Genomic DNA, 57,671 nt, shown 5'->3' with positions numbered 1-57,671 from the left:
GCCGATCAAATCCTCACCAGCTTATCTTCACCGGCTTACCGTGCTAAATTGGGAAGCAATAACTTCTTCCTGTTAAAACACAGTACGGGCAATTATCCGAAAAATTCAGAAATTGATGTACCCATTGTTTATGCCGATTACTACTTTCTCGAGGCCAACCTCCGTCGCTTAAAAATATCGGGAAACTGGGAAGGAGAAAAAGCGGCAGTAATTATTAAGGCAGATGATTTAGTTTACAATAAGCAAACTTCGCTTCCTGCACAATGGAAAAAATTTGCCGAACTGAACATCCAAAAGAACAATAAAGTAGCGCCCGGAATTGTTGGCAGCTCGCTCGAAAATGGTGACGAACGCTTTTTTAACTGGATAAAAGAACAACAGCAAACCGGATTGTTTGAATTCTGGAATCATGGACAATTACACAAACGATGGGAAAAGGAGGGAGAACGTCAATCTGAATTCTTCAATACCACCATATCAGAACAGCTTACCTATCTGCAACAAACTCAAAAGCTGGCCAGAGAAAAGCTGGGCATCGAATTCAAAACCTTTGGAGCTCCTTATAACTGGACCGATGAAAACACGGTGGAAGCATTGAAGCAGGTCCCTGAACTAAGGGTTTGGTTATATGCTCCTAAAAATGCAGAAACGGATAAAATAAAGGTTGAAAGGGTGCCTGCCCTCAACATCGAATATCCGGTGCATCAAGCCAACTTCTATCACCTCTTCAATAGTTACTATTTCTATTCAACAAAAAACGTGATCGCCATTCAGGGCCATCCACTCAGCTGGGACGATCATGACTTCGCCCAGTACAGTATGATGATTGATTACCTGCAAGGCATTGGAACTCCCATCGTTTTACCCTCCGAGCTTAATTAGTTATACGATATGGAAAAAGTTCGAACCAGCCTGATTTCAATTTTCTTCTTCATAAGTGCAACGAGCTTGCATGCACAGCAGGACTACCGTGTTGCATCCGAAATTATTCTGAGGTCCGACGGCCCCGAAGGCATTGATACCTACACTCTCATTCAAAGCAAATTTGGCAGCGGCTGCATCGAAGCACCCGATTTGTACAGTGTTAATCATCCGGGAGAAAAACACATTGTAGAAACTTCGGATGATGAGGTGGGCAATTATTTCCTGTTTAAAATTCATAAAAAGGAAGACCGTGACCGCGACACCGACAAGACCGATCGGCAGCGTAACGAGATCAAAACCTTCGACAATTCGCCCAACGAAGGAAAAGGATTTAAAGGGCAAAGCATGCGTTTTCACTGGTACTTCAAACTGAAAGAAGGATACGCCATTTCGAAAAACTTCAGTCATTTTTTTCAACTAAAAGCCAAAGGTGGCGACGATTCCCAGCCCATCGTCACCATTTCGGGGAGCATCAACAACAATCAGCCCGAATTCGAAATTATCTACAATTCAGGCAACAGCACTCCCGACCGGCAAATCGCGTCGGCCCCCTGGGGTGAAGCCAACTCAGGCAAGTGGATGGAAATGGAAGTGCTGGCCACCTTCGCCGATGAAGGTTACCTGAAAATTACCGTCCGCGATCTTTATGGCAAGCTGATCATGGAAACCGAAAAGGAAGCAATTGATTTGTGGCGGACAGGAAGCACGTTTGTTCGTCCCAAATGGGGAATTTACCGCAGCCTGAGTTCAGCATCTTATTTGAGGGATGAAGAAGAAACAGCTGGTTTTGCCCATTTCACCCTGCAAAAAATCGAATGGAAGCAAACAAACCTTGCTGAGCAAAGCATGCAAAATGAATCGTTTAGCATATCCCCTGTTCCTTCCGAAAGTAAACTGTTTATTCACATGGCAACACCACAAAGCGGCTTGTTGGAGATAATCAATGCAAGGGGGCAAAGCTGCTTTCGTAAGACCATGGATCGCCGCGAAACAGAAACAGCTGTTTTCTTAGAGCTGCCCCCGGGCTGCTATCTGGTAAAATTCAATCAGCAAGTTAAGAAGATGTACTGGAAATAAACGACTGAATTTCAAACCCCAACACCTATTTGAAATCATTGAATGATTTTACTTTCAACTACAAGGTTTCGATCATCTTTCTTTTACTGCCATTTTTTCGCATCACCCCCCCCACCAATGCTGACACTGCAGGCAATTCCATGCCATAACGACAGATCAACTCACTTGGCATAACAATTGAAAAGTAGCTGCCTGTTCAAATTATTTACTGATAATAACTTAAAAGAAATATTACTATGGCAAAAGGAAAAATTGGTGTTAGTAGTGAAAACCTCTTCCCCATTATCAAAAAATTCCTCTATTCCGATCATGAAATTTTTCTGCGTGAAATTGTTTCCAACGCGGTTGATGCTTCGCAAAAACTGAATACCCTGGCATCGAAAGGTGAATACAAGGGATCGGTCGAAAACATGAAAGTGAAGGTAAGCATCGACAAGGATGCCAAAACCCTGACCGTTTCTGACAACGGCATCGGAATGACTGCCGAAGAGGTAAAAAAATACATTAACCAGATTGCCTTCTCGGGAGCCAGCGAGTTTCTCGACAAGTACAAAAACGATGCGGCCGCCATCATCGGTCATTTCGGACTGGGCTTTTACTCCTCATTCATGGTGAGCGACAAGGTGGAAATTGTTTCTAAATCGTACCAGGATGAGGCCGAGGCCATTCACTGGAGCTGCGACGGAAGTCCTGAATACACCCTCAAAAAAGGAGAGCGTGCTGAAACGGGTACCGACATCATCATGCACATTAACGACGACTCGAAGGAATTCCTCGAAGATCACAGGGTAAAATCGCTACTCGAAAAATACTGCAAATTCCTCCCCGTTCAGGTGCAATTTGGAAAAGTGAAGGAATGGAAAGATGGCGAATACGTCGATACCGACAAGGACCTCATCATTAACGATACCCATCCGGCATGGACTCAAAAACCGGCCGATCTGAAAGACGAAGATTACAAGAACTTCTATCAGAAGCTCTACCCCGGAGCCGAGGAGCCCATGTTCAATATTCACCTGAATGTTGACTATCCTTTCAATCTGACCGGCATTCTGTATTTCCCGAAACTGAAAAACTCGGTCGAAGTTCAGAAAAACAAGATTCAACTATACAGCAATCAGGTATTTGTCACCGATCATATTGAAGAAATCGTACCCGAATTCCTGACCTTGCTGCACGGTGTGATCGATTCGCCCGACATTCCGCTGAACGTATCGCGCTCGTACCTGCAAAGCGATCAGAATGTGAAGAAAATATCGAATCACATTACCAAGAAAGTGGCCGATCGTCTGGAAGAACTCTTTAAAAATGAAAGAGAAGAATTTGAAAAGAAATGGGATGATCTTAAAATTTTCATCGAATACGGCATCCTCTCGAATGAAAAATTTGCCGAGCGGGCCAAAAAATTCTTCCTCTACAAGAATACCGACGGAAAATACTTCACCATCGAGGAATACGAAAATATCATCAAAGACAATCAGAAGGACAAGGACGACAACCTGGTTCACCTGTACACCAGTAACCTCGATGACCAGTTTTCATTCATCAGTGCAGCCAAAGACAAGGGCTACGACGTACTGGTACTCGACAGCGTACTCACAGCACCGCTGATCAACAAATTCGAACAGGAAAACCCCAAAAACCGTTTTACACGCGTCGATGCCGATGTGGTGGAAAAACTGATTCCGAAAGACGACAAAAACCAGCTCACCCTTTCGCAGGACGAACAGGACGAACTCGAAGCCGTTTTCAGTGCAGTCACTCCCAAAAGTGAAGTGGGTTATTACGTTACTTTCGAGGATCTGGGAGAAAATGGTCAGCCCATGGTCATTACCCAAAACGAATTCATGCGCCGCATGAAGGACCTGAGTGCCATTCAAAGCGGAATGAACATGTACGGCAACCTGCCCGATAATTACACCGTAGTAGTGAACGTGGCACATCCGCTGGTAAAACAGGTCATCGAAAGTAAAAATACCGAACTGGCTGGTGAACTCGAACCCATCAGTGCCACACTGAAAACGAAAAACGACGAACGCAGCGCCCTCGAAAAGCTGAAAGAAGGCAAGAAGGAAGAAGAAGTTCCTCAGGAAGAAAAAGACAAACTGGCTGAAGTGGGCAAGGAAATTTCGAAACTTGAAGCACAAAAAAGAGAAAAGCTTCAGGAATTCGGAAAAGACAACAAGCTGGCAAAACAGCTGCTCGATCTGGCATTACTGGCCAACAACATGCTGAAAGGGGAAGCACTCGACAAATTTGTTAAACGCAGTGTTGAACTGATCAAATAATACATTCGATTTTGCTGAATTTTAAAGGGTAGATCCAAAGCGGATTTGCCCTTTTTTCTTTGCAAAAAAAATCCTGCCGTAACAGTTTGTACTGCCCGACAGGATTTACTCATCTTTCGATGCTAACTAAACTAACTCAATTTTTCTGATCGCTGTCTGCTTATTGAAATGAAACAGCGCTTGCATCAACATTGTCACCAAGTTGTACCAGGTTTTTGTCAAAACCGAAAGCGATATTCGCACTTTCTTCACCCACTACACTTACGGCAGCTTCAGCCTTTCCGGGTATTTCAATCTCTTCAGCAATAACATTCTTTGTATTGTAGAAAGTCATGGCCGGTACTTTTTCTGTTTTCAGCCAAACCTCCTTAAAGCTGATGCCGTCGGCATCGATGGCAACAATCCCGTTCTCAGCTTCGAGCACCATGTTTTCAAAAGTGATATTTTCGAGGTTCATCTCGGGCAGTCCCTGCATAAATACCGCCTGGTAAGCTCCCTTCAAACGAATGTCTTTCATGTGAATGTTTTTGAACTGCGGCGTTTCTTCGGTCACCTCAAATACCTCTTCGGGTAATTTATTGTTCTTTTTGGCTGCCAGCATCTCCGAAACAGAAAGGCCTCCGTAATACAGGTTGAATGAAATGGCATTGGTAGGTATATCTACCATGTCAATATCGCTCATGTAAATATTTTCGACCACGCCGCCACGTCCACGGGTGCTCTTAAAACGCAGGCCCACATCGGTTCCGATAAAGGTACAGCCGGTAACCGACATATTTTTTACGCCTCCCGACATTTCACTGCCAATGGTTACACCGCCATGTCCATGATAAACCACACAGTTTTTAACAATGATGTTTTCTGCCGGGATTCCACGATCGCGACCGTCCTTGTCTTTTCCCGATTTAATACAAATGGCATCGTCGCCCACATCGAAACGCGAATCGACCAGTACAACATTTTTACACGATTCAATGTCGAGTCCGTCACCATTCTGTGAGTACCAGGGATTGCGTACATCGATGTTCCTAAGGGTGAGGTTTTCACACATCAGGGGATGGATGCACCAGGCAGGTGAATTCTGAAAGGTTGGTCCGTCGAACAGTACTTTATTGCTTTTAACAATGCTCACCATTACAGGACGCAGAAAGTCTTTTATTGGCAGATAATCTTCCAGTTTACTAAACTGACGGGGCACATTCATGTCGCTGACTTCCATTCCCAGTTTAAAACCTTCCGAAGGATACCATTGCTTGCCGTCGTCACTGACAATTCCACCCGAATTTACAAGCTTTTTCCATTGCGAGTCGGTCATTTTAGAACGTTTCACAAAGCGCCAGGCATCGCCTGAACCGTCGAATACGCCATTGCCGGTGAAGGCGATATTTTCAAGTCCAACTCCATTGATGGGTGAAATACAGCGCACCGTATTCAATCCTTCGAAACTGGTTTCCACCAGTGGATAGAGGTCTTTATTGTCGCTAAAGATGACCAGCGCACCACTTTCGGTGTGCAGGTTAATGTTGCTTTTCATGGTAATGGGGCCGGTAAGCCAAATGCCTCGCGGCACAATCACTTTTCCACCGCCTTTTTCGGCCACATGGTCGATGGCTTTGGCAAATGCTTCACTGTTGAGGGTTTGTCCATCGCCAACGCCACCAAAATCGGTAAGCGAAACAGCATAATCAGGAAAAACCGGTTCTTCTACCCTGGGCATTTCAAATTCAACTCCGGCATATACCGCATCGTTATCTACAAGCTGCTCCGACTCCCGTTCGGAACAGGCACTTCCTCCAATGACCACTAACAGGATCATTGTAAGTTGCATTAATTTTCTCTTTGCTACTATCATTGTTACAGTGTTTGATTATTTTTTAGTTCTCCTCTTTGCTGTTCAGTGTTTTCAAACCGTTAAATACAAGCTGTGCAACGGCAACAGCTCCTTCGGGCTGAAAATGGGTATTATCTTTTTGACCGTCGGGATAGGCCTCATAAACGCCCGCCGGAAGGTTCATAAAGTAATTTTCTTTCACGTATTCGCGTCCCATTTGTGTAAAGTGATCCATCGACAGCCGGTTCAGATCGATGAGCCGCACGCCAAGTTCTTCGGCCACGTCCATCATGGCTTCGGGATAAGCACCGTGAACATTTTCGAGCCGGCCCTCTTTCCACGGATAATTCCGTGCCACAGGAGTCAGCAGAATGGGCACCGCGCCTTTCTGACGTGTTTGTTCAACATACAAGCGCAGGAACTCCTGATAACCCTCAATATTCACATAGCGTTCGGGCTTAGTGAGTGCGGCATCGTTGTGTCCAAACTGAATCAGCACCAAATCGCCCGCTTCGAGCTGTTCGTACACCGCACGCCAGCGTCCTTCCTGAAAGAAAGTCCGGGTGCTGCGCCCACCTTTGGCACGATCGTCGACCAGGGCACTGTCGCCTGCCACCAGCCCTTGAATTAATTTCAGGCTGTCGGGGGCCATAAAAGGTTGAAAAACCTGTCCCCAGCCCGTTATCGGATGTCGTCGGCTCATGTAATCATCTTCGAGTGCGTAATTGGCCATGGTTGAATCGCCAATGAGCCACACTTTAGTGAGTTCATCGCTTTCCTTTTCAGCAACACATGCCGATAATAAGGCAATCAGCCCGCTTAAAAAAATGTATGTTAAAGTTTTTGACATTGTGCTGCTTATTTTTCAATTCTGATCCAGTCGATATCCACATTACCGGCATCGTTAATCATGCCATCGCGTAAGGCAAAAAAGCCTACTTTGGCACCAATCCAACGGCCGGGCATTGCTTCAAAAGCAGCACCGGCAGCGCTAAAACGCTTTCCGTTTTCACTGTAACTGAAACTGCAAACGGCTCCTTTTTTTACTTCCACCCTAAAATATACGGTGTTGCCTTCATAGCTTTCGCTGAAGATTTCTTTTTCGGCTCCTCCCTTGCGGGCTCCCTCACAATTCACAACACGGGTTTGCAGTTTACCGTCGACCTGTTTCAGGGCAATGTACTGGTAATCTTCGCCCATCACCACAAAGCCTGCTTCCTCGCCGTCGAAACGATGGTTGAAAGTAATTTTGGCGGTAGCGGTAAATTCTTCAGCAGGAAATTTCTGCAACAAGAGATTGCCAACGGGCCACAGGTTCACATAATTCTCGGGCCGTGGCCGGCAGTTTAAGCGGTAATAGCCTAAATTCCCGCTGGTAAAACCATACTTTAACTTCGGATTGGCATGCCATTGCCATTGTAAACCCAACTGATGGGTATTGAATTCGTCGCTTTCGACGGGAGTTACAACGGACCATTCGGCGTCAACATCGGGTTTCTTATGAGTAGTAACCGGCTCTCCCACTCCGTTTCCGTCGTAGTCGATGCCCATCAGGGGCCAGTCGTTGTCCCATTGAACCGGATTCAGATGAACGATACGTCCATAAGCATCCTTGTCCTGGAAATGAATGAACCAGCTTTCACCTTTTACCGTTTCCACCCAGGCACCCTGATGCGGGCCGTTAATATTGGTTGACCCCTGTTCAAGCACTTTCTTCACTTCGTAGGGACCAAAGGGCGATCTGGCTCTCATGGCCAGCTGCCATCCCGGCTTTACGCCGCCAGCCGGAGCGAAAATGTAGTAATACCCGTTTCGTTTATGAAATTTGGTTCCTTCAACGGTGGGATGCTCATCGTGACCATCGAAAACCATTACAGGTGTGCCAATCAGCCGGCTGCAATCGGCTTCCATTTCCTGTACCACCACGACCGATTTCAAACCGGCACGGCTTCCTGCAAAAGCGTACGACAGGTAGGCTTTTCCATCTTCGTCCCACAGCGGACAAGGATCAATCAGTCCTTTACCTTCCTGAACAAGGTGAGGCTTGCTCCAGGGACCTTTAGGATTTTTTGCTTTCACATAATAAATACCAAAATCGGGATCACCCCAAAAGATATACAATTCGCCTTCGTGAAAACGGATACTGGGAGCCCAAACACCATTACCATGCTGAGGCGTTTCAAACACATCGGCCGGAATTTGCTCATACAGTGCGTAGGCTATCAACTCCCAGTTGACAAGATCCTTTGAATGCAGAATGGGCAAACCGGGAACACAGTTAAACGACGAGGCTGTCATGTAAAAATCATCACCAACACGGCAAACATCGGGGTCGGAATAATCGGCGTGCAGGATGGGGTTGGTGTAAGTTCCGTCGCCATTGTCGGCCACCCATACATCCGAAACATAATTGTTGTCCGGTCCATTTTGCTGCGCTGTACTTTGTTGAAAAGTTAAACCAGTAAGCAGCAAGGCTGGCAGTAAAGTTTTTGCTATCGTTTTGAATGTCTTCATTGTTGTAAGTTTATGGTTCTTGGCTATTTTAATTCATCTGCAACTGCGGGATTCCACCCGTCAAACAGCTTAATAAGTGTGTATTCATTCAGTTGTTGTTCACTCAACTGGTGCGACCAGCTCACCCTGTTTTCAGTAGAAGCACCTTCTCCTGTATTTTTGTATTCGGCATAAAAAGTGCTTTGCTCTGCCTCGGGTTTATTCCAGTTGTGCCAGCCTTTGGGATGTACCACAGCGCTTAAATGGCAGCGAATAAAAACCGTTTGCGCATGCGGTCTCCAGGGCCGTCCCAGATAAACAGATCCGGGTTCGGCACTCCCGTCAATTTTGCAGTTGAGAAATACAAAACCATGCCGACTGTTTTCACTGGTCGATGCGGCCGTAATGTAGCCGTGCCTTTTTGCAAAGATGGTACATTGATCGAATACCGCAGTTGACCAGCCAAAAATGAAGTCAACAGTTCCCTCGATGTAACAGTTTTTATAATACTGGCGGCTGTTTTCACCCTGTGGGTAAAGCGTATCCTGATTGCCTAAAAATCGGCAGTTAACAAAAACTGCCTGATCGCCGGTAACGCGAACTGCCACAGCCTGACCTACCGGACCGGCCGAATTTTCAAAAGTAATGTGGTGCGCTGAAAATTCGTTTCCAAAGATAAAAAAAGAAGTGGAACCGGTAGTTCCCATTTCTTCTCCGAAACGGTTCTTTTTCGAAGCATAATCGTCGTTCGTCAGGATGGTTTTTTCAACGCTCTCGCCAATGAAAGTAACTTTGTTCTTCGAAGCCGGAAGTAGCAGTTTCTCCTTGTAAATTCCATTTTTTATGTAAATGGTGGTCGTTTGCTTTCTGAAATCGGGTACTGCATTAATGGCATCCTGAACAGTTTGGAAATCGCCACTTCCATCAGCGGCCACCACAAAGTCGAATTTTTCATTGGCCAAAAGGGAAAGGCTTGTAAAAAGGAGAAGAATCAGATTTATACTTTTTCTCATTGTTCGTTGTATTATCAACATTATTTACCTGACAGCCGGCAAAACAATTACCATGCTGCCACCTTCAATGTTACTTGTTGTTGTTTTTCATCGCTGGCTTTAACAATTAGAAAACGTTGCCCCGATGAAGGAACGTTTAACTCAACACGGTTCAGCTTATTGCCTGCTGCGCTTTGAATAAGCGCACCAGTTGAAGAGTAAACCTCAATTTGATGAAGCGGCTGCTGACTAAAAATTTTCAATGTATTCGTTTTTGAATTGAAGAAACCTTTCAGGCGGTTATGATTTTGGATGGCTCGCGGAGAAGCTGTTTTATCTTCGATGTAAACCAATTCGGAGTCCTCAAGTTGTCTTTCGGTAATTTCACTGACCAGGCTGTTCAGGTACACTTCGACGTTGGGATACAGCCCGTCGACCGATTTGAGCTGCGCATCACTGCCATCGTTTGGATCAAGGCCATTGCTTGTTTCCCATTCATCGGGCATTCCATCTTCATCGCTGTCGGCCGGTGCGTCGGTCGAAGCCAGTTCGGGCCAGCCACCAACTGCTTCCTGGGTATCGATGATCCCTTTCACACTGCCATTGCCACCATCCATGTAAGTGGCAGTGCCTGTGCTTAGTTCGTGTATAACGCGCTTATCAATGGTATCACGAACAAGGCTGGCGCCTCCATATTGCAGAATGCGCTCATAAGCCAGCTCAGCAGTGTGGGTATTGACATAACCTGTAGGATGTGGTTCTTCGACCTTGATGGCTTCCTTTTCGGCTGCTGAAACACCTCCGTATTTACTATGAAACTGGTTGTATACCCCGTAGGTCCAGTTGTCGGCAGTGGCCCTTTCGGAGCCTGTCAGCACATTTCCTTCAATGAAATACTTCCCCCAGATATCGGTAGTCGCCTTGTTGGGATCGGTTTCCTTATCGATGGCCACAATGCGTTCCTTTTTAGTAGTTGCCGGGCCTGGCTTGTAATAACAATTTACAATGTTCACATTCATGGCTTCGCCTCCATAGGTACTGTTTCCCTGCCAGTTGTAAATTACATTGTTTCGCAGGTCGACGGCATCGGTCAAAGCAAATTTGTCTCCGTCGACCTCACCCAGCCGCGGATTACGGCTGTCGTGATGTGCCAGCAGGTTGTGATGAAAGGAAGCATTTTTTCCACCCCAGATACCACCATAGCCATGCGCACCTTTACCATGAACCGAATTGCGCAGACTTTCGGATATGATACACCATTGCATGGTGAAGGTTTCATTTTGATAAAAGGAAACACATTCATCGGTCGACCAGCTCATGGAGCAATGATCAATCATGATGTTCTTATTAAAACGGCCACCAATGGCGTCGGCTTCCTGTTGGGCTTCGTCGCCCATGCGAAAGCGCATATAGCGGATGATGACATTGTCGGCATCGACACTCACCGGATAATCGGCCAGGGTAATACCATCGCCGGGCGCAGTTTGACCGGCAATGGTCAGGTTGCCACTTTTGATTTTCAAGGCGGCTTTCAGCCTGATGGTTCCCGAAACTTTAAATACAATTATTCGAGGGCCATTGTAGCCAATGGCAGTGCGCAGGGAACCCACCGTATAATCGTCGTTCAGATGGGTAACATACAATACCACACCTCCTCTTCCACCGGTAACAAAACGACCATGGCCGTCGGCTCCGGGAAAAGCAGGTAACTGCTCTTCCTGTGCAAAGGCAAACAGGGTAAGCACGGTTAGAACTAAAACTACTTTCAACTTCAATAATAAATCCTTCATCTGATTCCTTTTTATTTCACAAGGTGTTTTATGGCACCTGCATGTCCATCAATCCTGTATTTCACAATGTATAAGCCCTGATACAAATCACCGATTGCCACTTCGTTCAAATTTTGGGCTTTGATCATTAGTTGTCCGTTGGCAGAATAAACCAGCACTTCGGATGCCTCCCCATTGATTTTTATTTTTTGATCCTGAATGAGTAGTAAATTTTCAGGAATAAAGGAAGCTGTACTCACGCCGGTGCCCACAATCAAAGCACCATCGCCTTCGAACCATTCGGGGTGCGATTCGGCATTGTACCTTCCATCGCCCAGTGAAACATCGTTGATGCTCAGTTGCTCAAGCGACACATCGACATTCAGTACCGCTTTGGCATTTCCGTTAAGTCCTATTGAGAGCTTTGCCGGCACTGCTTTTTCGTGACTGATGAGCACTCTGTTTCCATTGGCCACATCGATGTAGCCCTGCCCAAAAGCATTTTCGGCCTGCCCGTCGATGGCCGAGATGTAGGCCTCGCCGGGGTATTTCTGACTGCCGGCTGTTAAATCCCAGGTTCCTGCAAAAGCGCTGTTATCACCTTTCAGAACCACAGTTCCTGTATTCAGAGTTCCTTTTCCGTTATTGATTACGGTGATGACTTTATCGCCCGTAAAGCTTCCCGGAAGTACCATTTTAGAACCGGCTGCATTGCCGCTTTCCATGATCATGAAAATGTCGCCTTCGAGGATCACCGGTGCAGTAAAACCAAAACCAGCGCCCCCGGTATTGTACCTGAAGGAAGTGCCGTCGTGCATGGTGAGACTGCCTTTGCATACATGGTCGCTGCCGCGAAGTCGCATATTGCCGTTGCTGGTAAGTACAATGTTGGCTTCGAAGGGCGTGGAGGTAGTTTCCATTTCAAGGTCACAATAAACTGTTTCACCGGCTTCGGGCAGAAGTGAAGGCACAAAATGCGCAGGATTATCCCAGCTGCCATTTTCACCTCCGATAAAGGTAAACTCCGAAGGGCGTCCAACCTGAACACTGCCTTCACCGCTGATGATTCCGGGGTGGCTTGCCGATGTATAGCTGGCAACTTCCTGCATCACCCCGTCGATGAAAAACTCGCTGGTGGTAAGGGTGGCCGACAAGTTCAAAATAGCCGAACCTTCAATTTTTAATTTCGATGTTGGCTGAAAGGCAAGTGAATGCGAAACGGACAATACAGCCTTGTCTTTAACTTCGAGCTTGCCTTTACCCAGTGATGCCTCCTGGCTGGCTTCGAGTTCGCCTTCAAGAACAAGCACATCACCACTGAAGCCCTGGTTGTTACTATTAAGCACCAATTTTCCCTTTCCTTTTTTAATCAGACGGTGAACACCGCTAATACTGGCGTTGAGGGTCAGTATACCATTGATATCAAACACCATGCTGTCGCGGGTGGCCAGGCGGCCTGCCAAAGAAAATACTCCTTCGGAAATGATTGTTGCCCCGTCGACAGCAAGATAATTTACCGTACTGTTCTCAGTCAATTTCAACACGGCCTTTTCCCTTAAAAGCAGATCGGCACTGAAAACTCCGCCATTGGCATTGAGTGTGTCGTTTCCCGCAACAAGCGCCGCACTCCCGGTTGCCGGAATGGACTGTGGATTCCAGTTCAGGCTGTCGAGCCATGCATTGTCGGTATTTCCACCTTCAAAATGAAAAGTTTGTGTAAGGGGTTTTTCTGCTGCCGGATTCCAGCCGTCGTTTCCGGCCAGCACCTTTTCGGCAGTATAATTCAGGGCTTCGTCATCGCTGAGCGCCCTTAATCCGGCCCAGTTGGCCCGTTGACTCATATCGGCTCCCGGGCCTGTATTTTTGTATTCGTACAAGTGTAACTGATCGCTGGTAGCTGCATAATCCATGTTCCAGGTGTCGCCCCATCCTTCGGGATGGATCATTTCGGTAAATTGGCAATACAACCATGCTACTTTCGGATAGTTATGCCACGGACGTCCCAAGCGGATTTTAGATCCGTCGTCGCCAGCCCTCGGACTGTTTTCGGCATAGGTGATGGCGCATTCATAAAACACAAAACCATAGTCTTCTGCTGCTTCTGTCGATGGTGCTGTAATCCAGCCACCACCCCAGCTGCGTATTTCACAGGCATCGAAAAAGGCGATTCCTCCGCCATAAATATAATCGGTGCGGCCGGTAACCAAACAGTTTCTGAAATAGGCACGCAATCCGTCGTTCCAAAAATAGATGGTATCCTGATAGCCTTCGAGCTGGCAATTGATAAAAACAGTCTTATCGGAACGAACGGTAATGGCCTGCGCCTGGCCTACCGGACCGGCAGTATTTCTGATGGTTAAGTTCTCGGCTCTGAAACCTTCACCGTGTATGGTGAGGGTGGCCGAAGTGCGAATGTTGTCGCCGGTCCACTTTGCTGCATCATCGGCAGGACATTTTCCACCGCTGCAGTCGTAAATATGGTAGCTGATGATGGTTTCATCACGACTTTCGCCAACGAGTGTAATATTTTTCTTGTCGGAGGGGATGAATAATTTCTCTGTGTCGTACAAACCACGCTTAATGTAAATCACGGTCGGGCGCTGACTGTTTGAAGGGGCCGAGTTGATGGCTTCCTGAAGAGAAACAAAATCGCCGCTGCCATCCAAAGCAACGACCATGTCGGCATCGGATGCACCTGTTTGTGCGGCCACCGAAAAGCCGGATACAAGGAGCGTGAGGAGAAAAAGGAGATGGTAAAATTTGATCATCAGTATGGATTGATAAAGATTGATTGAGATTGTTTAGATTGAATAAGCATGCAAAGTGATTTCTGATTGAATAAAAGAAGCTGAAACCCCTTTTGCAAAAGCAAAACAGGGCTTCAGTTCTTCCTAACTAAATATTAACTATTGCTATTACTCAAGTTCATTTTATTTGCTTACAGTCCGACTCTCCAACGGGGATCGCCGGCATCGCCTTTCCCTGCAAAAGCATTGTCGTTGATATTGAAATCGAGCGTCACATAAGGATCGACCCACAGCTGAGCTGCCGTACCATCGTATAAGAACGACGGGAAGGCTGGCAGCGGACTGTCATTAAATACCAAATCGTTGGTTGCATAGGTATTTTTGATATCGATGACCGTATTGGGCAAGCCGTCATAACCTTTCACATCGTACTTCTCTTCACCATCCATGTCCCAACCATGGCCCCAGATAGTGTTGTGAATTTTAACGCCATTCAGAATATCATTTTTTCCATCGCCACCGCGCCAGCGAAACATCTGACGTCCCACATCGGGTACTTCGTTTAAAGTACAGGCATCGATGGTCAGTGAATTGGTGTTGGAACGGCTCACAAGGAAATACTGAATTTTCGAGAAGGTGGAATTACTCAGCACAATATCGCCAACCGACCAGGTTTCGGTATCGACCGAAAGCACACCATAACCGTTGATGCTGTCGACAAGACAATTGTTCAGTTGGTATAAACCAACATTGCCTTCGCCACCTTTCATTCTTGTAATACCACGCAGGGAATGAATGCGGCATGATTCAAATGCAATCTCGCCTATGGTTCCCGAAACATCAATATTAAAGACATAGTTTCCACCAAAGTCGCCTGTAAAGACAATGCTTTGGAAAGTAATTGACTGAATATTGGCACCTTCAACAATGTTAAAATTCGATCCACATTCGATGGTAGGCAAGGCCTGAACAAAGCTGTATCCACTTACAAAATGAATGGATTTATCGAAGGCAAAGCCACCTGCATTGTAGGTTTTACCACCTTCGAGTACCACGGTGGTTCCTTCGGTAGCCGTTGCCAGTGCTGCGGCAAGCGTATCGGGGTTGGTGCTTCCGCTCAGGTCAATTACATTATCGCCCAGTTCAAGCGCGGGTTTGGTGGTATATATTTCCCAGCCGCGCAGTTCATCACCACTGTAAATGGCAATCTGGTATTGTGTTTCGGGGCTAAGACCGTCAATGATTCGCACCATGGCTTCCCGGTCCTCGTCGTTCACTTCAAATTCTGCGAGCGGAGTATTCAGACGCTCATCGGTAATGGCATAAACCTTTACCCCGGTGATGGGCTTACCAACAGGGGTCCAGAATACCCTGGCCCTCACATCGGTTGCATCAAAAGCACCAGGAACTCCCATATTGGAAGGGAATTTTTGGGTACGTATACTTCCCAGCAACGAAGGCTTGCTGTTGTATTCCTCCTGATCGGCAATGGCTGTCACCTGTACCTGATAAATGGTGAACCACAACAATGCTTCTCCCACCAGGTTCTCATCAATTACGAAATAGTTGGTGTCTACCTCGAAAGCATACTCAGTGGTAATAAATGAATCACGACTTACTTCAACAAAGTACGATTCGGCCGATTTCATATTTCCCAGTTCCACCACAATGGTGTTGTCGATCGACATCAATCCCTCCTCACCGTTCAGCACCGGCTGAAACAGGCGGGTTCGGGGATAATCCTGTTCCTCCTTGCATGCATTGAATACCATCAATCCTGCAACAAAGAAGAGAATCAGCTTGATACTATTTATTTTCTTAGAATTCATTTCTTCAAAATTTAAAGTTTTAAGTTGATCTTTAAAAACCATATCCATCGTTTTTCAGCAATCCCTTACTGTTCTCAATTCCAACCGTTGGAATCGGGAAGATATAACGTACGGGCTTACTATAGTTGGCCCAGTCGCGGGTAATCCATTCCTGGTAGTTACCGGTTTCCTCATCCCAGAGAGAAATCAGCCACGACTTGCGGGTCCAGGTCTCATCGGGAGCACCTACCACCTTTTCAAATGGATTGTAAATCTGGAAGTTTCCACTCTCGTCGAGTTTTACATAGAGGTAATCGGGCAGGCTGCCGGTTCCGGCTTGTGCATCATCGGCAATCTTCTTGGTACCTTCAACGGTTTCCTGTACTTTTTCGTAATACAGGTTCCAGCGAATCAATTCGTACTTACGGATCATCTCACCACCAAATTCCCAGGCACGTTCATCAACAATGGCATCGAAAAAGCTGGCTTTACTGGCTGCTGCATTGGCAATGTAAGCATCTACTTTCTCTGCCCAGTCGGCTTCATCGAAGGCACGCTCACGTACACGACGGAAAGCATCCTGTGCTGCAGCAGTCGGACCGTTCAGTTCATTTTCTGCCTCGGCATACATTAACAATACGTCGGCATAGCGCATCATGGGCCAGTTGATACCGGTACCCTTGTCGGTCGACGGTCCGGGAGGTGTATCCATGAAGTGGCGGCTCCACTTGGCCTGCGACACGTTAAAGCCACTGGCACTCACCAATTCCTGCACAAAATCGGTATTGATCATGTACAAACCACAGGTGGCCTCAAAACGTTGATCGGCCTCATCGAAGGAATAAACATACGTTGGAGGCATGGCCATGTAGTTCGATCCGCTACCGTAAGGATGACTTCCCTTGTCAACCCTGATCCCAATGTTCCAGCCGACGTCGCCTTCACCAACGGCAAAAGGTACCTCGAAGAGGATTTCATCGTTCACCGGAGAGATGAACTTACACTGGTTCATAAAAATCTGACGGAAATCTTTGGGTAAGGGACGGTCTTTCAGTTCGATCAGTTTGGCTGTATAATCCTTTGCGATCTGATAGTAATCGAGGTAGTCGTCTTCGCGCACCATCTGCATGTCGGGGGTCAGGTAATAGCCACCACGCTGCAAAGCCAGGCGTGCAATCATCCCCAGCGTATATTCGCGATTAATCTGCTCAATTCCAAACTGACAGTCTTCGGCCCATTTCATGCTGGCTTCCACCTCAATCATGTCCTGAATAACCGCCGAAAGGATCTCATTACGATCGCTTTTGGGCAGGTTGAATTCAACATCAATGGCCGGAGCCTCGGTTGAAAACGGCACATCACCAAAGTAGAAGGTGAGCATGCTGTACCAATAGGCACGCAGGGTATAGGCCTCACCCAACAGGTGATTCATTTCGGCCACAAGTGCAACGTCGTTGCTGGTAAAGGCCACGCTGTTCCGGATTCCTTCAATGGCGATGTTGCAGTCGCGGATGGCCTGATAACCGATCTGCCATACATAGGCCAGGTCACCATTGTTTTCACGGGCATCGAGGCGCCAGATTTGATAACGGGCACCATCGCTTGAACCACCATTGTGTTCAATGTCGGTATTGCCGGTCATGTTGTTCGACAAACGAGAGCGGAAGCCGTCGTGACTAAAGTGTACATAGGCCGCATTCATGGCCTTACGGGCATCTTCGGCATTCGAGAAGATGTATTCCTGATCGAAAGTTGACGGAGAGTCCGGGTCGAGAAATTCCTGGCAGGAAGCAAAACCCAGAATCAGGAACGAAAACAGGACGTATTTAATATTTATCAATTTCATCTTTTCTATTTTTTTAAATTCTTTCCTCATACAAAGCGTTGTTATCGGATGAATTACATGTTAAAAAGTAACGTTTACACCAAAAGTAAACGAGCGGCTGCGCGGATAGGCCGAATAGTCGACCCCCGGAGTAAGAGCAGAATAAGAGCTGCTGCGGGTAGTACTCACCTCAGGGTCGAAACCGGAATATTTGGTCCATACCCAGATGTTGTTGCCTGATACGTATAAGCGAAGTTGCGACATGCCAATTCTGTTTGAAACATTGGCCGGTACAGTATAGCCAAGGGTGAGCGTATTGAGTCGCAGGAAGGATCCGTCTTCAACCGCCCAGTCGGTAATCACGGCAGTGGCCTGACCGAATGAGTTGGGACCGTTCCACATGGCTTTGCCTTGGTTCATCTGACGCAGTTGCTCCAGATCGGTCACCACCTCACCGGCAGTTCCTGTATACGAACCGTCCACATCGATGTAGGTAAAGCGTTCGTCGGAGCTTTGGCTGCTCAGCATGTTTCCAAAAGTAGTACGGTACAACTGGTTAAATTCAATTTTACCGGTATTGTAAATGTCGTTTCCGTATGACCAGTTAAACAGGGCCGACATGTCGAAGCCCTTGTAAGTCATGTTGAAACCAAAACCACCGGTTGCCAGTGGCAGGGCGCTTCCAATCACTTCACGGTCGAGGCTGTTGATGAGTGAATCGTTGTTCAAATCCTTGATTTTCATGAAACCCGGCTTCACATCGTTCACGCCCAAAGTCTGACTGTTGTTCGGAACACCTTCCTTTAAAACATAGGTGCCTGATGTTTCATCGTAGCTTTCAAAATCATCAACCGTGTACATGCCATCGTTGCGGTAACCGTATATCAAACCAACGGTCTCTCCCACTTTCAGGTAGAAGTCGTCGCGGTCCTTCAGGTCGGTACTGGCCCAGTTCGACTGATAAAAACGTTCGTCGGTACCATCGAGGGCATCAATGTTGGCCCGGTTGATACCAAAGTTCAGATTGCCCGAGAAGGTGAAATCGCCGCGTTCAACAATAAAGGCATTCAGGGCGAGCTCAATCCCCTTATTGGAGGTACTACCAATATTGTTCCACTGGGTATTAAAACCAGAAATAGGTGAAATTGCTGAAGCCAGCAGGAGATCGCGGGTTGTGTTCTGATAAAGATCGAGATTACCACTTATTCTTCCGTTGAAAACCATGAAGTCGAGACCCAGGTTACGGTTTACTGTGGTTTCCCAGCGAATGTCAGGGTTGAACAGGGTTGAACCGTCGGGTGAATAATAGGCATTGTACCCATTGGTACCCATACCCGGACCGTTATTGGTACTGGCCCTGAAAAGGAACTTGGTGGCATTCGAAGGAATGCGGTCGTTACCGGTTTCACCATAGCTGATCCTTAATTTCAGTTCGTCGAACACGTCGAGATTTCTGATGAAGGGTTCTTCCGACATTTTCCATCCAAGGGCAATTGCCGGGAAAATACCTACGCGGTTGGCTTCCGAAAATTTACTCGACATGTCGGTACGCAGTGTAATGGCTGCCAGGTATTTCTGGTTGTACTGATAATTCACCCGTCCGAAATAGGAAACGCGGTTGTTATTGGTCGATACATAGGTTGAATGGGCATCGGTGGTTCCCAGTGCCATGTTGGCAAACAATTCTTCGGGTTGCATCGATTCGCGGAAGTTTTCGGACCTCACACTGTATCCGTGGCCACCACTCGAATAAATTTCGTGACCTGCCAGTATGCTCAGTTCGTGAGCACCCAGGTCTTCGAAGATATAATTGGCCGTATTTAACCAACGGTAGGAGAAATCATTCTTTCCTTCCTTGGTCCCCAGGGGAAGGCTGTTTCCTTCCTGGCGCGACTGGCTGGTTAGCGGACCATAGTAACGGAAACGCTCTTCGTAAGTACGGCTGTCGGTAAAGGTGGTTTTCAGAATCAGGTTCTGAATCGGATTCCAGGTTAAACCGGCATTGATCACATAGTTGTTGGTATTTTTCCGTCTCCAGTCCTGTTCTGCCAATTCAAGCGGATTGATCATGCTCAGCAGGAACGACTGGTAGTCGTCGGAGGAATCGATTTCATTCAGGTCGATATCCAGTTCGTCGGCAATACCATTTACCGGGCGCGAGGTAATTACGTCGCGTACCCTTAGCTGGGCACTTCCCGATGTTCCTGCACCATCAACCTGTGTGTCGGTAATACGGGCACTGGCATCGAAAGTCAGTTTTTCAAAAATTTTGTGATTCAGTTTGAAGTTGATGGCATTGCGTACATAGCCATTGCCTATCATAATTCCTTCATCCTTGTTATTGGTATAACTCAGACTGAGTTTAGTGGCTTGTGTTCCACCCGAGATACTTACGTTGTGCGATTGTGAAAGCTGATTGCTTCCAAACAGTTCCTGCTGCCAGTCGGTTGGTTTCTTGTAGTTGTACAACTCGAGGTCATCGTATTTTCCGTAGAACTTTTCGAAGTTACGCAAGTCGGCATCCGAACGCATTTTGGCATATTCGTATTGCGCCATTACGTATTCGTAAGGGTCGAGCACTTCCAATTTACGCTCACGGGGTAATTGCTTGTATTGCAGGTAGCCGTTGTACGAAACCTTGGTTTTACCGGCTTCGGCGCCACGGGTTGTGATAATAATAACACCGTTGGCAGCCTGAGCACCGTAAATCGCAGTCGAAGCAGCATCCTTCAACACGTTAATGCTGGTAATGTCGGACGGCGGAATGTCGCGAATGCTTTCCACAATGAATCCATCGACCACATAAAGCGGTGAATTGTCCTGGGTTACCGAACCCCCGCCACGAACGCGGATAACAATCTCAGCATCGGGCGATCCGTCAGTGGTGGTAATATTAACACCGGGCAGCCGTCCCTTAATGGCATCGGCTGCACTGGCCACTGGTATTTTCTGCAATTCTTCGCCCGAGATGGTAGAAATAGAACCTGTGTTGTCTCTCTTTTTAATACTACCATACCCCACAGCAATCACCTCGTCGAGCTGCTTGGTGTCGGTTTCCAGTTCAAGACTCAGGCTGGTTCTGCCATTTACCTCCATCTCAACCGGCAGGTAACCAATGAATGAAAACTGAATGGTTGCGTCCGCAGGGACCGAAATCTGGTATTCACCATCGAAATTGGTGACCGCACCATTGGTCGTACCCTTCTGGATCACATTTACACCGGGAAGTACCTCCCCGGTTTGGGCATCGCTTACTGTACCACTTACAGTAAGGTTCTGGGCAAACAACGCTGTTGTTGCCATCAGTAACAGGCCCATTACAAGAACTCCTATTCGCGGTAAACTTACGAATAGTCTTTTTTGCATCTGATTTTCAAAGTCTGTCATAACATTTAGATTAAATTAGGTTTGTTGCATTCTTAAAATAAAATTTTAAAATCATGAAGCTGTTTTCAATTAGTTATATACATCAATGTTAATTGTTCGAAACAAAATCGGATGATTTACCACAGGATGTTGAGCAGGAAAAAAATAGCCGCAAACAGGCAAAGCAATAAAATTGCAATTCCCCATCCCATGCGTCGTAACTCTTTATTGATTTTATCCATTGCTTTCCAATTTGGGATTTCTGATTTTAATATAGGATGAAATTACACTTTAAGCAGCGCAATCATTAAGGCACAATTCCCAAACACAAGGTCAGGCCTTCCCGATACGGGTTATTCTTCCCAAGGGGGGTGGTTTTATTTCCCAAACAGCGCATGCGCCCCGGAAAGCTTTCACTGTATCACACTGAATTTCTGTAGTTTTTGAAGGGGGAAAGTGGCCTTGTAATCTTCCAGCCGCTCAGGAAAGTCGGAAGTACGAAGTTAGAAGTCTCAAGGAAAAATTGAGTACAAAGTATGGTTGATACGGTGCAGTCAGTTACTTATCCGCTGCTTCAAGTTGCATACACTTGTTTCCAGTGGTCTATACGCTGCACCAGGGGATTATTCCCTGTATCGGGTGGCTTATTCCCTGTATCAAGTGTTTTATTCCCTGTATCAAGTGTTTTATTCCTTGTATCGAGTGGCTTATTCCTTGTATCGAGTGACTTATTCCTTGTATCGAGTGCTTTATTCGAAGCGAAGGGCAAGGTACTAAGTCCCAAGTTTGAAGTCAAAGTAAAGGACTCCAGTCTAATATCTAAGGTCTGAAATCTAATCTGGTATCTGAAGTCTTACGTCTAATATCTGTTGTCTCTATCATCTGGCGATTTCATTCTCCTCCGATTTATTGCGCCGGATGTATTCGGTGGCATTCATACCGTACATCTGACGGAAGCATTTGCGAAAATGCGACAAATCCTTAAAGCCGACATTGTAGGCAATTTCCGAAACCGTCATTTTATCCTGTACCAGCAACTGGGAAGCGCGCTTCAGCCGGATATTCCGGATAAACTCCTTGACCGTCATATCGGTTAAGGCATTGAGTTTACGGTAGAGCTGCATGCGGCTCACACCCACTTCGCGGGCAAAGCCTTCAATATCGAGTTCGGGATCGGCAATGTGAAGTTCTACCACCTCCATGGCCTTGTGCAGGAATTTTTCGTCGGGTGAGCTAATGGTAATATTTTGCGGCTGCAGGGTAATTTCGCCCGAATACTTTTCTTTCAGCGAATTACGTACGGCCAGCATGTTTTCAATCTTTGTTTGCAGTATGGTCAGGTCGAAGGGTTTGGTAATGTAATCATCGGCTCCTATCGACAGGCCTTTGATGATATGTTCCTTTGAGTGCAGGGCGGTTAGTAACAAAACCGGAATATGCGAAGTACGTTCATCACGTTTTACTTTCTTGCACAATTCAAAACCATCCAATTCAGGCATCAGGATGTCGCTAATGATCACGTCGGGTACATTTTCAAGGGCCTGTTCCCAGCCTTCGCGTCCGTTGGCCGCCTCCATCACCTGAAACGCAGATGAAAAATGGCTTACAATCAGCAGACGAACATCGGGATTATCTTCCACTACCAATAAAATATTGGCAGGGATTGAATCGTCATCGACTACTTCGGGTTCTTTTTGCACCTCGATTTTGTCCGGTAGTGCATCTTCTGCTTTTTGCTGGTTTTCCTCTTCCTTTTCACTCAATAAATAAGGAATACGCACTGTAAACTTGCTCCCTTTACCAGGCTGACTGCTCACAAATATTTTACCGTTGTGTAGTTTTACCAGGTCTTTTACAAAGGCAAGCCCGATTCCTGTTCCGGTTTGTTCCACCTTATCGCTTCCCTGGAAGAAACGATTGAAAATTTTCGAAAGGTTCGATTGGGCAATGCCCTGCCCGGTATCACGAACGGTAATTTCGATGAACTGACGATCGGTCTGACTGTTGTCGAGGTCATCGTCGTTGCTGTCGAAAACCAGCGAAAGATTGACCACTACTTTCCCTTCGTTTTCGGTAAACTTAATGGCATTCGAAAGGAGGTTATTCAGAATTTTTTCCATTTTGTCAGGATCAAAACGCACCACCATCGATTTGCGCAAGGTATTGAACTGAAGCCTGATCGCTTTTTCAGCAGCATAGGCCTCGAACGAATGCACCACCTCGTTGACAAAGCGCACCAAATCGCCCTGCATCAGTTCGAGCTTCAGATTTCCCGTTTCGAGTTTACGGAAGTCGAGCAGTTGGTTGATCAGTCGGTCGAGTTGCTTGGTATTCCGGTACATGATATCGATGTGTGCCCCCATTTCGGCCGGATTCAGCTGGCGGTTCTTCAATTTTTCGAGGGGAGCCAAGATCAAGGTAAGCGGGGTTCTGATTTCGTGCGAGATATTTGTAAAGAACTTCAGTTTCAGCATGTCGAGTTCGTGCAGCTTTCGGGCCTTGATTTTTTCAATTACCAGGTCGTTCTTTATTTTTTCACGATAAACGAAGAAGTGGATCAGCGTAAAAATAATGACCATAATAACCAGGAAAACCAGCGAACGAAACCAGGTAGTTCGCCAGTAAGGAGGCAGAATTGAGATGGACAGTTGCAATTCTTCACCGTGCTCATCAATACCCGGCACAACCCGTTTAATACGAAGGGTATAGTCGCCCGGATCCAAATTGGTATAGGTTGCCGAGCGCGCAGTGCTGGGTTCATTCCATTCGGGATCGAAACCTTCGAGATAGTAGCTGTACAGATTACTCTGACTGTTTACATAATTCAAGGCTGCAAATTCGAGGGTAAAAACTTTTTGATCGTAGGGCAATACCAATTGGCTGGTTTGCGAAATACTTTTGGTCAGTATGGGTTCTTCTCCGTCGTTGATTAGTACCTTTCTGTTAAAAATTTTCAAATCGGTAAACACCAATGGAACCGGTTCCTTATTGATTTTCACCTCCAGCGGATCGAAAATATTAAAACCTGCAATGCCGCCAAACATCAGCTCACCATTCGGAAGTTTGTGAGCTGCCCCGTATGAAAACTGGTTGTTTCGCAGGCCATCCTTACTGGTGTAATTCTGAAACACACCCGTTTGCGGATCGAATTTTGAAAGCCCGTTCGTAGTACTGATCCACAGGTTCATTTGTTCATCTTCGAGTACACACAAAGCCTGGTTATTGACAAGCCCCTGGCTGGTAGTGAAGTATTTCTGCACTCCATCTTCAATGTTGTAAAGCGCCAGGCCCCGGTCGAGTGTTGCCACCCAGTAACGCCCTTGTGAGTCTTCGCTTGCTGAACGCGTATGTTCGTTGTATCGGGTTATTTTCTTTGAATACGGATTATAAATAAGCACCTGCGAGGGAGTACCCATCCACATGTTGTGTTTCGAATCCATCATCAGCCAGTTCACCTGATCGTTCACCACATGGCCGAAGTGTTCAAGCGTCATCGTTTCCGGGTTGATTCGGTCGACTCCCCCCCAGCTGGCCGCCCAGATATATCCTTCGTGATCGAGCTGCAAGTCCATCACCTTGTCGTCGGCCAGGGAAGCCGGATGATCAGGATCGTGACTAAAATTATGAATCCGACCTGTATTAAGATCGAGTACATCGACTCCTCCCCAGAAAGAACCAATCCAAAGCCGGTTGTAGCGATCTTTTTCAAAAGCCTTGATACAGTTTCGCGATATGGTGTTGGCGCGCTTTTCATCGGCCATCAAATAGGTAAAAGTACCTGTTTGGGGATGATAAATATTCACCCCCCCGTCTTCGGTACCAATCCAGATATTCTCCTGCTCGTCGACCCAGAAAGCATAAACGATGCTGCTGTTAAGGTAATTTTTATCAGAGGGTTGTGCACTGAAATTGCGGAAAACCTGTTTACTACGCGCCAGCAGGTTCACGCCTCCGCGGGTTCCGATCCAGGTCTCTCCCCTTTTGTCGTGGTAAACATCGAGTATTGAATTGTTGATCAAACTACCGGGTTTTCGGTCGTCGTGACGGTAAAAAGCTTTGGCACCTTTGGCTTTCTCATAAACATACAAGCCACCGCGGGTTCCGATCCAATATTGTTCATCCCGGTCGCGAGAGATGGTACGAACGGTTTCGCTGCGTTCATACGCAGGTTCGAGTTCGATGTGCTTTACGGTTAAACTAATGGGGTCGACAGCAAACATCCCATACAAATAGGTTCCAATCCACATGGAACCATCGGTATCGAGAAAGAGCTCCCAAATTTCATTCGGATTTACTGCATTGGGCGTGAGCTCAAATATTTCGCTTTCAAAACTTGTTGCATCAACCCGAATCAATCCGTTATTGGTACCAACCCATAAGCGACCGGTATTATCAAACTGTATCACACGTACGTAACGCCCGCTGCAAAGGTCGTTTCCAGCACTCAGTTCCGAAAGCGAAACAATGTTTTCAAGTGTATCGACTATCCATATTCCATTATCTGTAGCCAGCCACAGACGACCTTCCTGGTCTTCCTCCATGTCGTTTACCGATATTTCTTTCCCGGCTAACTGCGGGTGCCGATCGAAGGGATGATGAAAAAATTCAGTTTCACGATCAAATACATTGAGGCCGCCATTTTCTGTTCCAATTAGCAAACGCCCCTGGCGGTCTTCAACGATCACACGCACCAGACTTCCCCTGATGGAAGCACTGTCGGACAAGGACGGCTGGAAATTGTCGAATTCATAGCCATCGAAACGGCTCAGGCCCTGACTGGTTCCAAACCACATCCATCCCTGCTGATCCTGATAAATGCACTGAATCTGGTTATTTGGAAGTCCTTCCATCTGGGTATAGGCATCAAAACTCAGTTCGTTCTGAACCGCCAAAAGCACCGGTGAACACAACAAAGCAAACAGTAAAAAGAAATAATTCCTCATCATCGATCGAAACTCCCGAACTTTATTCATGTAAATTGAATGAAACCGGATGGAAAAATAACGCTATTTTAGCAATTTAAAAAACGGGCTCTAAGCCAAATACTTGTTTTCGAGCCATTCTATTTAAGATAAAACCATGAAATGAACTTGTGTTTACAAAATTTATTTCTAGTTTTATCATACTAAAAAATAAGCACAAGCCCTGATGTCACCCCCAAAGCGACATCTAAACAAAACCCTGACTCTCAACCATGAAATTGGAAATCAAAAAAGTATTACTAACCGGTGCCGATGGTTTTTTGGGAAGCAACATCGTTCGTGAGTTGCTCTCGAGAAACTACGAGGTACATGTTCTGATACAGGCAACGCGGCATTCAGCTACGCTCAACGGATTACAACTTACTTCGGTGTACGGCGACCTGCTCGATCAGGAATCGGTATCGAAGGCCATCGAAGGAATGGACGCTGTGATTCATGCAGCAGCCAATACCAAAACCTGGCCGGTTAAATCGACTGCCCTCGATGCAGTGAATGTGCAAGGCACTGCCAATGTTATTGCCGCAGCGAAAAAACACGGCATTCAGCGCATGGTGTATGTGGGTACTGCCAACAGCTTTGGCCCGGGCAATAAAATTCATCCTGCAAGCGAAGCAACGCCATACGAATCGTATAAATACGGATTGGGCTACATGGACTCAAAATACAAAGCCCACCAGCTGGTTCAGGAAGAAGCAAAGAAAGGATTACCCGTCATTACCGTGAATCCTACCTTCATGTTTGGTCCCTACGATTCGGGTCCCAGTTCAGGGGCAATGATTATGGCCATCTATCACCGGAAAGTGCCCGGCTATGCCCCGGGGGGAAAAAACTACATTTATGTAAAAGATGTGGCCACGGCAGTATGCAATGCTTTAACCATGGGAAGAATTGGAGAAAGCTACATTCTGGGCCATGAAAACCTGACTTATAAAGAAGCTTTCACGCTGATCGCCCAAACCGTTAAGGTACCTGCTCCCCGTATTCGCTTAAGCCATGCAATGGTTTTGGCCTATGGTCGCTTTTGTAATTTTTGGGGCCATATCAGCAAAAGACCCCCTTCGGTCAATTATCCGCTTGCCCGAATTTCGTGCGATGAACATTATTATTCATCAGATAAAGCCATCAGGGAGCTCATGCTTCCTCAAACCCCCATTGCTGAAGCCATTGCCGAAGCCTTTGAATGGTTTAAGAAAAACAAGATGCTGCAATGAAATACCAAACACTTCAACCTGATTTGAGCTGGAAGACCGGCGATTTTCAAAGCTTCTTCATTATTCTGATTGCCATTGCATTTTTTACTGTGTACTGGTTTATTTTTAAATCGGAGAAAGTTAAAAACTACTTCTACCGAAAGTACGATCACGACAAGGCAAGTGCCCGGCACATCCTGTTTACCAAATATGCCGGCTTTGTTTTAATGGGCATTTTCCCAACGGTGGCCGCCCTTATTTTTCTTGACAATTACACACTGGCAAAACTGGGATTACACTTTCTGCCTGAAACTGCTTTCACTTCCCTGGTGTGGATTGTGGGAATCAGTGCGCTGATCATTCCGGTTTCGATGCAAAGTGCTAAAAAACCAAAAAACCTGGCAAATTATCCACAAATAAGAAGCAAGGTATGGACCCGCCGGCTGGTGATTGCCAATGCACTGGCCTGGGCCTTCTATCTTTTTGGCTACGAACTGCTGTTCCGCGGCGTGCTGTTTTTCCCGCTGGTCGATACCCTGGGATTCTGGCCGGCCACTGCCGTTAACATTGCGCTTTATTCGGCTACCCATATCCCCAAGGGCCTCGAAGAAACCATTGGGGCTGCCATCCTCGGACTGGCTTTGTGCTGGCTTACCGCACTTACGGGAACCTTGTGGATTGCCTTTTTTGTACATCTTGCCATGGCATGGAGCAATTCATTTACAGCACTCAAGCACCACTCCGACATGGTGCTCAAAAAATAACTTCTGTTGAACTCCTAAATCAGAAAAATGGCCTATTCGTTCAAAAACAAAGTAGTACTGATAACCGGCTCTAACCTGGGAATTGGTAAAGCTACGGCCCGGCTGCTGACATCAATAGGAGCCAAAGTAGTACTCAACGGCCGTACTGTTGACCGCCTTGAAAACACCCGAAAAGAACTTGCAGCTGCCGGAGCTGAAGTGATGGCTGTGGCAGCCGATGTTACGAGCTATACAGACTGTGTTTCGATGATTGATAAAATCGTGGAACAATTTCAGCAAATCGATGTGGTGATTAACAATGCCGGTGTATCGATGCGGGGCGATTTCGAAACAGTCGATCCCTCGGTTTTCAAAACAGTAATGGAAGTAAATTATTTAGGAGCCGTGAACGTAACGCATGCGGCGCTTCCTGCCCTGAAAAAAAGCAAGGGCCGCATCATGTTTGTGTCGAGTGTTGCCGGCATTCGGGGTTTGCAAAGCATTTCGGCTTACTGTTCGGCAAAAATGGCACTCACCGCACTGGCCGAATCACTAAAAATTGAACTTCACAGTACCGGGATCAAAGTGGGCATCACCTATGTTGGCTATACACAAAACGATCCGGTTAAGCGTACCATTGCTGCCGACGGGCGCCTGATTCCCATTGAGGCCCGCAGTGAGAAAAATGCGCAAACCACCGATCAGGTAGCCAAAGCCATTGTTCGCAATATTGAAAAAGGACGCTTCAAACGGGTTCTGACAACGTTGGGAAAGTTGAATGCCCTGGCCAACAAGTTATTTCCCCGTCTGGTCGACCGCATTTTAATTCGTGCCAACGAACGCTTTAAGATGATGGCAAAATAAACACGGATATATCACTGTTTACTCAGTTGTCCCGCTATTTTCATCGTCTGAACGCGGATCAATCTTATTCAGAAAGTGAAAGGCAATTTTATCGGCTGGCAGCTCGTTTACCTCGTCGGGTTTGTTCGAGCACATGGCCACCACCAGTTCCTGTTCGGGATAAACCATTACCATTGAAGCCCCCCCTATTGTACGGCCAATACTACCATACACCTTACGACCGAAACGGTCGCTGGTGATGATCCAGCCAAAACCATAATTGATTTCACGACCATCGCTTAAGCGATACCTGGTGGTCATCCGACGCAGTGTTTCCTCATTAAAAAAACCAGGCTTTACCATTTGTTGGCCCAGCTTTACAAGGTCTTCGGGTGTTGAAAGAAAACCCTGTACCGGTAAAAAGGGCATCAGGTTGACAGGGCGCGCATTCACAAGCCTTGCAATGTAGTCGAGATCATAAGGAGCACTGCGATTTTCGGTGATGATCAGGGGCATGTCGGCAAGGGTATGCTCCAGTGCCAGGGTGTCAATTACATATTCCTTTACCAGTTTAGAATAGGGAAGCGAACTTACTTCTTCAGCCAGAACAGCCAGCAGGGCAATCCCGTAATCCGATCTGGCATAATGTGCTCCCGGTTCATACATCAGAGGCTTTGAGTCGAAAACGCCCAAAAATTCCCTGAAAGTTTTTAAGCTATCGAGATATTGAATGTAGGATGCGTTGGTTTCGTAAAAACCAGCCACATTTGCTCCAAGCATCAGGGGACTAAAATCATATTCCTTTTTTGGAAAATCGGGTACATAATGATAGAAACTACTGTCGAGATGCAGCTTTCCCTGCTGATGCAACTGTGCAACAAGATAGCTGGTCAACAATTGGGAGTTGCTTCCAATACGAAACTTTGTAAAGCGGTCGACTTTCACATCCAGTTCCTTATTGGCCAAACCGGCACCCTGTGACCAGAGTAATTCACCTTTGTGTGCAACAGCCACCGAAGCCCCGGGGGTAAACGAAGTAAGCAGGTACTGACGCAGTTCCTGTTGCCCTTCTACAATGGCTTCCTTGTAATGCTTATTAAACAGCGCTTTATTTTCATTGTTACTTTTTGGTGAGCAGGCTGCTCCATTAAAAAGAAATAAAACAGAGAGCAATAAAAAAGTTGAAGAACCGAAGGTCAGGCTATTTTTTCTCATTGTTCAATTTTTATTTAACGAATGAATATTTGTGGTTTGAAATAAGGGCATTGCCAAAAAAAATCCGGCAGGCAAAAATATTGAAAAGATATTTTTTTTGCCTGCCGGATCTTATAAAATATTTAACAATTAACGGTTTTTAACGATTCTATTTAAACAGATCACGGAGCAGCTTTTTGGCAGCGTCCTGCAATTCTTCGGGCGAGCTGTCGCGTAATTGCTTCACCACCTGTTGCCTGATTTTATCTGAATCGACTGATACCGTAGGTTTCTTGGCATCACCTTTTATGCGAATTCCAACATCGAGTGTTTTCACCCGTTCGTGCCCGGGGACGTATGCTATGATGGCATTTATCTGCTCCGAAAGTATTGCCTTTTCAAGCGTGGCATCTACCTTAAAATCGAGTGTTCCGCCAAAGTTATAGCTACCCGAAAGCGCTACGGGCTGTTGAGCCAGTTTGGTGCTAAAAGGTTCGATGGAGAGGTCGCCATTGCGAATGGAAAAGCCCGCCGTAAAATCATCGACAGTCAGGTTTTTTATCTGATCGACACGGATAACCGACTTTAATTCAGAAAAGAATTGCGGATCGACCAGTTTTACCTGGTGAGTCGAAAACGATCCGGCAGCATTGAGCGAGGCCAAATCGACTTCCATCGTATTTTTCAGGTAGGAATCGACTGTCAGTCCGCTTGAAAAATCGCCATCGCTTTTGGCTGCAAAGGGCATATAACGTTTCACCATGCTGATTTGCTCATACGATTCTTTAAGACTGAAGCGATCAACATTGATTTTAAGTGCAGCCTTCGGTTCATCGGTCCCATCGGCCAGTACACTGCCATTCATTCTCAGTGTTCCTCCCAGCATTTCCATTTTAAGTCCCTCAAGCAGCACTTGTTGATTTTTGATTAGTACCCGTCCGGTAAAATTGCTGATATCCATTCGATCGAAGTACAAATGTGCCACATTCGCATTGAAAGCCATGTTGATGTTGGCCGGAAGTACAAAGCTGCTATCGGTGGCTGTATTGCTGGTATCGGCCGGCAGATAAACTCCTTCGGCCGAAGCTTCGTCGGGCTCGTAGGCATTCAAAAACTCGTTCAGATCCAGCTGATTGGCTTGCAGTTTGAAAGTTCCCTTCAGTACGGCGTCGTCGATTGCATAGCTGATTAACTCATCGATGGTTCCATCGAGACGAAAGTCGCTTTTGCCCATTCGCCCGTTTAAACCCTGCACCTTAAGCTGTTGTCCCTGCAGCACCAAAGCGGCATTTTTAATTTCAAGTCCCTGAGGGAGCTTATCATTGGCAAGAAAGAAATCGCTCAGTGCCACATTACCCGACGACTGAAAAGCAGAAAAATTGTTTTCCGAAAGGGCTGAATAGGTGCCGGCAATGGCTGCATCGACGGTAAGCAGACCTTTCATGCTGGTAGTTCCCAGGGGAACGACTTTGGTCAGCGATGCCATGTCGATGCGTCCCTTCATTTGCATGTCGACAGCCGGATCGGTAAAAAGCGAGTTCATGAAAGCATGCATCTCCAACGGATTTCCACCCAATTCCATTTTAAAATTACGCATGCCTACCGTTAGCAGCTCGAGCGGCCCTTCGACCTTTTGAATGCGCGCATCCAAACTGCTGATGTTCAGTCTGTCGGGCAAATCAGGATACTGAAGGCTTGCATTTCGAAGCGAAATTCCCAGGTCGATGGCCGGATACTGATCCTGATAGTAAATCCCCTTCAGCGTTCCTCCTGCACTTACTTCTCCTGTGGCTGTAACACCGGTCAGATAGTGTTCATAAGCCTGAGGTATTTGTTTCAACAACTCATTCATTTCGATGCCGGGAAGCTGGATCTTCATATCAAACAGCATCGAATCGCCGGGCATCTCAAAACCACCTTCAATTTGAAGCGGCATTCCGTTTAACTTTGACTCCCTGCTGTCGAAATCGAAACGATAGTGATCGAGATCGGCATTCAGGCTGGTGGTTAAACCAACAGCAGCATCCTTCAGATAGTCAATACTATCGTAGCTGAAATTCATCGAAGGAGTTTGGAGTTCCAGATCAAGAATTGTTTTCATTCCTTGCGCCCAACCATTCATTTTTCCGTCGAGATGCCTGATGCTGAATAAATAATTGTCCTTGATGCTGTGGTAACTAAAACTGAAATCACTGACTGAAACAGCCTGCAACAAGATATTGATTCCTTCGGCTGTGCTGTCGGGACTCTGCGTTACAGCATTCTCGTCGCTGGCAACAAGTTCCCAATTGGCCAGTCCTTCTTCATTGACAATTAAATTCAGAACCGCCTTACTGACGCTCAACGAATTCACTGCTATTTCGCCTGATCGTATAAAAGCCGGCAAGCCAATTTCGACCGACAAACGATCAAAGGCTGCCAGTGTATCATTCTCAAAGGCTCCATTACCCATCACGCTTACGCCATTAAAGCTTGCCTTCAAATCGGGCAGAGAGCGAAAAAGTGAGAGCTGATAGTTTTCGTAACTGACCTCCGCGTCAATCGACGAATTGATTTTATTGAGCAAGGCCTCATTGATGCGATTCTTAAACAGCAAGGGAAAAATCGCAAGCAGAAGCAAAACAAACAAGATCACAAAGACTGCTATGGAGAGGAATTTTTTCATGGTGTTTCCTATTTAATTTGTGCCTATTCACTTAACAATAACAAACGCAAAACGTTCAATGCTGCATTCCCTGAACGAACGATATTGCGTTCACGGTTATTGCTGTATTTCATCAATTTTGCGATGGTTTTATCGGGCGTAGCCACTGCAATCCAAACTGTCCCCACTGGTTTTTCATCGCTCCCGCCATCGGGGCCGGCAATGCCCGATGTGGCCACTGCATAATCAACGTCGAACAGTTTTCTGGCTCCTTCGGCCATTTGCCTCACAACCTGCTCGCTTACTGCACCGTAGCTTTCAATACTGTTGCCATCGACCTGCAATACTTTTTGCTTCACCTCGTTCGAATAGGCAATAACACTGCCCTTGTACCAGCCCGAACTGCCTGGAACCGAAGTAATGAGATGGGCAATGTACCCTCCTGTGCAGCTTTCGGCTGTGGCCATGCCGGCTTTCTTTTCAAGTAACAACTGCCCTACCACGCCAGCCATGGTGTCGGTGTTATAGCCAAAAATGGCTTCAGGAATGATCGCTTTTAAAAGTGCTATCTGTTCATCCACTTCCTTTTTTAGCTGCATTTCATCCTGACCAAAAGCCGAAAAGCGAAGTCTGATCTGCTGAGGCGAAGGCAAATAGGCCAGATGAATGTGCGATGGCAGTGCCAGCTCCCATTCTTCAATTTTTTCGGCCAGCAACGATTCCGGAATTCCGGTGGTCAATACCGTCTGATGCCAGATGACTTCGTTACCATTCATTTTTTGCAGGCGGGGCAAAACGTGAAGTTGCATCAGCTCCTTCATTTCGAATGGCACACCGGGCATCGATACAAAGATCGTACCCTCATCGGCAAACCACATCCCGGGTGCCGTACCCTGCGGATTAAACAATACTTCGCAACACTGCGGAACCAGGGCCTGATCGTGATTCAGCCGTCCGGGATTCATTCCTCTTTTTCTGAAGAACGCCGTTACATGCTCCAGGGTGGGCTCATGTAAAATTAACGGAGATCGAAAATATTCGGCCAACACCTTTTTGGTGCGGTCGTCTTTTGTCGGTCCAAGTCCACCGGTAAGCAGCACCACATCAGCTCTTTTTCGGGCATCGTTGAGTGCCGACACCAGGTGGTCGGGTTGATCAGAAATCGAAGTAATCTGTGCCACAGCCAACCCGATACGGTTCAATTCGGTAGCCATCCAGGCCGAATTGGTATCGACAATCTGACCAATCAGTATTTCATCTCCTATGGTGATAATTTCTGCTTTCATTTATTATTAAGTTTATCAAGTCGTTGTAATAAAGTAGGATGTGAATAGTGAAAAAATACATACAAGGGATGCGGCCTTAAGTTGCTCAGGTTCTTAACCGACAACTTTTTCAGAGCAGAAGCCAGTTCATCGTCCAGTCCAAATTCTGCTGCAAAGGCATCGGCCTGGTATTCATTCCTACGAGACAATAAATTCATCAAAAGACCGGTAATGAATTCCAGCGGCGTGTACAATATTCCAAATGCAATGATGCTCAGATGAAATTTTGCCTCTTCGGCACCAAGCGCCTGCGATAAGGCAGCCGAATCGAGCATGAGCGATAAGATGTAGAGCATGAATCCTGTTTGGATCACGCCGGCAAGCAAACTGCCGATGATGTGCTTTCGTTTGTAATGTCCTATTTCGTGCGCCAGCACGGCCACCAGCTCATCGGTCGATAAATCGTTGATGAGGGTATCGTATAAAACAATGCGCTTTCGTTTGCCCAGTCCGGTAAAATAGGCATTCGCTTTGGTCGAACGCTTTGAACCGTCGATCACATATATGTTTTTCAATACAAAACCAGCCTTCGTTGCAAAGGCTTCGATGGCTTCCTTCAAGGGGCCGTCTGCAAGCGGCTCCTGCTTGTTAAAAAGCGGAACAATGATACTGGAATAAAACATACTCATCAGTACGCTTATCATGGTGATTATTGCCCAGGCAATGATCCAGAACCAGTCACCAGTCAACTGCCATATCCAGATAATTAAGGCCAAAAGTCCTCCCCCCAGTAACGCTCCCAGCAGCCATCCCTTCAACTTATCGGTAATGAAGGTTTTGATTGTGGTCTTATTAAAACCAAAACGTTCTTCGATAACGAAAGTATGATATAGCTCGAAAGGTGTAGTCAGCAAATCGGAGCCCAGTCCCAGCAAGGCGAAAAAGATCAGGGCATTGAGCAGATAATGACTAGAGAAGGCAAGTGCCCACGCATCGAGCAAGGCAAAACCTCCAAATAGCAACATCATTAAAACCAGTAAGAATGAAAAAGTTGAAGTAAGCATTCCAAAACGATGATTCACCTTCTGATAAGCTTGTGACTTCGAGTATTCCTTTTCATTGTAAAGGTCTTTCAGTTGGTCTGGCAGGCTCATCGACCAGTGTTTCGCGTTCAGATAAGCCAACCACTGTTCAAATACGAAATCAAAAATGATGATTGCAATGATGATGTAAAATATAGTTTGTGCCATAAATACGATTTGTGCCGATAAAAATACAAAAGCAACACTTTTTGTTGTGTTGCTTTTGTATAAGTTTTTATACAGAAAATAGTTCAGTATGCATCAGGCCTTGTTGTTCCGGTCGTAAATCAGGTCGCCCGGTGTTTGTTTAAATATTCGGTTAATAATGATACTGAAAGCATAGTAATTCACCACAGCCAGCACCAGTACCGAGATAAGGGTGTATTGGTTAAACAGGTCGAAATACAGATTCTTCTCCACCTCGAAAGGCGAAAGTACATTGATAATGAAATAAATCAAACCGAGATAGCCAAGCACACCGGCCAGAAAAAGGGCCAAAACAAGCGGCAACAAAACAAAGATGTACATCATTCCCATGTAAATCCTTTTGATGTCGATCCCGAATGCCTTAAAGGTACCAATATTCATCTTGATCTTATTCAGGTGAGTGCTCAAAATATTCGACAGGAAGATATTGATCATTAATACACTGAATCCTATCAAAATTAACGACATGATGGTCGTCAGCTTGCTTACAAAGTTGTAATTCTTCATTTGCTCAATTTTCGACATTTCGAGCTTGATTTCAGAATCCTCGGCAAATTTTTCGGCAAATTCATCCACATTACTCAGGTCATTAAAATTGACTGCAATGTAGTCGAAGCGTCCGTTCGTCCGGTTTTCCTGATTTGGAAAATAACTTTGAATAAATTGGTGTTCTTCGATACCGGCCTCTTCAACAAAGCGCGTTAACTCGTCAGAGGTTCTGAATTCGGCGTAAAGTTCATCAATTTGCTCAAGACTGATGTATTCTGAATTAAAGAAGGAAACCTGTAAAACATACATCGGCTGGTAGCTGTACTGATGCGCATACACATCGATGGTATTCACTTCGAGCAGGCCCCCTTCGTCGTAATATCGGGTAAAGAAACTGTCGGCAGCCTCTTTGAAGGGACTTAACTGAGTTGAGTCCATCACCACATAGGCATATAGCTTGTTATTGTCCTTAAAAAGGAAGCGGTCGCCCATTGAAATGTAGTTGTTATAGAAGTGCTGAGTTGTCAGAAAATCGATGCGTTCACCCGGCAGCCGGTCAACAACTGCCCTCACAGGAATTGGCGTTAGACGGCCATCGCGCTGCTTTTTGAAAATGAAAGCCGGAGTTTCAGAACACTCGAGTTTGTTCAGCAAGTTGCGGGTCACAATGATCGAAATATCGCGTTCGCCTGTAAAACCCTGCCCCAGCGAGCGGTTTACCTTTGGATCGACAATGGTGGCAACCAGCGGATCGTCGAAAGGAATGGAACGTCCGTCGACACTGCGGTTAGGACTTTCAGATAAATCGCCCTGAAAATAGGCCGTCCACTTATTATAGCCTACAATCGAGTCGTAATGATAGATTTGCTGAAGTGAATCAGCGTTGTAATAGGCAATGGCGCGGTTGGCATTCCGGTTGGTGCCCGGAATGGGTGCATTGATTGAACGAACAAAAGGATCTTCCATTTTCTCGCGCAGGTACTCCAGACTACCGTTTGAAAATCCAATGGCCAGAAAGGTAAAAAACAAAATGACCACAATCAGCCAGAAGTGCTTGTTCTTTTTACCCAGCAATTCCTTTGTTTCATTTCGGTAAAACAGGTGTTTAAAATCGTGTGGAATGGTATTGAATGGAATCCAGTGCTGTTTCAGGTTGAATTTAATGAACAGCTTGTATTTCACATTCACCCAGTCCCAGGCTACGCAGAGCTTATAAAAAACAACGGGAATAATGTCGCGAAACGAAAACAACAGCGGGTTGAACGAATCATCGTCGTTTCGTTCAACAGGCAATACCGGTTTCACAACGCGTTTGAAACCGCGATGGATCAATTCGGCACTTCGGTTAATCAGCGTGGTGATGAAAGGGGCAAGTGATAAAACAAGCCAGGGAATAAAGCCCAGGATACTGGCAACAGGGTTGTTGCTGTTCCCCAGTTCCTGCTGCTCGATGCCGGTATTTTTTGTTCTCTTTTTGTCACGCTGTCCTTCAACTGCCGTTTTAAATTTCAGATCCTGAATGGTTCTGATCACATCGTTTATTTTAATATCTGCCTTCTTGATTTCACCAAAGGCAAACTGACGGATGTGTTCTTTTACTTCGTTGTTGGCAATTTCCTTTTCTTCGAGTTCAGCAGTCAGCCAGTCACGAAAGGCTTTTTGTTCTTCCTCGGGATAAGCCTTATCGGCTTCCATGGCCGTTTGATGGGCTGTCATCCTGCTTTTTACCAACTCGAAAAAACCTTCATCGACCTTATGCTCCGAAAGGTGCATTAGAATACGCACATAACTTTCGGTATCAGAATTGAGCAGGAGCTCTATTTCCTGTTGAACTTTTTGTTGCTTCTCTTTCGATTCATACCATTTAATGCGCTCACGATCATAAATAAAATGCGGATCGATGATCGAAACTCCATTTTCACGCTTCGACATTACGATGATGCGGTCGGCAAAATCGAGGGTCAGCGGGATGTTGTGTGACACAATGATGGCACTGGCATTTTCTCGCTGACGGGTAATAAAGTCGCGAATAAAATGCATCAGTTTTACCGAATTAAAATGGTCGAGGTTGCCGGTGGGCTCGTCACCAAAAAGCACGGTAAAATCGGGATTGATGGCACGTGCAAATGCCAGGCGCTGACGTTCACCACCCGAAAACTCATAGGGCTTTTTCTCGTAGGCCAGGCTGGTAACGCTGAGATTTTTCACCAGACTTTCAATCGCATTGAAGTAGGCTTCCGATTCGGGTTTGTTTTGAATGAGCTCGGTCAAACCCACATTTTCGAGGGCCGAGAAATTGGGCATCAGGTTGGTACTCTGAAAGATAAAGCTGTAGTACAGCATTCTGATGTGATAGCGCTGGGCTTCCTGGTGATCGCCCCACATGCCCGCTAAATCGTATTCGTCGGTATCGTTGGGAAAGAAACGGATGCACGAGGTACTTCCATTAACGGTTTGGGTCATAAGGCCCAGGGTTTCGAGCAGGGTGCTTTTGCCCGCCCCCGATGGTCCGAGCAATACAGTGATCTTCCTTTTCGGGATAATCAGGTCTTCCGCTTCAAGTACCGGTTGATTTTCGGTGTAGGCACACGACAGCTTTTCGATATGAAACAAGACATCACGGCGATCGAAACCCCCATTCACAACATGATCCGACATTAGCTCAACTTCTTAATTATTATAGTTCCTGTAGAGATATTTAATAATATCTTCTTCTCCAAAATTTTTAGTCTGGTGGGGGAAAATGCGGGAATCGATCCAATAATGTTTAAGGCCCGAGCCGGTTCCCATTGGAATCCGGAACGAGGCTTTAAAGTTATTGTACTCTTTATTGTATCTTTCAAAATATTCACTGAACCGGGCTCCCATTTCCGGATCTTCTTCTACTGCCCCATTGGTCAGATGGTACAGGTATTCGTAAAAAATCGTCCACTGATGATCTCTGAAGAAATCTTCAGTCAGGAGGTTTTGCCCGTCGTAAATGCTCTGGATGTGCCCCTTGGTAATGCACCAGTCAATCAGGTATTCATAGAGCATTACATCGGGGAAGCGTTCAGGCGAGGTCACATCGAGCAATTTGATGTCCTTGTATTTTTCTTTTCCTCCCCAGCCGGTAAGAATGGCCGAAAGGGTGTATAGACTCAGGGTGTCGATCGACTCATTCACTTCGGGGAAATAGCCCAGAATGTCGACCAGAATTTCGCCCCAACCGTACACGATGAACGAACGCGATTCGTTGGGTGGCAACGAAAGTTCATCGGTTGGGATCAGTCTTTCGAGTGAACGTTTGATCGAATACAAGTCTTCGCGCGACATGAGCAGTACATCCTGATAAACGGGATTTTTCATTCCATCGCGAAAACGTTCGGCATAACCCACATTGTAAACCTGTCCGTTTTTCTGGAATACCACATCGAGCTTTTCCGAAGGAATGTTCTGATCTTCGAGTTTACGAATGAAACCAGCCAGTTCACGGGCATTATCGCCTTTGATTTTTCCATTCAGGTATTCCGAAATGCCTTCAAGCTGATGATTTACACGGGCATCAATATCTTTTAAGGCATCGGCCACATCGCGCATCAACACACTGGTATGAACAGTACCTCCCTGCGGAGCCTTCTTGAAATAACCCGGCACCCCCAGTGAAGGCAGAATTTCAACTTCCTTGTCCGACTGTGTGAGCAAATCACTCACTGTAGCAGAAGCCATTCCGGGCACTCGTTTACGCACAGTTTGAGTCATCAGGCTTTCAACCTGAGTACGGAAGGCATCGTAAGCCGGCTGAACATCCTGCTCCACTTTGTGATGTACCTGATATGCATACAGGTTAATATTTTTTCTTACCATCAAATCAACCAGTTCTTTTTCCTCTACCCGGGTAAAATCGTTGGCAGTTTGTCCGTTACAATCGGTAAATTGTGTCCGTTGATGATTTCCGGCATCGCCAATAAGGATTACAAAATTCGATTCTCCCACAGGTGGATCGAAACGTTCGATTGCTTTTTTCAAACCGTAATACATGGCTTCTTCAGGATCGCTGTTGCAGCGGTTGAAGGTAGGATTCAGGTAACGGCTCAGCATGCTGTTCACCCCGTTGTAATTGGAACTTAAGTCTCGGGTATAATGTATTGCATTCGCATTTCCCTCTGAAGCATCGCGGTAAAGCAAGGCACCAAAACGGTAATTGTTCTGACTCTTCAGCAATTCGCGCATGGTTTGTTTGATGGCATTCTGTATTGAACCGGAATAAGGAATCATACTGCTGGTGCCATCCACCACAAATATGACATTTACATTTCGCAATGCACCCGACATGGAATCGATGGTATGTTTTATTTCGGCAAATTCATCGCTCGAAAGGCTTGCACCTTCCTGTGAACGTAAATCACCAATTACACCAACTTTGGTAGATCCATTGGTAACATCGAGCACAGGGAAGCGGTCTACCTCACCAATGGCCCGCTTATTATACCATGTAGTCCCTTCTTTAAAGATACTTTCTCCTCCATTTTTCGAAGCCGTTATACTTGCTTTGTAGCCCTTTGCTTTTCGTTCGGCAACTGCCTGCTCATCCCAGTTTACTTCAAAGGCCAGACGGTGATTCCAGGCGGTGGTTTGTGACTTTAAAACCCAGCCTTTAACTCTTGGCTTATCCCGTTCGACGTCCAAAATTTCAGGAATATCAGCAAGTAAGTAGGCAGTTGGGGTTTCCTTATAAACATAATTAATTTGATAAACCAGGGCTGAATTAATTGAATCGCGCTGACTGCACCGTGGATGAGCATGGTATTCGGGAACTCTAATTTCCGACTGGTTGCCTGAAATAATATTGAGCACCATGGCTTTCTTGTTGAAAATGCCGTCTTTAAACTCAGGCAGATTCACATCGCGTGTTTTTAAACAGGTGCGCCACAACAACATATTATCTTTCAGGATCCAGGCAGCACGGTCTCTGGCTCCATCCTTCAGCGTTCCTCGCATATCGGCTGCATCAAATTCAACCACCTGAATTGCCTTATCAGTTTCAGCAATTACATACATGGCCTGCATAAAGTCAAGTTTTTGTCCGTTTGCTTTCTGGCAAGCCTTATCGCTGTACATTTGATTATCAGGACGATCGGAAAAAACCACCCAAAGCTCACCCTCCTTATTAGCCGAGCCGGGAAAAGCTGCCGATGCGTTATCCATGGGCATCATATATTTTCCGGGTGTACGCATTACACTTTGTTGTGCCATAGCATTCATCGCCGAAAATGAAAATAATACCAGCTGCAGAAAAAGAACTATTTTCTTCATAACTTTCTTTTTATCAAATCACCACAAGCCGATTACAGTTTTGTTTCAATGAAAACACTTGAAAACGCTAACTGCAAAGGCCCCAAAACCCCAAACAAAAGTAGCATAAAGCTACTTATAAAAGCACGTACATTGTTGAATGCAATTAAACAATCAGGAATAAAGCATCAACCAGTTTAATAATGCTTTCAAATTTAACTTTGAAAACAGCTTCTCCAAAATCTTTTTAAACAAAAATTCAAACAGAAAAGAAATAAGGAACTAAATATATTGCAATTTAACTTCTTCGCCAAAGACCTTCGTCAATTTATAGCGGGAGCTGTAGTTTTGTTTGTGCGACAGCACTGACGCAAACACATTTTGCTTATTTAAAAATGAAGAATTAGCTGTAAGTGGCTATTAATACATTTGTAACTGATGCAGACGTGAATACTCGCCACCAATTACAAGAAGCTGCTCATGACTTCCCTGTTCTACAATTTCTCCGTCTTTGAAAACATAGATCACATCGGCATTTTTTATGGTCGAAAGCCGATGAGCAATAACAATTGAAGTCCGGTTCCGCATCAGGTTTTCGAGTGCATCCTGCACCAGTTTTTCCGACTCGGTATCGAGCGCCGAAGTGGCTTCGTCGAGTATCATGATGGGAGGATTTTTAAGCACGGCCCGGGCAATGGAAAGACGTTGCCGTTGTCCGCCCGAAAGCTTGCTTCCGCTGTCTCCTATATTCGCTGCATAGCCTTCGGGATGTTCATTAATAAATTCATCGGCATGGGCGACCCTGGCTGCTTCATGAATGGCGCTTTCATCGGTACTTTCCACACCAAAAGCGATGTTGTTTTCAAAGCTGTCGTTAAACAGTACGGGATCCTGACTAACATAGCCCATCAGGCGCCTCAGGTCATGCAGTTTGATTTTCCGGATATCCACCCCGTCGATGAGTATTTGTCCGCCGTTTTGCAAATCCCAGAAGCGGGGCAACAAATTGACCATGGTTGTTTTTCCCGACCCCGATTTACCGACCAGTGCGACCGTGCTTCCCTTTGGAATTTTGATATTAATATTTTTTAGAACCGGATCAGCGCCATACGAAAAGGATACATTCCTAAATTCTATTTCACCATCAAAGCTTTGCTTCTGAACCGCACCGGGTTGATCGGCAATATGATTCACCGTATCTAAAACCTGATCGACTCTTTCCATTGACGCAAGCCCCTTTTCCACACTGTAAAGCGCAGTAGAAAAGGCTTTTGCAGGATTAATGATGCTGTAAAAGAAAACCAGGTAGGTAATAAAATCTTCGGGCGCCAGTCCGCCTTCATTTTTTAAAATTAAACTTCCACCATACCATAAAACAATGATGATGATGGTGGTACCCAGGAACTCACTTACGGGATGTGCCAAAAAGCGGCGCCACATTAAGCGGTTCATTGTGCGGTAATAATCTTTTGTTTCTTCTTCAAAACGGGCAGCCATTCTCTTTTCGGCATTAAAAGCCTTGATGATGGTTAAGCCCGATAAAGTTTCGTCGATGGTGCTGAGAATGTCACCCATTTTTTCCTGCCCCAGACGGGAAGGTTTTTTTAGTGTACGACCAATGCGCCCGGTGATAAAACCAGCAATGGGCAACATCACAAAAACAAACAAAGTCAGTGACCAGCTCATATACACCATCACAATGAGTGAAATGATGATAAGTACCGGGTTTTTAAACAGCATTTCCAGCGAATTCATGATCGAATTCTCTATTTCAGTTACGTCGCCGGTTACCCGGGCAATGATGTCTCCTTTGCGTTCGTCGGAAAAATAGCCGATGGGTAAAGCCAGTATCTTCCTGTAAATTTTATTTCGCAGGTTGCGTACCACACCATTGCGTAAAGGAACCATGAAAAAACTGGCCAGATAGGTGAAACCAACCTTCAGAAAAACCATGATGATCATGAAAACCCCAATGTAGAAAAGTGCCCTCATGTGGCCTGAATCGGCAATCACCTGGCTCATGTAGTAAAACACATTTTGCTTGATGTCATCAAAGTTGAGCGACCAGACAGTTTTTTCTGTCACCATCGACTGGGTACCAAACAGGATTCCCAATATAGGGCTGAGTGCCATGAAAGAAAAAGCACCAAAGATTGCCCCCAACAGGTTGAAAACGATATTGAGAACCACCCACTTTTTAAAAGGGGGTAAAAAGCGACGCAATAGTTTGAATAATCCTTTCATGAAGCCTTGAATGCATTCGTAAAGAATAACCCGCTTTCACAGGTTTTATTGTGAAATAAAAGAGGATGTCCAGCAGAACATCCCTGTTTTTCAGATTCCTGTATAATTTTTAGGACTGATTGCCCTGAGTCTTTCTTTCACCTCGTTACTTACGTCGAGGGTTTCGATGAACTCGTGGATGGCTTTTTTATCTATTTTGCTGTTGGTGCGGGTAAGATTCAGCAAAGCTTCGTACGGATTGGGATAGTTTTCGCTTCGTAAAACTGTTTGAATGGCCTCGGCTACCACACTCCAGTTACGCTCCAGATCCTGATCGATGGCATCGGTATTAATTAACAACTTGCTGAGTCCCTTTAAGGTCGATTGTATCGAAATTAAGGTATGGGCAATGGGAACGCCAATGTTCCGTAAAACCGTCGAATCGGTCAAATCGCGTTGCAAACGCGAAACGGGCAGTTTGGCCGACAGATGTTCAAAAATGGCATTGGCCAAGCCAATGTTCCCTTCCGAATTTTCAAAATCGATGGGATTTACCTTATGTGGCATGGCTGAAGAACCAATTTCGCCCTTTTTGATTTTCTGCTTGAAATAATCCATCGAGATATAGGTCCACATGTCGCGGTTCAGATCGAGCAAAATGGTGTTGATTCGTTTCAGGTTATCGAAAATGGCACCGTAATTATCGTAATGCGCAATCTGGGTGGTCACCTGCGAGCGTTCCAGTTGCAGTGAGTTCTTACAAAACTGATTGGCAAAACCGACCCAGTCGATGGCAGGAAAAGCAACTGTATGAGCATTGAAGTTTCCGGTAGCACCACCAAATTTGGCATAACAGGGAATTCCCTTCAACAAATCGAGTTGCACATTGATGCGTTCGACAAAAACGCGCAGTTCCTTACCCAAACGGGTTGGCGATGCAGGCTGACCATGGGTACGTGCCAGCATGGGAACATCTTCCCAGGCATCGGCCAGTTCGTCGAGTTGGTTCACCACCTTTTCAATCTGCGGATAATAAACTTCCTGCAAGGCATCGCGCAACGAACAGGGAACAGCGGTGTTATTGATGTCCTGCGAAGTAAGTCCAAAGTGTATGAACTCCTTGAACGAATCGAGTTGCAGGGCTTCAAATTTTTCTTTAATAAAATACTCCACCGCCTTCACATCGTGGTTGGTGGTTTGTTCAATATCCTTAACACGTTGTGCATCTTCAACCGAAAAATCACGATAAATGGCTTTCAAGGCACCATTTTGCGACTGATCGAAATTCTTAAGCTGCGGGAGTGGAATTTTTGTTAAGGCCAGAAAATATTCAATCTCAACAAAAACCCTGTATTTGATCAGTGCATATTCCGAAAAATACTCTTCAAGTTCACTGACTTTATTGTGGTAACGGCCGTCGATGGGCGTAATAGCTGTTAGTTCATTCAAGCTCATGATGGGAAATTTAAAATGAGGTTTCAAAGATATAATTATTTATCATTCTTTATTTTTACTGAAGCGGCAAATTTAACACTTAAAAATCCTAAGCCATGCATCAATAAAAATAGTATTTTTATGGCACCAAAGCTTAACATTAAAAAGCTCACTCGTAATTCAAACTACATCATGAGACAACTAAAAACATTATTGCTTGTCACCATTATTTTCCTAAGTGTTCAGTTTGTCAGTGCCGAACCGGCTGACACCCTGCTTATCTACAAATTCAACATCAAGGAGCAGATTGCACCTTCGGTATGGCGGCAAACAAAAATTGTATATGAGAATGCCAGAGAAATGGGCGCCGATCTGATTCTGATCCACATGAATACCTACGGCGGCACCGTAGTGGATGCTGATTCCATCAGAACAAAAATCATTAACAGCGAAATTCCCACCTGGGTTTTCATCGACAACAATGCTGCTTCGGCCGGAGCGCTGATTTCGGTTGCCTGCGACAGCATTTACATGCGCCCGGGAGCGAATATAGGAGCCGCTACTGTGGTGAACCAGGGAGGAGAAAAGGCACCTGACAAATACCAGTCGTACTTTCGCTCCACCATGCGTGCAACTGCCCAAAGCCACGGAGCCGATACCATTTACACCGAAAACGACACCATCGTCAAATGGTTTCGCGATCCACGCATGGCCGAAGCCATGGTCGACGAGGATGTTTACATCCCGGGCATCATCGACACCGGAAAAATACTGACCTTCACAGCAGTTGAGGCCATGGAACATGGTTTTTGCGAAGGCATCGCCGAGAATGTGGAGGAACTGCTCGAGCTGGCCAACATAACGCATTACCTTATTGAAGAATACCAACCTTCCACCCTCGACCGCATTATTGGTTTTCTAACCAATCCCGTTGTTTCGGGAATTCTCATTATGGGCATACTGGGAGGAATTTACTTCGAAATGCAATCGCCAGGAATCGGCTTTCCGCTGGCCATTGCCATCATTGCGGCCATTGCCTATTTTGCCCCGCTCTATCTCGAGGGGATGGCCGAAAACTGGGAAATCATTGTATTTATTGTTGGGCTGATTCTCATAGCGCTCGAGGTATTTGTCATACCCGGCTTTGGAGTAGCCGGAGCGCTTGGGCTCACCTTCACCATCATTGGACTCACACTCAGCCTCATCAACAATATCCAGTTCGATTTTGGCCATGTGTCTTCCAGAGCCCTTGTAATTGCGCTGCTCACGGTTACTGTTTCCATATTTTCTGGTTTACTCTTGTCCTTATGGCTAAGCCGGAAATTATTTACCTCAAATCGTGGCATACTCGAAGGCTTGTCGCTTACCAGTTCACAGTTTAAAGCGGATGGCTTCATTGGAGTAAACCCCATGCAGCTCACCATGATTGGTAAAATTGGCACAGCACAAACCGTACTGCGTCCATCGGGCAGGGTGAACATTAATAACGAAATATGGGATGCCAAATCGGAAGATGGCTTCATCGACAAAGGAGAAAACATTATCGTAGTCAAACAGGAAGCCAGCCAGGTGTATGTTGAAAGAGCACCAGTAAAGTAAATTTTAATAAAAAAGAAAAACACGACTGGCCAAACAACAGGCCGTTTTGAGTGATTAAACTGCAAGCATGAACATCAAATTAAAAAGCAGAAACTTCGAAACGGAATTCAGCTACAAAACATCGCGCAGCAGCGGTCCCGGCGGGCAAAATGTAAACAAGCTGAATACGCGGGTTGAATTGCGTTTCGATGTAACTGGCTCCATGTTGCTTAGTGAAAATGAAAAGAAGAAAATCAAAAGCAAACTGGGCAACAGAATCAACAGCAACGGCGAATTGCTGATTACATCGCAAAGTGAACGATCGCAGTTAAAAAATAAGCAGGCGGCCACCGAGCGGTTTTACCAGCTGCTTACACTGGCACTGCAGCCTGTGAAGAAACGAAAAGCCACCCGCCCCACCCGCTCGTCGGTTGAAAAACGACTGGACAAGAAGCGGCTGATAAGCGAAAAGAAATCGCTGCGTCGAAAAGATTTCTAATGAATAAAAAAAGTAATTTACAAAAAACAAAAACGGGCTGCTGCATAATACAGTGGCCCGTTTTCATTTACAAAGCATGATGTTAAGGCAGCAGGATGTTACCACAGATGATGCACTGCCGCTTTGATTTTATCGTTATAGATGTTTTTTACCAGGTCCATTTGCGCTTCATTCAAAGGGCTTAAATCCGATGCTTTCACATTGGCCTGTAATTGCTCTACTCCCGATGCCCCCGGAATTACAGTGCTTACCTCGTTGAATGACAGGATCCACTGCAGGGCCAGCTGTGCCAGACTGCTATCGGGGAAAGCTGCTTTTAAAGCCTCAACCGCCTCGATGCCCGTCTGGTAATCGATGCCCGAAAAAGTCTCTCCTTTGTCGAACGCTTCGCCATTGCGGTTAAAAGCACGGTGATCGCCGGGGAGGAACGAAGTATCGCGTGTAAACTTACCGGTAAGCAAACCACTGGCCAGTGGAACCCTTACAATGACGCCAATATCACGCTTGCGGGCCTGTTCAAAAAAGAGTTCCGAAGGACGATGCCTGAACATGTTGAAAATAATCTGTACGGTATCGACATGGTCATATTCGATGGCCTTCAGGGCTTCTTCCACTTTTTCGACACTCACGCCCAGCTTTCTTATTTTCCCTTCGGCAATCATTTTTTCAAACTCGGCAAATATTTCAGGACGATAGTAAACCTCGGTTGGCGGACAATGCAGCTGAATCAGGTCGATGGTATCGAGTCCCATGTTTTTCAGGCTGGCCTCAACAAACCTGCGCATGGCCTGCGGAGTATACGATTCGTTCACATGCGGATTCAGTTGCCTTCCACACTTGGTCGCCACCAATACTTCTTCACTTCGGCTGCGGACCACATTGCCTACTGCCCTTTCACTTTCACCATTCCCGTCGCCGTATACATCGGCTGTATCAATAAAATTGATTCCCTGATCAATGGCTTCGTTTACTATTTTTTCGGCATTGGCAAAACTAAAGGGTGATCCCCATTTTCCACCTACCTGCCAGGTACCTAAACTTACTTCTGAAACCTTAAAACCGGTTCTTCCTAATTTTCTGTATTTCATGTGTTCTATATTACTTAAGTTGCTAATTAGCTGTTGGATCAAGATTGCTTTCTTTGAACTTTCCGGCTACCCGCATGGAACTCGCCATCCGTCAGCTGACGGAACATTCGTCGGTGAATGAAATGTATTTCTAATGGCTCGTTTCATCTGTTTTATTTTTTCTTCCTACAAAATTACCTGAATACCTTCACTTCGTCAAGAAAACATTTCAAAAAACGGGGATAAACATTTCGCGGACAAAGATGTTTTGTTCGGACAATGCCCTAATAGAAGTCAATAGAATGATGATTAAAGAAGAAAAATCAGTTGGTATTGATCAGCTGGATGAACATCCCGTATTCAGGGTACAGGCACTTCGCCACCTGACAAAAAGTGCTTATGTACTCCGCTTCGACCGGAACAATATGGAATTCATTGCCGGACAGCACCTTTCGGTTGGACTGGCGGGAGATCCCCAGGCCCGGGAATATTCAATTTACAGTTCGGTCAACGATCCTTATCTTGAAATACTGGTAAAAGAAGTTGAAAATGGAATTGTAAGCAAAAGGCTTAAACGCGTAAAACCGGGAGATGAACTGCGGGTTACCGGTCCGATGGGATTCTTCAAATTAAAAAAGGACAGAAGGTCCGAAAAACCCCATTTATTTGTAGGTACCGGAACCGGCATTTCTCCTTTCCACTCCTTTATCAAAAGTTACCCCGAATTGAATTACCAGTTGATTCATGGCGTTCGTCATGTTGAAGAAGCCTATGAAAAAGACGAATATCCCCCCGGACGCTATACCCTTTGTACTTCGCGCGACAGAAAAGGTAATTTTTCGGGGCGAACAAGCGATTACCTCAAAACACAAAATTTCAGCAGCGACACCGAGGTGTACCTCTGCGGTAACTGCGATATGATTTTTGAGGTATACGACATCCTCACCGACAAGGGGATTCCGACAGAAAACATTCACACTGAGGTGTATTTTTAGCATTCAACAAGCAACAAAAATGAAATACCATCTGATAACATTGGGCTGTCAAATGAATAAATCGGACAGCGAAAGAGTATCGAGTGTAATTGAACGAATGGGTTTCGCACACACCGAAAATGAAGCAGAAGCCAATCTGGTGGGCATCCTGGCTTGTTCGGTACGACAAAAAGCCATCGACAAGGTGTATAACAAAATACACCATTGGAACAGGGAAAAAAACAAGCGAAATCTGATCACTTTTGTATCGGGCTGTATTCTGCCAGCCGATCAGGAAAAATTCCTTAAACTTTTCGATCTGGTTTTTACCATGAATGAATTGCCCAATTTTCCTGAAATGCTAAGTCAGTATGGCGTGGTAACACCCTATCGTTCTGAAAATTTCAGTGAAGAAGGACCTGATGAAAGCGCTCCTGCTGTTGCCAACGAAAAAGCAATTCATCTCGAAAAGGCTGTATTTAAAATAGAAAACCGAAACAATGCAGTGGCTCAGCCCCTGGTGATCAAAAAACCGGAAAAGAACATCAAACGTTTCTGGGATGTGCAGCCTAGCTATCATTCGAGCTTTGAAGCCTTTATTCCCATACAAAACGGTTGTGATAGATTCTGTACCTTTTGTGCTGTTCCCTATACCCGGGGAAGAGAAGTTTCCAGACCTTCGGAAGAAATTCTGGAAGAAGTAAAACAACTCATCGACAAGAATTATAAGACGATCACCTTGTTGGGACAAAACGTTAATTCATACGGCCTCGACAAAAAGGGAGCCGAGCTGAGTTTTCCTGAATTGCTGCGCAGGATTGGTGAACTGGGAGAAGAAAGCGGAAAAAAATTCTGGGTTTACTTTACCTCACCCCATCCCCGCGATATGAGCGATGAAGTGCTTGAAGTGATCAGTCAGTACAGCTGTCTGGCCAAACAGATCCACCTTCCGCTGCAAAGTGGCGACGACAAGGTACTGATCAAAATGAACCGAAATCACAGCCTGAATGATTACCGTAAAATAGTTCATTCCATCCGACGCATACTGCCTGAAGCAACACTCTTTACCGACATCATAGTTGGCTTTACCGGCGAGCGCGATGAACAGTTTGCCGCCACGCTCAAAGCCATGGATGAGTTTAAGTTCAACATGGCCTATATTGCCCGCTATTCTCCGCGCCCGGGAGCAGCCAGTTCGCGCTGGGACGACGATGTGGATCACGAAAGCAAAAAGGAACGGCTGCATATACTGAGTGAGGCTTTAAAACAGCACTCCTTCCGCTACAATCAAAGTCTTTGCGATAAAGAATTGACTGTTTTGGTTGTAAAAAAGGACCGTAAAAGTGGCTATCTTTCAGCCTTAACAGAAGGAAAAATCATTGTGCGCTTTGCATCCGGCAATGAAAGCCTGATTGGTAAGATGGTCAGGGTGAAAATAAAAACGGCTGCCGAATTTGCCACCGAAGCAGAGCTGCTTGAGGTAGAGGAACCGGCCTTGTCCTGATTTGCAACTTCACTTAACCTTCGTCGCTGTTGCGCCTGTACCAGTGTTTTGAATCGCCCCACTCGCCGTAGCCGATATCACTGTCGGCAAGTGCCACCCGTGCATCGAGGCAACCGGCACATTGCTCGGGTTCTTCGTCAACACAGGGTTTGTTTTCGTAGAGAGCATATTCATTGCGGTACAGCCCCGGAGTAATGTTGGGCATAATCACATTGGCACCCACCTTAACTGCCTTTTCACGTCCCATGGGGTCGATGGCCTGCAGAGCCGTTGCAGCCGCAATGTTGATGTCTTTCATCATCAGTCGTAAAATGGCAATCATTTTTAACGAAAGATCGAAACGATCTTCAACAGGAAGCAACTGATCGCGAAATTCATAGAGCGGTGTTCCGGCATGCTCGAGGTAAGGTCCCATACCCACCATGTCGATATTGAATTGTTGCATGAACAATAAATCATCGGCCATTTGTCCGGTAGTTTGAAACGGCAGGCCAATCATTACGCCTGTGCCGGTTTGATAACCAATGGTTTTTAACATTTCAAGACATTTCGTCCTGGTTTCAAAAAGATGATCGTCGGGATGAAGGCGCTTGTAAAGTTTCTCATTCGAGGTTTCGATGCGTAACAGGTAGCGATGGGCGCCTGCCTCAAACCAGCGCTCATACACCTCACCGCTTTGTTCTCCCAACGAAAGCGTAATTCCCAGTTTGCCCCTGCTCAATGCTTTGATTTCTTTAAGCAGCCTCTCAATCCGGAGAGTAAAAGCCGGCGTGGCAACTTCTCCGGCCTGCAAAACCATCGAGCCATAGTTGTTCCTGAAAGCAAAACGGGCCGCTTCGAGCACCTGCTCATCGCTCAGACTGTAACGCTTCACCTTGCTGTTCGATTTTCGGATTCCACAATAATAGCAATCCTTTGAACACACATTCGATAATTCAACCAGTCCTCTGAAATAAACTTTGCGCCCTACTTCGCGCAATTTCACTTCGAGCGCTTTGTTAAATAAGCGAGTACGGTCGGGCCCTTCCGCATCAAGCAGCCTGATAATATCATCGCGTGTAAAGCGCGATTTCTCTGCTATTTTCTCTATGCTTGTCATCGGCCCAAAAATGGGAAATTTAAGCGATTTTTCCGCCATAAAAACACAACAATATACTGCATGGCTTACTGCATCTTCAATACACGTCCCTGGCGATATTCCCGTGGCGATTGATTCATTATTTTTTTAAACAGCCTCGAATAATAAAATTGATCTTCCATGCCAATCTCCCTGGCCACATCGGCTATCGAAAGGTTCTTGCTGTCGAGCAGTCGGCAGGAATGTTGTATTTTCAACTGGTTAAAATACTCAATGGGTGGAAAGCCGGTCCGGCTTAGAAAGAGCCTCGAAAAGTAGGAAGACGACAGTTTAACTTCAAGGGCCAGCTCATTCAGCGTTAGTTTGTTTTTCAGGTTTTCCAACATGAAGTTGATCGCCAGACTCACAGGATCGCGACTGAGTGATTCATTCAGACTTCGGTATTGCTGTATGTGTGTGAAAGTGGCAAGCAAACGGGGTAAACTCAGATTCACATATTCCAGAATTTCAATCCCATAACCCATCTCCAGGCACTTGAAAAGTTCATTAAACAAGGCAATGCGTTCGTTGATGCGCGAGGTATTGCTTCTTTCAACCGGCACCACCTGCGAAAAAGAGTTGGCAAAATATTTCGTTTTTTCGCCCCCCATATGAATCCAGTAAATCGACCAGGGACTTGTTTTATCAGCAAAATATGCGTGAGGAACATTGGGGGGAATCATTAAAAAATGATTGGGAGGAAGCTTGTGTTCCCTGCCTCCGATCTCAACATAACCATGGCCATCAACATTATAAATTAGGATCAGTTGATCAATGCCATCTTTTCGTTCACGAAAATGATGCAGGGCGTGGGGATAGTAGCCAATGTCGGTGATGTACAAATCGTTATACATCGGTTGTTCCGTCAGCTTAAGCAGTATGCTTTTGGGGATGACGAAGCTCAATTGCCCGGGGAAACCTTCTTTTCGCTTCATTCAAATATGCACTTTTCGTTAATGTTTTTATTTTATGCCCTCAAGCAACAGCTATACAAATTGCATGAATACAACATATTGACGCTTCGAATCAGAATTGTAAAACTACAAAAAGAATCAACAAGATGTCAATATGATCCATATAATCAGAAAATATTTCATGGTTTTTATTCCTTGTTTCTGCTAATTTTGATCTGTGACTAATCGAAACCTAAAATGAACAAAACAAAAATCAACAAGCAATTCATCCTGGGAATTACGGCCGTGTCGGCCATGGGCGGACTACTTTTTGGCTACGACTGGGTAGTAATTGGTGGCGCCAAGCCATTTTACGAGCGTTTTTTCGAAATAACAACATCGCCCCACCTACAGGGATGGGCCATGAGCAGCGCCCTGATCGGCTGTTTTCTGGGTGCTTTAAGTTCGGGCTTCTTTGCCGACCGCTTTGGCCGCAAATTGCTTTTAATCATTGCCGCTGCCTTGTTTACAATATCTGCAATCGGCACCGGAGCAGTGAACGATTTCACCTTATTTATTCTGTTTCGCCTGTTGGGCGGATTGGGAATTGGCCTGGCTTCGGCCATATCTCCCATGTACATTGCCGAAGTATCACCAGCCCACATCCGTGGCCGATTGGTTTCGGTAAACCAGCTAACCATTGTAATTGGTATTCTGGCTGCACAGGTAGCCAACTACCTAATTGCCGACCCCATCGCGCCCGATGCCACCGATATGGATATTCTCACTTCGTGGAATGGTCAAACGGGCTGGCGCTGGATGTTCTGGGCTGAAACGTTTCCTGCCTCAGCTTTTTTCCTCCTTGCTTTTCTCATACCCGAAAGCCCCCGTTTTTTGGTTAAATCAGGGCGTAGCGAAAAAGCACTGGCCATTCTGACACGCGTTGGAGGAAAAGAATATGCATCCATTGAAATTGAAAATATTGAACAAAGTCTAAAAACATCGCATCGAAAAGTAGCACTGAGCGACTTGCTGCATAAAAAAGTACGTCCGGTATTGATTATCGGGATTGTACTGGCCATTTTTCAACAATGGTGCGGTATAAACGTCATTTTTAACTATGCCGAAGAAGTGTTTGTTGCTGCCGGCTATTCGGTGGGCGACATGCTTTTCAACATCATCATTACGGGCACCATCAACCTCATTTTTACCCTGGTGGCTATGCGGGTTGTTGACAGTCTGGGGCGCAGAAAGCTAATGCTAATGGGATCGATCGGACTGGCCGTGATTTATTTTATTCTTGGTGGAAGCTATATGCTCGAATTGAACGGCATCGTCATTCTGATTCTGGTTTTACTGGGAATTGCCACCTTTGCCATGACCCTGGCCCCCATTACCTGGGTGGTACTGTCCGAAATTTTTCCCAATCGCATACGGGGTGCGGCTATGGCGCTTGCAACAACAGCACTATGGATTGCAAGCTTTGTACTTACCTACACCTTTCCGGTGCTAAATAAACTTTTACATGCCGGCGGCACATTCTGGCTTTATGCACTCATAAGCTTAAGCGGTTATATTTTCATTTTGAAAAAATTACCCGAAACCAAAGGCAAAACACTTGAAGAAATAGAGAAAACATTATAAAACATGCAAAACACCGAAGTAAAAGCCTGGCGCGAAAAAGTAAGCATTCCCACCTATGGAATTGGCACCCCTGAAAAGAATCCTGTTTTTCTCGAAAAAAGGGTTTACCAGGGCAGCAGTGGCGTAGTATATCCCCATCCGGTCATCGAAAAAATACTCGATGAAAAAGAAGACAAGGAATGGAATGCCATTTACCTCGAAAACCAGTACCTGAAAATTATGATCCTGCCCGAACTGGGTGGGCGCGTTCAAATGGCATTCGACAAAACGAAGCAACGCCATTTTGTGTACTACAACCATGTAATTAAACCGGCGCTGGTTGGACTTACCGGCCCCTGGATTTCGGGTGGCATCGAATTTAACTGGCCACAGCATCACCGGCCTTCGACCTACGACCCGGTCGATTCGTACATCGAAGAAAACAAGGACGGAAGCATAACGGTATGGTGTAGCGAAATTGAACGCATGTTTCGAACCAAAGGCATGGCTGGCTTTACCCTGCATCCCGACAAAGCCTATCTCGAAATTAAAGTGAAGTTGTACAATCGCACCCCCCACCCTCAAACTTTTTTGTGGTGGGCTAACCCGGCTGTTAAGGTCAACGACCATTACCAGTCGGTTTTTCCGCCCGATGTGCATGCTGTATTCGACCATGGCAAGCGCGATGTGTCGAGTTTTCCGATTGCCACCGGCACCTATTACAAAATGGATTACTCGGCCGGTGTTGACATTTCGCGTTACAAAAACATCCCGGTACCGACCAGCTACATGGCCATTGCTTCGAAATACGATTTTGTGGGGGGCTACGAAAACGATACAAAGGGGGGCTTATTGCATGTGGCCGACCATCATATTTCGCCCGGAAAGAAACAGTGGACCTGGGGCAACGGCGATTTCGGACGCGCGTGGGATCGTAACCTTACCGACGAAGACGGGCCTTACATTGAACTGATGTGCGGCGTTTACACCGATAATCAGCCCGATTTCACCTGGCTACAACCCTACGAAGAAAAGAGCTTCAAACAATATTTTATGCCCTATCGCGACCTGGGCGTAGTGAAAAATGCAAGCAGGGAAGCCATGCTGAATCTCGAAGCCGAAGCCAACGGTATTCGACTAAAAGCCTACACAACCGGCGTTTATCCTGGAGCTTCAATCTGCATTAAACATGGAACTCAGGTGGTTTTTGAGAAGGTGATCGATTTTTCGCCCGAAATGAGTTTTGATGAACGGATTGATGCTCATATCGATCTTGAAACTTGTTATGTGTCGCTCGTTAGCCGTGACGGAAAAATACTGGTTGACTGGCAAAGCGAAGCGAAAGAAGTAAAACCGCTTCCCGATCCGGCCAAAGCAGCCGAAGATCCCGAAGACATTCATTCAACGGAAGAGCTCTACCTACAGGGCTTGCATTTGGAACAATACCGTCATGCTACTTACGACCCTGCCGCTTATTACCTCGAAGCTTTAAGGCGTGAACCCGGCGATGTGCGTAACAACAACGCCATGGGTTTATGGCTTTTGCGCAAAGGGAAATTTGCCGGGGCTGAACCGTATTTCCGCAGCGCTGTGTCAACCCTCACCGAACGAAACCCTAATCCCTACGATGGCGAACCACTATACAACCTGGGCTATTGTTTGCGAATGCAAGGTAAGAAAGAAGAAGCCTACGGCTGGTTCCTAAAAGCCGCATGGAACGGAGCATGGCAGGACAGCGGATTTTTCCAGGCAGCTCAAATCGATTCCATCAGGGGCAACAAAGAAAAAGCCCTCGAACTGATCGACCGTTCGTTGTGGCGGAATTGGATGAATCAAAAAGCCCGGCATTTAAAGATCATGCTCTTGCGCAAAGCCGGCGAAAATACTGCTGCGTTAAAACTGATCGAAGAATCACTTGAGTTGGATCGCTTCAATTTTGGAGCGAATTACGAAAAATATTTATTGACTAAGGATGAATTGGAGTTGGAGCAGCTGAAAGAGCAAATGCGCGATAACGTCCACAACTACATTGAGTTTTCGTTAGATTATGCCATGGCCGGCTTTTATTCCGAAGCCCTCAATTTTCTCGATCTCTACATCGATGGAAAAGAAGTGCTTTATCCCATGGCCTTGTATTTCAAAGGCTACTTTTATTCGTTACAGGGAAAACATTCCCGGGCCGAGAAGGCATTTAAAAGTGCCATGCTGCAAGCGCCCGATTACTGTTTTCCCAATAAACCGGAAGAATTGCTGGCACTGCAAAAAGCAGTGGAACTGAACCCCGGCGACGATAAAGCCTGGTATTACATGGGCAATTTCTGGTACGGTGCCCGCCAGCATGAAGATGCTGCAAAATGCTGGGAAAAATCAAGAGCAATAAACGATGCCTTTCCCACAGTTCACCGAAATCTGGCACTGGCCTATTTCAATAAACAAAATAAGCCACAGGCTGCTAAAGTTTCTTTGGAAAAAGCTTTTGCGCTCGATCCGGGCGATGCCCGCGTGTTAATGGAATTGGATCAGTTGTACAAAAAAATGAATGTATCACCCACCGAACGTCTGGCCTTACTCGATAAACACCCCCGCGAAGTCGATTTCAGAGACGATCTTTACCTCGAAAGGGCAACACTGCATAACCTTTTAGGCAATGAAGAGACAGCCCTCGAACTACTGTTGAACCGGAAGTTTCATCCCTGGGAAGGTGGCGAAGGAAAAGTTACATTTCAATACCTGTACAGCCATATCGAACTGGCTAAAAAAGCCATCGTACAAAAGAACTTTCATTCTGCAATTGATCATCTGAATTCCTGTTTTCAATATCCGCACAATTTGGGCGAAGGCAAATTGTACGGGGCTCAGGAAAATGACGTTTATCACTGGCTGGGTTGTGCATACCATGGTTTGGGCGAAAGCGAAAAGGCAAAAGCAGCCTGGGAAAATGCAGCGCTTGGATCCGACGAACCCGGTGCTGCCATGTATTACAACGATCAGCAACCCGATAAAATATTCTACCAGGGACTGGCTTTGCAAAAACTGGGAAAACCCGCCGAAGCAAACGCACGTTTCAGTAAATTGCTGAAATATGGCGAAAAACAACTTTCTATTCCCTTTAAAATGGACTATTTTGCCGTATCGCTTCCCGATTTGCTGATTTTTGAAGACGACCTGCAAAAGCGCCACGAGCAGCACTGTCATTACTTAATGGCTCTGGGGCATCTGGGGATCGAAAACAAAGAAAAAGCACAAGCCGAATTTGATAAGGTGCTTGCTGATAATCGCTACCACCTTGGTGCATTAATTCATCAAAAATTGCTTGTGCATTACTAGATAAGAATTGTGTTTCAAATAAAATAAACTGAAATGGTACGTATAATAGGAATAGTTGGTTTTCTTCTTTTTGCTGCTTTTGCTTGCAAGCAAAGCGAAATACAGGAAATGGATCTCTCCGGCGAATGGAACTACCAACTCGATAAAAGCGAAATTGGCGAGAACGAAAAGTGGTTTAACGCAGAATTTACCGAAAAAATTACACTTCCAGGAGCGTTAAGAGATTACGGAATTGGCGATGAACCCGATTTGGATACCGACTGGACCGGAAGCATTTACGACAGCTCGTGGTATTTCAATCCGGCCATGGAGAAATACCGGCAAAAAGGAAATATAAAGTTTCCTTTCTGGCTCACGCCTGACAAGCATTACAAGGGAATGGCCTGGTTTCAGCGCGAC

At 45.8% G+C, this 57,671-nt stretch carries 34 protein-coding genes (2 of these 34 only partly in view); 13 read left to right on the top strand and 21 right to left on the bottom strand.

From position 1 onward, the window contains the following. From FHS86_RS08555 to htpG, 3 genes are all read left to right on the top strand, one after another. On the top strand, positions 1-882 hold the 3' portion of the coding sequence (locus tag FHS86_RS08555) for a glycoside hydrolase family 88 protein (RefSeq protein WP_429412587.1). It extends 1,017 nt beyond the left edge of the window; 882 of the gene's 1,899 nt are visible here — the last part of the coding sequence; its start codon lies beyond the left edge, outside the window; its stop codon occupies positions 880-882. 9 nt (positions 883-891) lie between these two features. Continuing rightward, positions 892-2,001, top strand: a complete 1,110-nt coding sequence (locus FHS86_RS08550) for a hypothetical protein (protein ID WP_429412586.1) — start codon at positions 892-894, stop codon at positions 1,999-2,001. 236 nt (positions 2,002-2,237) lie between these two features. Then, positions 2,238-4,289, top strand: coding sequence for a molecular chaperone HtpG (gene htpG, locus FHS86_RS08545; RefSeq protein ID WP_429412585.1), 2,052 nt, complete (start codon positions 2,238-2,240; stop codon positions 4,287-4,289). 160 nt (positions 4,290-4,449) lie between these two features. Here the strand turns inward: htpG and FHS86_RS08540 are convergent, their stop codons facing one another. The 10 genes from FHS86_RS08540 to FHS86_RS08495 form a co-directional block, all read right to left on the bottom strand. Beyond that, on the bottom strand, positions 4,450-6,117 hold the full coding sequence (locus FHS86_RS08540; RefSeq protein ID WP_429412584.1) for a glycoside hydrolase family 28 protein: 1,668 nt from the start codon (positions 6,115-6,117) through the stop codon (positions 4,450-4,452). Between the two features lie 46 nt (positions 6,118-6,163). Further along, positions 6,164-6,970 carry a rhamnogalacturonan acetylesterase gene (locus tag FHS86_RS08535; protein WP_429412583.1) on the bottom strand — a complete coding sequence of 269 codons (807 nt, stop codon included), beginning with the start codon at positions 6,968-6,970 and terminating at the stop codon, positions 6,164-6,166. A gap of 8 nt (positions 6,971-6,978) precedes the next feature. Continuing rightward, positions 6,979-8,634, bottom strand: a complete 1,656-nt coding sequence (locus tag FHS86_RS08530; RefSeq protein WP_429412582.1) for a glycoside hydrolase family 43 protein — start codon at positions 8,632-8,634, stop codon at positions 6,979-6,981. A 23-nt stretch (positions 8,635-8,657) separates the two neighbouring features. Then, positions 8,658-9,626 (bottom strand): pectinesterase family protein, encoded by a 969-nt coding sequence (locus FHS86_RS08525; RefSeq protein WP_429412581.1) that lies wholly within the window; start codon positions 9,624-9,626, stop codon positions 8,658-8,660. 47 nt (positions 9,627-9,673) lie between these two features. Then, entirely contained in the window at positions 9,674-11,395 is a 1,722-nt protein-coding gene (locus FHS86_RS08520; RefSeq protein ID WP_429412580.1) for a pectate lyase, read from the bottom strand. Between the two features lie 11 nt (positions 11,396-11,406). Next, positions 11,407-14,142, bottom strand: a complete 2,736-nt coding sequence (locus FHS86_RS08515; RefSeq protein WP_429412579.1) for a pectinesterase family protein — start codon at positions 14,140-14,142, stop codon at positions 11,407-11,409. 170 nt (positions 14,143-14,312) lie between these two features. After that, complete coding sequence (locus FHS86_RS08510; RefSeq protein WP_429412578.1) at positions 14,313-15,950, bottom strand: DUF4957 domain-containing protein; 1,638 nt, start codon at positions 15,948-15,950, stop codon at positions 14,313-14,315. Positions 15,951-15,981: 31 nt separating this feature from the next. Beyond that, entirely contained in the window at positions 15,982-17,775 is a 1,794-nt protein-coding gene (locus FHS86_RS08505; protein WP_429412577.1) for a RagB/SusD family nutrient uptake outer membrane protein, read from the bottom strand. Between the two features lie 60 nt (positions 17,776-17,835). Then, complete coding sequence (locus FHS86_RS08500; protein ID WP_429412576.1) at positions 17,836-21,141, bottom strand: SusC/RagA family TonB-linked outer membrane protein; 3,306 nt, start codon at positions 21,139-21,141, stop codon at positions 17,836-17,838. Between the two features lie 857 nt (positions 21,142-21,998). Beyond that, the gene (locus FHS86_RS08495; protein WP_429412575.1) at positions 21,999-26,093 is read right to left on the bottom strand and encodes a hybrid sensor histidine kinase/response regulator transcription factor; all 4,095 of its coding nucleotides are present in this window, start codon (positions 26,091-26,093) and stop codon (positions 21,999-22,001) included. A 221-nt stretch (positions 26,094-26,314) separates the two neighbouring features. On the opposite strand from FHS86_RS08495, the gene FHS86_RS08490 reads away from it, so the two are divergent. The 3 genes from FHS86_RS08490 to FHS86_RS08480 are packed head-to-tail and all read left to right on the top strand — an operon-like array spanning position 26,315 to position 28,899. Then, complete coding sequence (locus FHS86_RS08490) at positions 26,315-27,313, top strand: NAD-dependent epimerase/dehydratase family protein (RefSeq protein ID WP_429412574.1); 999 nt, start codon at positions 26,315-26,317, stop codon at positions 27,311-27,313. Further along, entirely contained in the window at positions 27,310-28,056 is a 747-nt protein-coding gene (locus FHS86_RS08485) for a CPBP family intramembrane glutamic endopeptidase (RefSeq protein WP_429412573.1), read from the top strand. Before FHS86_RS08490 ends, FHS86_RS08485 begins: the two co-directional genes overlap by 4 nt. Positions 28,057-28,083: 27 nt before the next feature. Further along, positions 28,084-28,899: an SDR family oxidoreductase gene (locus FHS86_RS08480; RefSeq protein WP_429412572.1), complete on the top strand. Its 816-nt coding sequence runs from the start codon at positions 28,084-28,086 to the stop codon at positions 28,897-28,899. 18 nt (positions 28,900-28,917) lie between these two features. On the opposite strand, the gene FHS86_RS08475 is transcribed toward FHS86_RS08480, so the two are convergent. The 8 genes from FHS86_RS08475 to purB form a co-directional block, all read right to left on the bottom strand. Beyond that, entirely contained in the window at positions 28,918-30,093 is a 1,176-nt protein-coding gene (locus FHS86_RS08475) for a serine hydrolase domain-containing protein (RefSeq protein ID WP_429412571.1), read from the bottom strand. 148 nt (positions 30,094-30,241) lie between these two features. Further along, positions 30,242-32,737, bottom strand: a complete 2,496-nt coding sequence (locus tag FHS86_RS08470; protein WP_429412570.1) for an AsmA-like C-terminal region-containing protein — start codon at positions 32,735-32,737, stop codon at positions 30,242-30,244. A gap of 23 nt (positions 32,738-32,760) precedes the next feature. After that, a complete protein-coding gene (locus FHS86_RS08465; protein WP_429412569.1) occupies positions 32,761-34,002 on the bottom strand; it encodes a competence/damage-inducible protein A in 1,242 nt (413 codons plus the stop codon). Continuing rightward, positions 33,999-35,231, bottom strand: coding sequence for a M48 family metallopeptidase (locus FHS86_RS08460; protein WP_429412568.1), 1,233 nt, complete (start codon positions 35,229-35,231; stop codon positions 33,999-34,001). The genes FHS86_RS08465 and FHS86_RS08460 overlap by 4 nt, the downstream gene beginning before the upstream one ends. Positions 35,232-35,324: 93 nt before the next feature. Next, positions 35,325-38,417 carry an ATP-binding cassette domain-containing protein gene (locus FHS86_RS08455; protein ID WP_429412567.1) on the bottom strand — a complete coding sequence of 1,031 codons (3,093 nt, stop codon included), beginning with the start codon at positions 38,415-38,417 and terminating at the stop codon, positions 35,325-35,327. Positions 38,418-38,429: 12 nt separating this feature from the next. Beyond that, on the bottom strand, positions 38,430-41,054 hold the full coding sequence (gene tssR / locus FHS86_RS08450) for a type VI secretion system protein TssR domain-containing protein (RefSeq protein ID WP_429412566.1): 2,625 nt from the start codon (positions 41,052-41,054) through the stop codon (positions 38,430-38,432). Positions 41,055-41,453: 399 nt separating this feature from the next. Then, the gene (locus FHS86_RS08445) at positions 41,454-43,277 is read right to left on the bottom strand and encodes an ABC transporter ATP-binding protein (RefSeq protein ID WP_429412565.1); all 1,824 of its coding nucleotides are present in this window, start codon (positions 43,275-43,277) and stop codon (positions 41,454-41,456) included. Positions 43,278-43,367: 90 nt separating this feature from the next. After that, complete coding sequence (gene purB / locus FHS86_RS08440; protein WP_429412564.1) at positions 43,368-44,711, bottom strand: adenylosuccinate lyase; 1,344 nt, start codon at positions 44,709-44,711, stop codon at positions 43,368-43,370. A gap of 120 nt (positions 44,712-44,831) precedes the next feature. Between purB and FHS86_RS08435 the strand changes: the two genes are divergently transcribed. After that, entirely contained in the window at positions 44,832-46,289 is a 1,458-nt protein-coding gene (locus FHS86_RS08435) for an NfeD family protein (RefSeq protein WP_429412563.1), read from the top strand. A gap of 67 nt (positions 46,290-46,356) precedes the next feature. Then, positions 46,357-46,767: an alternative ribosome rescue aminoacyl-tRNA hydrolase ArfB gene (arfB, locus tag FHS86_RS08430; protein ID WP_429412562.1), complete on the top strand. Its 411-nt coding sequence runs from the start codon at positions 46,357-46,359 to the stop codon at positions 46,765-46,767. Positions 46,768-46,865: 98 nt separating this feature from the next. Here the strand turns inward: arfB and FHS86_RS08425 are convergent, their stop codons facing one another. Continuing rightward, positions 46,866-47,855, bottom strand: a complete 990-nt coding sequence (locus FHS86_RS08425; protein ID WP_429412561.1) for an aldo/keto reductase — start codon at positions 47,853-47,855, stop codon at positions 46,866-46,868. Positions 47,856-48,136: 281 nt separating this feature from the next. On the opposite strand from FHS86_RS08425, the gene FHS86_RS08420 reads away from it, so the two are divergent. Beyond that, positions 48,137-48,829 carry a ferredoxin--NADP reductase gene (locus FHS86_RS08420; protein ID WP_429412560.1) on the top strand — a complete coding sequence of 231 codons (693 nt, stop codon included), beginning with the start codon at positions 48,137-48,139 and terminating at the stop codon, positions 48,827-48,829. Positions 48,830-48,848: 19 nt separating this feature from the next. Then, positions 48,849-50,312, top strand: a complete 1,464-nt coding sequence (locus tag FHS86_RS08415; RefSeq protein WP_429412559.1) for a MiaB/RimO family radical SAM methylthiotransferase — start codon at positions 48,849-48,851, stop codon at positions 50,310-50,312. A 13-nt stretch (positions 50,313-50,325) separates the two neighbouring features. Here FHS86_RS08415 and hydE read toward each other — a convergent pair whose 3' ends face one another. Together hydE and FHS86_RS08405 are read right to left on the bottom strand one after the other, a co-directional pair. After that, positions 50,326-51,411 carry a [FeFe] hydrogenase H-cluster radical SAM maturase HydE gene (gene hydE / locus FHS86_RS08410; RefSeq protein ID WP_429412558.1) on the bottom strand — a complete coding sequence of 362 codons (1,086 nt, stop codon included), beginning with the start codon at positions 51,409-51,411 and terminating at the stop codon, positions 50,326-50,328. Positions 51,412-51,476: 65 nt separating this feature from the next. After that, positions 51,477-52,364, bottom strand: a complete 888-nt coding sequence (locus FHS86_RS08405; protein ID WP_429412557.1) for an AraC family transcriptional regulator — start codon at positions 52,362-52,364, stop codon at positions 51,477-51,479. Positions 52,365-52,580: 216 nt separating this feature from the next. Here FHS86_RS08405 and FHS86_RS08400 point away from each other — a divergent pair, with 216 nt between their 5' ends. The 3 genes in view from FHS86_RS08400 to FHS86_RS08390 are tightly spaced (at most 33 nt apart) and all read left to right on the top strand, a layout consistent with a single transcriptional unit that may run on beyond the window. After that, positions 52,581-53,966 carry a sugar porter family MFS transporter gene (locus tag FHS86_RS08400; protein ID WP_429412556.1) on the top strand — a complete coding sequence of 462 codons (1,386 nt, stop codon included), beginning with the start codon at positions 52,581-52,583 and terminating at the stop codon, positions 53,964-53,966. 3 nt (positions 53,967-53,969) lie between these two features. Beyond that, on the top strand, positions 53,970-57,272 hold the full coding sequence (locus tag FHS86_RS08395; RefSeq protein WP_429412555.1) for a DUF5107 domain-containing protein: 3,303 nt from the start codon (positions 53,970-53,972) through the stop codon (positions 57,270-57,272). 33 nt (positions 57,273-57,305) lie between these two features. Next, on the top strand, positions 57,306-57,671 hold the beginning of the coding sequence (locus FHS86_RS08390) for a sugar-binding domain-containing protein (protein WP_429412554.1). Its footprint extends 2,478 nt past the window's final position; 366 of the gene's 2,844 nt are visible here — the first part of the coding sequence; its start codon is at positions 57,306-57,308; its stop codon lies beyond the right edge, outside the window.

The sequence above is a fragment of the Roseimarinus sediminis genome, from assembly GCF_050433125.1.
Lineage (GTDB): Bacteria > Bacteroidota > Bacteroidia > Bacteroidales > Prolixibacteraceae > Roseimarinus > Roseimarinus sediminis.
This window is presented reverse-complemented; position numbering and strand designations above follow the sequence as displayed.

Coding starts and splice junctions, on each gene's coding strand:
- FHS86_RS08490 (WP_429412574.1), top strand. CDS start 26,315: ATGAAATTGGAAATCAAAAAAGTATTACTAACCGGTGCCGATGGTTTT.
- FHS86_RS08550 (WP_429412586.1), top strand. CDS start 892: ATGGAAAAAGTTCGAACCAGCCTGATTTCAATTTTCTTCTTCATAAGT.
- FHS86_RS08510 (WP_429412578.1), bottom strand. CDS start 15,950: ATGAATTCTAAGAAAATAAATAGTATCAAGCTGATTCTCTTCTTTGTT.
- FHS86_RS08445 (WP_429412565.1), bottom strand. CDS start 43,277: ATGAAAGGATTATTCAAACTATTGCGTCGCTTTTTACCCCCTTTTAAA.
- htpG (WP_429412585.1), top strand. CDS start 2,238: ATGGCAAAAGGAAAAATTGGTGTTAGTAGTGAAAACCTCTTCCCCATT.
- FHS86_RS08530 (WP_429412582.1), bottom strand. CDS start 8,634: ATGAAGACATTCAAAACGATAGCAAAAACTTTACTGCCAGCCTTGCTG.
- arfB (WP_429412562.1), top strand. CDS start 46,357: ATGAACATCAAATTAAAAAGCAGAAACTTCGAAACGGAATTCAGCTAC.
- FHS86_RS08495 (WP_429412575.1), bottom strand. CDS start 26,093: ATGAATAAAGTTCGGGAGTTTCGATCGATGATGAGGAATTATTTCTTT.
- FHS86_RS08515 (WP_429412579.1), bottom strand. CDS start 14,142: ATGATCAAATTTTACCATCTCCTTTTTCTCCTCACGCTCCTTGTATCC.
- FHS86_RS08485 (WP_429412573.1), top strand. CDS start 27,310: ATGAAATACCAAACACTTCAACCTGATTTGAGCTGGAAGACCGGCGAT.
- FHS86_RS08470 (WP_429412570.1), bottom strand. CDS start 32,737: ATGAAAAAATTCCTCTCCATAGCAGTCTTTGTGATCTTGTTTGTTTTG.
- FHS86_RS08425 (WP_429412561.1), bottom strand. CDS start 47,855: ATGAAATACAGAAAATTAGGAAGAACCGGTTTTAAGGTTTCAGAAGTA.
- FHS86_RS08540 (WP_429412584.1), bottom strand. CDS start 6,117: ATGCAACTTACAATGATCCTGTTAGTGGTCATTGGAGGAAGTGCCTGT.
- FHS86_RS08520 (WP_429412580.1), bottom strand. CDS start 11,395: ATGAAGGATTTATTATTGAAGTTGAAAGTAGTTTTAGTTCTAACCGTG.
- FHS86_RS08480 (WP_429412572.1), top strand. CDS start 28,084: ATGGCCTATTCGTTCAAAAACAAAGTAGTACTGATAACCGGCTCTAAC.
- FHS86_RS08420 (WP_429412560.1), top strand. CDS start 48,137: ATGATGATTAAAGAAGAAAAATCAGTTGGTATTGATCAGCTGGATGAA.
- FHS86_RS08535 (WP_429412583.1), bottom strand. CDS start 6,970: ATGTCAAAAACTTTAACATACATTTTTTTAAGCGGGCTGATTGCCTTA.
- hydE (WP_429412558.1), bottom strand. CDS start 51,411: ATGACAAGCATAGAGAAAATAGCAGAGAAATCGCGCTTTACACGCGAT.
- tssR (WP_429412566.1), bottom strand. CDS start 41,054: ATGAAGAAAATAGTTCTTTTTCTGCAGCTGGTATTATTTTCATTTTCG.
- FHS86_RS08465 (WP_429412569.1), bottom strand. CDS start 34,002: ATGAAAGCAGAAATTATCACCATAGGAGATGAAATACTGATTGGTCAG.
- FHS86_RS08460 (WP_429412568.1), bottom strand. CDS start 35,231: ATGGCACAAACTATATTTTACATCATCATTGCAATCATCATTTTTGAT.
- FHS86_RS08525 (WP_429412581.1), bottom strand. CDS start 9,626: ATGAGAAAAAGTATAAATCTGATTCTTCTCCTTTTTACAAGCCTTTCC.
- FHS86_RS08455 (WP_429412567.1), bottom strand. CDS start 38,417: ATGTCGGATCATGTTGTGAATGGGGGTTTCGATCGCCGTGATGTCTTG.
- FHS86_RS08500 (WP_429412576.1), bottom strand. CDS start 21,141: ATGACAGACTTTGAAAATCAGATGCAAAAAAGACTATTCGTAAGTTTA.
- FHS86_RS08405 (WP_429412557.1), bottom strand. CDS start 52,364: ATGAAGCGAAAAGAAGGTTTCCCCGGGCAATTGAGCTTCGTCATCCCC.
- FHS86_RS08435 (WP_429412563.1), top strand. CDS start 44,832: ATGGCACCAAAGCTTAACATTAAAAAGCTCACTCGTAATTCAAACTAC.
- FHS86_RS08395 (WP_429412555.1), top strand. CDS start 53,970: ATGCAAAACACCGAAGTAAAAGCCTGGCGCGAAAAAGTAAGCATTCCC.
- FHS86_RS08400 (WP_429412556.1), top strand. CDS start 52,581: ATGAACAAAACAAAAATCAACAAGCAATTCATCCTGGGAATTACGGCC.
- purB (WP_429412564.1), bottom strand. CDS start 44,711: ATGAGCTTGAATGAACTAACAGCTATTACGCCCATCGACGGCCGTTAC.
- FHS86_RS08475 (WP_429412571.1), bottom strand. CDS start 30,093: ATGAGAAAAAATAGCCTGACCTTCGGTTCTTCAACTTTTTTATTGCTC.
- FHS86_RS08505 (WP_429412577.1), bottom strand. CDS start 17,775: ATGAAATTGATAAATATTAAATACGTCCTGTTTTCGTTCCTGATTCTG.
- FHS86_RS08415 (WP_429412559.1), top strand. CDS start 48,849: ATGAAATACCATCTGATAACATTGGGCTGTCAAATGAATAAATCGGAC.